The following is a 53,226-nucleotide window of genomic DNA, read 5'->3' on the forward strand; positions in this document are numbered from 1 at the left end:
GATCTCCACGAGCCTTATCGTCGGCAGCGTCAGACGTGTATAAGAGACAGCTGGTGCGCCGCCCACGGCGTCACCCCGCCGCCCGGCTCGTTCATCGACGACCTGGGCCGCAACTGGGTGGACGAGTGGCCGCGGTACGTGGCGTCCATGGCGCCCGTCGCCGGCGGCCCCGTCCCCGGCGCGCCTCCTCCGGGCACCCCCGGCGGCCACTACCAGGGCCCGCCGTCCGGCCAGCACGGGGCGGGTGCAGGGTACTGATGTCCACTCCTGGTGTCGGCGCGGACCAGCGAGGGGACGGGAAGGGCGGCGGCTCTTCCGCCACGTTCCGCAAGCTCGGGGACGGTGCCGCGAACGTCGCCGTCCGGGAGCCCGGACGGTTCTTCGCCCTGTGCCTGGACACGGGCCGGGCGATGTTCCGGTGGCCGTTCCAGTGGCGCGAGTTCATCGAGCAGGCGTGGTTCATCGTCAGCGTGACCGTGGTGCCCACGATGCTGGTCGCCATCCCGTTCGGTGGCGTCCTGTCGTTGCAGGTGGGCGGGCTCATCCGGCAGCTCGGCGCGCAGTCCTACACCGGCGCGACCGCGGTCGTCGCGATCGTCCGCGAGGCCAGCCCGCTGGTCACCTCGCTGCTGGTCGCGGGCGCCGCGGGCTCGGCCATGTGCGCCGACATCGGCTCGCGGAAGATCCGTGAGGAGATCGACGCCATGGAGGTGCTGGGCATCAACCCCCTGCACCGGCTGGTGGTGCCGCGGATGCTCGCCTGCGCGTTCGTCGCGGTGTTCCTCAACGGCTTGGTGTCGGTCGTCGGCCTGGTCGGCGGCTACTTCTTCAACGTCATGCTCCAGGACGGCACCCCCGGCGCCTACCTGGCCTCGTTCAACGCGATCGCCCAGCTGCCCGACCTGCTCCAGGCCGAGTTCAAGGCGTTCGTGTTCGGCATCACCGCCGGCCTGGTCGCGGCCTACAAGGGCCTGAACGCCAAGGGCGGGCCGAAGGGCGTGGGCGACGCGGTCAACCAGACCGTCGTCATCACCTTCATGCTGCTCTTCCTGGAGAACTTCCTGATCTCCACGCTGTACTTCCAGTTCGTCCCGTCGAAGGGGATGTAGATGGCTGTCCCCAGCAGGACGGGGAAGGCCGTCTCCCGAGTGGTGAACGCCCCCCTCTCGCGCCTGGACGACTTCGGGCACCAGCTGGCGTTCTACGCGCGCGCCTTCGCCTGGACCTTCCGGGTGCTGCGCCGCTACCGCACCGAGGTGCTGCGGCTGCTGGCCGAGGTCAGCCTCGGCACCGGCGGCCTGGCGGTGATCGGCGGCTCGGTGGTGATCGTCGGGTTCATGACGTTCTTCACCGGCAGCCAGGTCGGCCTCCAGGGCTACAACTCCCTGAACCAGATCGGCACCGCCGCCCTCACCGGGTTCGTCGCCTCCTACTTCAACACGCGCGAGATCGCGCCGCTGGTGTCGGCACTGGCGCTGTCGGCCACGGTCGGCTGCGGGTTCACCGCCCAGCTCGGCGCGATGCGGATCTCCGACGAGATCGACGCGCTGGAGGTCATGGCGGTTCCCTCGATGCCGTTCCTCGTCACGACCCGGATGCTGGCCGGGATGATCGCGGTCGTCCCGCTCTACATCGTCGGCCTGCTCGCCTCCTACGGCGCGACCCGGCTGGTCGTGACGGTGTTCTACGGCCAGTCGACCGGCACCTACGACCACTACTTCCATCTGTTCCTGCCACCGAACGACATCCTGTGGTCGTTCGGCAAGGTGATCGTCTTCGCGGTGCTGGTGATGCTGATCCACTGCTACTACGGCTACCACGCGAGCGGAGGCCCGGCCGGCGTCGGCGTCGCGGTGGGGCGGGCGGTGCGCACGAGCATCGTCGTCATCAACGTGACGGACCTGATGATGGGCATGGCGATCTGGGGTGCCAGCACGAGCGTCCGGATCGCGGGGTAGCGGCCATGAGCACCCGTCTGCGGTATCGGATGCTGGGCCTGTCGATGATGCTGGTCATCGCGCTGCTGCTGGCCCTGACGGTCGCGCTGTTCAACAAGGCGCTGACGCCGGTGATCAAGGTGAAGGTCGCCACGGAGCGCGCCGGGCTGCAGCTGCTGCCGCGCTCGGACGTCAAGGTGCGCGGCCTGATCGTCGGCGAGGTCCGCAGCACGACGGCGACCGGGAGCGGCGCGACGCTGAACCTGGCGCTGGACCCGGGCAAGGCCGAGCTGATCCCGAACAACGTGCAGGCGCGGCTGCTGCCGAAGACGCTGTTCGGCGAGAAGTACGTGGACCTGCAGATCCCGAGGCAGCCGGGCCCGCTCGGGCTGCGCCGGGGCCAGGTGATCCAGCAGGACCGCTCGCAGGCCGCCGTCGAGATCGGCAAGGTGCTGGACGACCTGCTGCCGCTGCTGCGGGCGGTGAAGCCGGCCGAGCTGAACACGACGCTGAACGCGCTGGCCACGGCGCTGCAGGGCCGCGGCGACCAGCTCGGGCGCAACCTGGAGCAGGCCGACGCGCTGCTGAAGAAGATCAACCCGCAGCTCGGCACGCTGGTGCACGACCTGAACGCGCTGTCGGACGTGTCCGACATCTACAGCACCGCGGCGCCCGATCTGCTGCTGACGCTCCGCAATCTCAACGTGACCAGTAAGACGATCACCGACAAGCGGGCGACGATCGAGCGGCTCATCCCGGCGGTGACCGGCCTCGCGACGGACGGCGACACGTTCATGCGGCAGAACGGGCCGAAGATCATCGGTTTCAACATCGCCAACCGGGACGGGCTGGAGCTGATCGCCCGGTACTCGCCGTCGCTGCCCTGCGTGTTCGCCGGGTTGATGAGGCTGAAGCCCGAGGCGGAGAAGGTGGCCGGCGCGAACGGGTCCAAGACCTTCAACCTGACGATCGAGATCGTCAAGCCGCGGCCGGCGTACAAGTACCCGCTCGACCTGCCCGAGGCCAAGGACCAGCGGAACCCGCGCTGCTACGGCCTGCCGAACCCGAAGGTGCCCTTCCCCGACTACCTGGCGCTGGACGGCACGCAGGACGACCTGTGGTGGAAGAACCCGGACGACCCGAACGGCGGCGGCGGCAACCGCGGCCGGGCGCTGTCCAACGTGTTCGTCGACCCGGGCTCCATGAGCGAGAAGGAAAAGATCAAGAATGTCGTGGGCCCGATGACGCGGACCCCGGCGGGCCAGGTCTCCGACGTGGCGCAACTGCTGTTCTCGCCGGTTTTGCAGGGATCGGTGGTGACGGTCAAGTGAGAACAACGAGTGCGGCGATCAAGCTGGGGATCTTCGTGGTCCTCACCTCGCTGGTCACCGGCGTGCTGGCGATGACGATCTCCAACGTGCGGTTCGGCGAGACGCGCGAGTACAAGGCGGTCTTCACCGACGTGGCCGGGCTGCTGGACAAGGACGACGTGCGCGTCGCCGGCGTCCGGGTCGGCCAGGTCGAGAAGATCAAGCTGCACAGGGGCGACCAGGCGGAGGTGACGTTCAGCGTCCGCAAGGGCGGGGCGTTCGAGGCCGGGCTGCCCGCGTCGACGCAGGCGCAGGTCCGGTACCGGAACCTGATGGGGCAGCGCTATCTGGCGCTGACCGACGGCGCGGGCCAGGCCAACGCCTACCTGCGGCCCGGCGGCACCATCCCGGTGGGGCAGACCCAGCCCGCGCTGGACCTGACGACCCTGTTCAACGGGTTCCGGCCGCTGTTCCGGGCGCTGGAGCCGGACGATGTGAACAAGCTGGCGTTCCAGATCGTCCAGACGCTCCAGGGCGAGGGCGGCACCGTCAACAGCCTGCTCGCGCACGTGGCGTCGCTGACCAGCACGCTCGCCGACCGGGACAAGGTCATCGGCCAGGTGATCGACAACCTCAACACCGTCCTCGGCACGGTCGACGACCGGCACGCCGAGGTCAACCGGCTGATCACCGACCTGCGCGGCTTCGTCGGCGGGGTGGCCGACGACCGGCAGGCGATCTTCGACTCGGTCGCGGCGCTCAACGAGCTGACCGGGACGACGCAGAGCCTGCTCAAGGACGCGCGTCCCGGGATCAAGAACGACATCGCGGGGCTCAGGCAGCTGACGGGCACGCTGAACGCCAACAGCGGCGCGCTGGAGGGCGGCCTGCGGCGCACCCCTGAGCGCCTGGAGAAGCTCGTGAGCATCTCCTCCTACGGCTCCTGGTTCAACATGTACATCTGCGGCCTCGACGCGAAGGTGCGGTTGCCGGGCGGACCGGTCTACCAGACGCCGGCGATCGTGAACGAGAACGCGAGGTGCAAGTAGATGAGGGTCCCGTTCCGGGAGCGCAACCCGGTCCCCATCGCCCTCTCCGCCTTCGCGGTCATCATCGTGCTGCTGGTGCTGGCGATGAACCTGGACAACATCCCGTTCGTGGCGGGCGGCAAGACCCACACCGCCGCGTTCAAGGAGGCGGCCGGGCTGAAGGCCGGCGAGGAGGTCCGCATCGCCGGCGTCAAGGTCGGCAAGGTCACCGGCCTGGAACTCGACGGCGACCACGTCAAGGTCACCTTCCGGGTGGACGACGGCGTGCGGCTCGGCGACCGCACCGAGGCCGACATTAAGATCAAGACGGTGCTCGGCGCGCACTTCCTGTCGCTCACCCCGCGCGGGACGGGACGGCTCGGCCGCGCCATCCCGATCGAGCGGACCCACACCCCGTTCGAGGTCGTCCCGGCGATCAGCGAGCTGAGCAAGCGCGTCAGCAAGATCGACTACAGGGAGGTCGCGAAGTCCTTCGACGTGCTGTCGGAGACGTTCAAGAACTCCCCGGACGAGGTCCGGGCGTCGCTGCGGGGCCTGCGCCGGCTGTCCAACACCGTCGCCTCCCGCGACGACCAGCTGCACGAGCTGGCCGGCAAGGCCAAGGACGTCTCGCAGCTGCTGGCCGACCGCAACCAGGACTTCGCCAAGCTCATCGACGACGGCGACAAGGTGCTGCGGGCGGTGCAGGCCAGGCGCGCCGTCATCCACCAGCTGCTCATCAACACCGTGACGCTCTCCCAGCAGGTGAACGCGCTGATCAGGGAGAACGAGGCGCAGCTGCGGCCGATGCTGGACAACCTGGCCAAGACCAACCGGATCCTGCTGAGGAACCAGGACAACCTGGACCGGATCCTGCGGCTGTTCGCGCCGTTCGCCCGCCAGTTCGCCGACGTCACCGGCACCGGCCGCTGGTTCGACTCCTATATCCAGAACCTCCTCCCGATCCCGGCCTCCATCCAGAACCCGCCGAAGAGCACCGGCGGCAGCGGCACCGGCGTCCCGGCCCCGGAGGGCGGCCAGAACGGCGGCGGCCAAGACGGCGGCCGGCAGGGCGGCCAGTCCGGTAATCAGCGCAACAACCCGTTGCCGTTCCTCCCGTGAGCAGCAGGCAGGTCACCCGTGCGTAACTCCGCAACCATCCTTCGCCTCGGCGGCGCGATCCTCGCCGTCGCAGTGCTGGCGGCCGCGCTCGTGCTGCTGTTGCAGGAGCCCCGGCAACGCCACATGACGGCCTACTTCACCAAGACGGTCGGCCTCTACAAGGGCGCCGAAGTGCGCATCCTGGGCATCAAGGTCGGCCAGGTCACGAAGGTGAGCCCGGTAGGGGACTCGGTCAGGGTCGAGCTGAGGTACGAGGCCAAGTACAAGGTGCCCGCCGACGCGCAGGCCGTCATCGTCAACCAGACGCTGGTCGCCGACCGCTACGTCCAGCTCACGCCCGTCTACAAGGGCGGCGCGGTGCTGGCGGACGGCGCGACCCTCACCACCAGCCGCACCGCGGTCCCGGTCGAGGTCGACGAGATCGGCGGCAGCCTGAACGACCTGTCCAAGGCCCTCGGGCCGCAGGGCGCCAACGCCCCCGGAGCGGACGGCACCGGCTCGCTGTCGCGGCTGCTCAAGGTCGGCGCCGACAACCTGGAGGGCCAGGGCACCAGCATCCGGCAGACGATCGGCGACACGTCCAAGATGCTCAGCACGCTCAGCGCCGATCGCGGGGACGTGGCGAAGACGATCCGGAACCTGCGGATCATCACCGACTCGATGAAGGCCAACGATCAGCAGATCAAGTCGTTCACCGGGCACCTCAACGGGGTGTCGGGGCAGCTCGCGGGGGAGAAGGAGGAGCTGAGCGCGGCCCTCAACACGCTCGCGCCGACGCTGCGGAACGTGCAGCGGTTCATCAAGGACAACCGCGGCGAGCTCGCCGCGAACGTCCGGCAGCTCGCGCAGATCACCGGCGTGCTGGTCAAGGAGAAGGACTCGCTCGCCGAGATCCTCACGGCCGGCCCCCTGGCGATCAACAACCTGGCCCGCGCGTACGACCCGATCAGCGGCACCATCCACAACCGGGCCGACCTGCGCCAGTTCCACGACCTGGCCGACTGGGTGTGCTCGCTGGCGTACTCGGTCGGCACGCCCGCCAAGCAGTGCCTGGACTTCGTCCGGCCCTACAACGGCATCGGCAAGGCGCTGACGGGCCTCAGCCTCGACCTGTCGTGGATCACGGCGCTCACCACGCATTACGACCCCGTCCCGATCCCGCCGGACGCCTACGGGCCCGGCGGCCGGAGCGGCGGAAAGGGCGCCAAGACCACCAAGACGAACAAGCCCGGGGACCTCACCGCGCTGCTGCCTGGAGGTGGCCGATGAGCACGAAACCGAGCCCGCGGCGCCGGGCACCTCGCCGGGCACCCCGCCGGACGTTTCGCCGGGCGCGGCTGCTCGGCGCGGCGGTGCTGGCGGGCGCGACGGCGCTGTCGGGCTGCTCGTTCACCGGCGTGGACTCGATCCCGCTGCCCGGCGGCCCCGACCTCGGCTCGAACCCCCTGACCGTCAAGATCGAGTTCGCGAACGTGCTGGACCTCGTCCCGCAGTCGGTCGTGAAGGTCAACGACGTCTCGGTGGGCAAGGTCGAGAAGATCGACCTCGCCGGGACGCCGGCCGCCGCGGGCGCGGGCGGCGCCAAGGCGGGCGGCTGGCACGCCGTCGTCACCGTCAAGGTGCGCCGGGACGTCCGGCTGCCCGACAACGCCACCGCGACGATCGGGCAGACCAGCCTGCTCGGCGAGAAGTTCGTCGCGCTGTCGCCGCCGGCGAACGAGCCCGCCGGTGGCGAGCTGGGCTCCGGCGATCTGATCCCGCTGTCGCGCACCTCCCGCAGCACCGAGATCGAGGAGGTGCTGTCGGCGATGTCGCTGCTGCTGAACGGCGGCGGCATCGAGCAGGTCGCCACGATCAGCCACGAGCTGCAGGCCGCGATGGGCGGCCGGGAGGCCACGATCCGGTCGGTGCTGCACCAGGTGGACGCCTTCACCGGCACCCTGGACCGCAACCGCGCCGCGATCACCCGCGCGCTCGACAGCATCGACCGGCTCACCGGCAAGCTGTCGGCCGAGCGCAAGACGATCGCCGACACGATCGACAAGACGGGCCCGGCGATCGGCGTCCTGAACCGCAACCGCGCCGACCTCACCAAGATGCTGGTCGCGCTGAACCGGCTGAGCCGCACCACGACCGGCGTGATCAAGCAGTCGCACGCCGACCTGGTGGCCAACCTGAAGGACCTCGACACGATCCTGCGCAACCTCAACAAGGCGGGCTCGGATCTGCCGAAGTCGCTGGAGTCGCTGGTCACCTTCCCGTTCCCGGCGACGTTCGGCAACGTCATCGAGGGCGACTATGGCAACGTGCGGCTGACCATCGACCTGGACTTCAACTCCATCGCGCAGAACCTGCTCGGCGGCACCGACCTCGAAGGGCTGCTGGGCAGCGGCGAGCAGATGCGCAACATGCTGCAGGTGCCGAACGTGACGCTGCCGCAGACGCCGCTGGGCGTGCTGCCGCAGGCTCCGGGCGGCGTCCCGGGCACGGGCACCGGCGGCGGCCTGCCCGGCCTGCCCGGCCTGCCCGGCCTGCCCGGCCTTCCGGGGCAGCCCGGCGGCGCCACGCCCGCGCCGACGACCGGCAAGCCCGGCGCCAAGAAGCCCGGCACGAACAAGCAGGGCCGGACGGGCGCCATGGCCCCCCGGTCCGGCGATCTCCAGACCCTGATGACGGGGGGCCTCTCGTGATCCTCAAGCGCGGCGTCAAGCTGCAGCTGATCGCCTTCGCGCTCATCACGATCATCGGCGTGACGGTCGTCTCGGTGAACTACATCGGGATCGGGCGCGGCGTCCTCGGCAAGGAGTACACCGCCTACGTCGACCTGACCGACTCCGGCGGCGTGTTCACCAACGCCGAGGTCACCTACCGCGGCGTGCCCGTCGGCCGGGTCGGCCCGATCGAGCTGACCAAGGACGGCATCCGGGTCAAGCTGCTGCTCGACCGGGGCAAGCGGATCCCGCGCGACGGCACGTCCGCCATCGTGGCCAACCGGTCCGCGGTCGGCGAGCAGTACATCGACCTGCAACCCAGCAGGAAGTCCGGCCCCTACCTCGACCAGGGCCGTCCGTACACGATCCCGCGGACCCGGACGAAGCTGCCGGTGTCCACCGCCGAGCTGCTGCGCAACGTCGACTCGCTGGTCGGGTCGGTGGACACCAAGGATCTCGGCACGATCGTGGACGAGCTGGACAAGGCGTTCTCCGGCTCCGCGTCGGACCTCCAGTCGATCCTGGACGACACCGACCGGCTGCTGAAGACGGCCGACCAGGCGTACCCGGACACCAAGCGCCTGCTGGACAACAGCGTGACCGTCCTGGACACGCAGCGGTCCCAGGGCGCCAACATCCGCGGCTTCGCCGGCAATCTGAACGCGCTCACCACCTCGATCCGCAAGGACGACCCGGCGTTGCGCCAGACCATCGACAACACCCCGGGCACCGCGGACGAGGCGCACAAGGCCATCAACCAGCTCGCGCCCACGCTGCCCGTCCTGCTGGCCAACCTGACCACCACCGGGCAGATCATCACGTCGCGGCAGGCCGGGCTGCGCTCGCTGTTCATCCTTTACCCGGTGACGGTCGCAGGCGCGTTCACCGTCACGCCTGGAGACGGAACCCAGCACCTGGGTCTCGCGCTCAACATCGACTCGCCGCCCCCGTGCACCAAGGGCTACGAGAAGGTGAAGCCCCGCTGGCCCCAGGACACGTCCAAGAAGGACCCCCCGCTGAACGTCGGCTGCAAGGACGCCCACAACTCGCCCAGCGCGGTGCGCGGCGCCCGCAACTTCCCGCGCGACGCCCTTACGCCGACGCCCCGGCTTCCCGCGGGCGCGACCGACGGCGCCGGGTTCCCGGCAGGCGGCGCGTACGGGACGAAGGGCAAGAAGCCGGAGGCGAAGGGCCCGGACAAGGGCGCCGAGCAGGGCAAGGCGGCGGCCGCGTCCGCTCCGACAGGGCAGCTTGCGGATGGTCAGCTCTACCTTTCGTATCCGGCCAATTCAGTCGAATTCGCTGGATACGATCCTTCGACAGGTGCGGTCTACGGGCCCGACGGCAAGCGATACGTCATGCCCCGCAGCGCCGGTACGCGTCAGTTGGGAGAGGAAGCGTCGTGGAAGTGGCTCCTGCTCGGACCGCTGAGCCAGTGAGGCCGAACCGGTGAGGCGCCGCAACTGGACGTCGGTGACCACCCTCGTCCTGAGCGTCGTTGTGGTGGTCCTGGTGGCCGCCACCGGATGGCTCGGCGTGCTCACCGTCAACAAGAAGGACGACGCCGACCGGCGGGCCAAGGCCGCCCAGTCGGCGCGCCAGATGGGCGTCAACCTGATGACGCTCGACAACGCGACCGCCCAGCGCGACCTCGATCGCATCGTGGCGGGCACCACCGGCAACCTGAAGAACAAGCTGGGCACCCAGTCGAAGGTGCTCCTGGACCAGCTGGCCAAGACCGGGGCCAAGTCCACCGTCAGCGACGTGGAGGCCGCCGTGGTCTCCATCGACGGCGACTCCGCCGAGGTGATGGTCTCCCTGAACGGGACGGTCACCAACGCCAAGGTGAAGGACGGCGCCCCGCGCGCGTACAGGTACGTGATGGACCTCACACGAGTGCAAGACCGGTGGCTCGTGTCCGATATGGAGATGGTCCCGTGACAATGCTCGGACGGGGCAAGCGCTCCGCCAAGGAGAAAGAGAAGCCCCAGGACGGCGACAAGGCACGCAAGGCCGCCGAGCAGGCCAGTAAGGCGGAGGAGGCGGCCGAGGCCGCCCGGCTTGCGGAGGAGGCCGCCGCGAAGGCCAAGGAGGCCGCGCGGCTGGCCCAGATCGCCGCCGATGCCGCCGCAGCCGAGGTGGAGGCCCCCGCCGTCGAGGACGTCGAGGACGCCTCCGAGGCCGAGGACGCCGCGGATCCCGAGCCCGCGGCCGTCAAGACGGCCCAGAAGCCTCGTCGCCGGAAGAAGGTGCCCGAAGCCGGGTCTGGGGACGAAGACGGCGCAGAGAGCGTCTCAGGCGCTTCGGAGGCCGCCTCCACCCTCGTGGCGGCCCCCGAGCCCGACGCGGACGGCGGCGAGCCGTCCACGGTCAGGTCGGACGCCGGCGCGGCCAGGGTCCACCGCACGAAGACCGACGAGGCCGACAAGACCGACGAAGCCGACCTGGATAAGGACGACTCCGACGACTCCGAGATCGACGAGGACGAAGACGGCGAGGGCGAGGACGAGGACGGCGAGGACGAGGACGGCGAGGACGAGGACGGCGACGGGCGCGACGAGGGCGTCTACGCGTCCGGGCGTTCCTCGGCCTCGGGCCGGAGCCTGACGATCGTCGCGGTCCTGGCGGTGCTCGCGGTCGCGCTCGGCGCCGGCGCCACGGTGCTCGCCCTCAAGGTCCGCGAGCAGACCGCGACCGCGCGGGTGGCGGACGAGAACGGGCAGGCCGCGGCTGCCGCCGCCCGCGCGGCCAGGCTGCTGTCGACCTACGACTACCAGTCGCTCGACGTCGACCTGAAGGCCGCATCCGCCATGACGACGGGCAAGCTCAAGGCCGAGTACGACAAGCTCGCCGCGACGCTCAAGACCCTCGCCCCGCAGCAGCGGGCCGTCTCCAACACGACGGTGGTGAAGACCGGGATCGTGAGCGCCTCGCCGGACAAGGTCGTGGCCCTGGTGTACGCCAACCGGTCGTCGACCACGAGCGCCGACAAGGAGAGGCGCCTGCCGGAGCCCCTGCGGATCAAGGTGACCATGGTCAGGACCGGCGGGAAGTGGCTGGCCTCCGAGCTGACGGTGATCACCTAGAACCGCTGGTAGACCGCCGTTTCGATCGAGCGATCACCCCTCTCGGGGGTGGTCGCTCGACCCGTTCGCGGGGCTTACCGTCCGGTAGGTGACGGGATCCTAAACTATGGCCTTCCTCACTGCAGGTCAGAGCCCGAAAAGTCCAAGTCCGCTCTTGACTACAAGGCCCTGAGGGGCGATGCTCCAAGGCAACTGTGAGGCATACTGCGGCGGTAGAGTTGCGAGCGGTGTGGTGGTCGGCTACACTGCCCCTTTGCGCTGCCCTCTGACTATCCACGTGTGAGAGCTCCCCTGCCGGGGCCGATTTCTGGACCCTGCGAGCAGGTCTTGGACGTGGATCGTCTGGCGTGCGTGTCGTCAGTTACGCCGCGAGCCCTCGGAAGGACCACTCTTGGCAGCCTCGCGCAACGCCTCGAATACCGCAACCGGTCCGAACCGCGTCTCCTTCGCGCGCATCAAGGAGCCGCTCGAAGTCCCGGACCTCCTTGCTCTGCAGACCAACTCCTTTGACTGGCTGCTGGGCAACGAGAGGTGGAAGGCCCGGGTCGAGGCGGCCCAGAAGGCCGGAAGTAAGAGCGTCCCGACCCAGTCGGGACTGGAGGAGATCTTCGAAGAGATCAGCCCGATCGAGGACTTCTCCGGAACCATGTCCCTGTCGTTCCGGGACCACCGGTTCGAGCCGCCCAAGTACTCCGTCGAGGAGTGCAAGGACAAGGACATGACCTACTCCGCCCCCATGTTCGTCACGGCGGAGTTCATCAACAACACCACCGGTGAGATCAAGAGCCAGACGGTGTTCATGGGCGACTTCCCGCTCATGACCCCGAAGGGCACCTTCATCATCAACGGCACGGAGCGAGTCGTCGTCTCGCAGCTGGTCCGTTCGCCCGGCGTCTACTTCGACCGCGCCCTCGACAAGGCGTCCGACAAGGACATCTACGGCTGCCGGGTCATCCCGAGCCGCGGCGCCTGGCTAGAGTTCGAGATCGACAAGCGCGACAACGTCGGCGTGCGCATCGACCGCAAGCGCAAGCAGCCCGTCACGGTGCTGCTCAAGGCGCTCGGCTGGGACGAGGCGCGCATCCGCGAGCGCTTCGGCACCTACGAGTCGATCAACATCACCCTGGAGAAGGACCACACCTCCGGCCAGGACGACGCGCTGCTGGACATCTACCGGAAGCTGCGGCCGGGCGAGCCGCCGACCCGCGAGTCGGCGCAGACCCTGCTGGAGAACCTGTACTTCAACCCCAAGCGGTACGACGTGGCCAAGGTCGGCCGCTACAAGATCAACAAAAAGCTCGGCCTCGACCTGGACATGAACCAGGGCACCCTCACCGAGGACGACGTCGTCTCCACGATCGAGTACCTCGTCCGGCTGCACGCCGGCGAGGAGGAGGCCACCCTCGGGGCCGTCCCCGTGCCGATCGAGGTCGACGACATCGACCACTTCGGCAACCGGCGCCTGCGCACCGTGGGCGAGCTCATCCAGAACCAGGTCCGGCTGGGCCTGGCCCGGATGGAGCGGGTCGTCCGCGAGCGGATGACCACCCAGGACGTCGAGGCGATCACGCCGCAGACCCTGATCAACATCCGGCCGGTCGTCGCCTCCATCAAGGAGTTCTTCGGCACCAGCCAGCTGTCGCAGTTCATGGACCAGACCAACCCCCTGGCCGGCCTGACGCACAAGCGTCGCCTGTCCGCGCTGGGCCCGGGCGGTCTGTCCCGTGAGCGGGCCGGCATGGAGGTCCGCGACGTCCACCCGTCGCACTACGGCCGCATGTGCCCGATCGAGACGCCGGAAGGCCCGAACATCGGCCTGATCGGCTCGCTCGCCGCGTTCGGCCGCGTCAACCCGTTCGGGTTCGTCGAGACCCCGTACCGCAAGGTCACCGACGGCGTCGTCACCGACCAGATCGACTACCTGACCGCCGACGAGGAGGACCGCTACGTCATCGCGCAGGCCAACTCCCTGCTCAACGACGACGGCACCTTCCGCGACGACAAGGTCCTGATCCGCAAGAAGGGCGGCGAGGTCGAGCTGATCCCGCCGAACGACGTCCAGTACATGGACGTGTCGGCGCGGCAGATGACCTCGGTCGCGACCGCGATGATCCCGTTCCTGGAGCACGACGACGCCAACCGCGCGCTGATGGGCTCCAACATGCAGCGGCAGTCGGTGCCGCTGCTGCGGAGCGAGGCACCGCTGGTCGGCACCGGCATGGAGTACCGCGCCGCGACCGACGCCGGCGACGTCATCACGGCCGAGAAGGCCGGCGTCGTCGAGGAGGTCTCCGCCGACTACGTCACCGTCATGAACGACGACGGCACCCGCACCACCTACCGGGTCGCCAAGTTCAAGCGGTCCAACCAGGGCACCTGCTTCAACCAGAAGCCCATCGTGGCCGAGGGCCAGCGGGTCGAGCTGGGCCAGGTCATCGCCGACGGTCCCTGCACCGACGACGGTGAGATGGCGCTCGGCAAGAACCTGCTCGTGGCGTTCATGCCGTGGGAGGGCCACAACTACGAGGACGCGATCATCCTCAGCCAGCGCCTGGTGCAGGACGACGTCCTCTCCTCGATCCACATCGAGGAGCACGAGGTCGACGCCCGCGACACCAAGCTGGGCCCCGAGGAGATCACCCGGGACATCCCGAACGTCTCCGAGGAGGTCCTGGCCGACCTCGACGAGCGCGGCATCATCCGCATCGGCGCCGACGTCGTCCCCGGCGACATCCTGGTCGGCAAGGTCACGCCCAAGGGCGAGACGGAGCTGACCCCCGAGGAGCGGCTGCTGCGCGCGATCTTCGGTGAGAAGGCCCGCGAGGTCCGCGACACCTCCCTGAAGGTGCCGCACGGCGAGCAGGGCAAGGTCATCGGCGTCCGCGTGTTCTCGCGGGACGAGGGCGACGAGCTCCCGCCCGGCGTGAACGAGCTGGTCCGGGTGTACGTCGCCCAGAAGCGCAAGATCACCGACGGTGACAAGCTCGCGGGCCGGCACGGCAACAAGGGCGTCATCTCCAAGGTGCTGCCGGTCGAGGACATGCCGTTCCTCGAAGACGGCACCGCGGTCGACATCGTCCTGAACCCGCTGGGCGTCCCCGGGCGCATGAACGTGGGACAGGTCCTGGAGACCCACCTCGGGTGGGTCGCCAGCCGCGGCTGGAAGGTCGAGGGCGACGACGCCGACTGGAAGAGGGCCCTCAAGGCCATCGGCGCCGACGAGGCGTCCGCGTGGACCAAGACGGCCACCCCGGTGTTCGACGGCGCCCGCGAGGACGACGTCACCGGCCTGATCGCCAGCACGCTGCCCAACCGCGACGGCAACCGCATGGTGGAGCCGGGCGGGAAGGCGCGGCTGTTCGACGGCCGCACCGGCGAGCCGTACAAGGACCCGATCTCGGTCGGATTCATCTACATCCTGAAGCTGCTCCACCTGGTCGACGACAAGATCCACGCACGGTCGACCGGCCCGTACTCCATGATCACCCAGCAGCCGCTCGGCGGTAAGGCCCAGTTCGGCGGCCAGCGCTTCGGTGAGATGGAGGTGTGGGCGCTGGAGGCGTACGGCGCCGCCTACGCCCTCCAGGAGCTGCTGACCATCAAGTCCGACGACGTCCTCGGCCGTGTCAAGGTCTACGAGGCCATCGTCAAGGGCGAGAACATCCCCGAGCCCGGCATTCCCGAGTCCTTCAAGGTGCTCATCAAGGAGATGCAGTCGCTGTGCCTCAACGTCGAGGTGCTGTCCAGCGACGGCATGTCCATCGAGATGCGCGACACCGACGAGGACGTCTTCCGCGCGGCGGAGGAGCTCGGCATCGACCTGTCCCGGCGTGAGCCGAGCAGTGTCGAAGAGGTCTGATCAACTCAAGGGGAAAACAGTTGCTTGACGTCAACTTCTTCGACGAGCTACGCATCGGCCTGGCGACCGCTGACGACATCCGCCAGTGGTCCCATGGCGAGGTCAAGAAGCCGGAGACGATCAACTACCGGACCCTCAAGCCGGAGAAGGACGGGCTCTTCTGCGAGAAGATCTTCGGTCCGACTCGGGACTGGGAGTGCTACTGCGGTAAGTACAAGCGCGTCCGGTTCAAGGGCATCATCTGCGAGCGCTGCGGCGTCGAGGTGACCCGTGCCAAGGTGCGCCGTGAGCGGATGGGCCACATCGAGCTGGCCGCGCCCGTCACGCACATCTGGTACTTCAAGGGCGTCCCCTCGCGCCTCGGCTACCTGCTGGATCTGGCCCCGAAGGATCTCGAAAAGATCATCTACTTCGCGGCCTACATGATCACCAGCGTGGACCTGGAGCGGCGCGACCGCGACCTGCCCACGCTGGAGGCCCACATCTCCGTGGAGCGCCAGCAGATCGAGCAGGCCCGCGACGCCCAGGTCGAGGCCCGCCAGCAGAAGCTGGAGGGCGACCTGGGGGCGCTGGAGGAGGCCGGCGCGAAGGCCGACCAGAAGCGCAAGGTGCGCGACGGCGCCGAGCGGGAGATGAAGCAGCTGCGCGACCGCGCGCAGCGCGAGATCGACCGCCTCGACGAGGTCTGGAGCCGCTTCAAGAACCTCAAGGTCCAGGACCTTGAGGGCGACGAGCTGCTCTACCGCGAGATGCGCGACCGGTTCGGCAAGTACTTCGAGGGCGGCATGGGCGCCGCGGCCATCCAGGCGCGGCTCCAGAACTTCGACCTCGACGCCGAGGCCGAGAAGCTCCGCGACATCATCCGCACCGGCAAGGGCCAGAAGAAGGCCCGCGCCCTCAAGCGGCTGAAGGTCGTCTCGGCGTTCCTCAACACCCGCAACAGCCCGCTCGGCATGGTGCTGGACTGCATCCCGGTGATCCCGCCGGACCTGCGTCCGATGGTGCAGCTGGACGGCGGGCGGTTCGCCACGTCCGACCTGAACGACCTGTACCGCCGCGTCATCAACCGGAACAACCGGCTCAAGCGCCTGCTCGACCTGGGCGCGCCCGAGATCATCGTCAACAACGAGAAGCGGATGCTGCAGGAGGCCGTCGACGCGCTGTTCGACAACGGCCGCCGCGGCCGCCCGGTCACCGGGCCGGGCAACCGCCCGCTGAAGTCGCTGTCGGACATGCTCAAGGGCAAGCAGGGCCGGTTCCGGCAGAACCTGCTGGGCAAGCGCGTCGACTACTCCGGCCGTTCGGTCATCGTCGTCGGCCCGCAGCTGAAGCTGCACCAGTGCGGCCTGCCCAAGCAGATGGCGCTGGAGCTGTTCAAGCCGTTCGTCATGAAGCGGCTGGTCGACCTCAACCACGCGCAGAACATCAAGTCCGCCAAGCGGATGGTCGAGCGGGCCCGCCCGGTCGTGTGGGACGTGCTGGAAGAGGTCATCACCGAGCACCCGGTGCTGCTCAACCGGGCGCCGACGCTGCACCGCCTCGGCATCCAGGCCTTCGAGCCGCAGCTGGTCGAGGGCAAGGCCATCCAGATCCACCCGCTCGTCTGCACCGCGTTCAACGCGGACTTCGACGGCGACCAGATGGCCGTGCACCTGCCGCTGTCCGCCGAGGCCCAGGCCGAGGCGCGGATCCTGATGCTGTCGACCAACAACATCCTGAAGCCGTCGGACGGCAAGCCCGTCACCATGCCCACCCAGGACATGGTGATCGGCCTGTACTGGCTGACGACGCAGAAGGACGGGTCGGTGGGCGAGGGCCGCTCGTTCGGCGGCATCGCCGAGGGCATCATGGCCTACGACCGGGCCGAGCTCGACCTCCAGGCCAAGATCCAGATCCGGCTCAAGGACGTCCCGCCGCCGCGCGGCTGGCAGGCGCCCGAGGGCTACGAGCCCGGCCAGCCGTACCGGCTGGAGACCACGCTCGGCCGCGCGCTGTTCAACGAGACGCTGCCGGACGACTTCCCGTTCGTCAACGACGAGATCGGGAAGAAGCAGCTCTCGGCGATCGTCAACGAGCTGGCGGAGACCTACCCCAAGGTGGCCGTCGCCAACGCTCTGGACGCGCTCAAGAGCACCGGGTTCCACTGGGCCACGCGGTCCGGCGTCACCATCGCCATCGACGACGTCATCACTCCGCCGAACAAGGCGGAGATCCTCGGCGGGTACGAGGCGCGCGCCGACAAGGTGCAGCGGGAGTTCAACCGCGGTCTGATCACCGATGACGAGCGCAAGCAGGAGCTCATCGAGATCTGGAACCACGCGACCGCCGACGTGGCCAAGGACATGGAGCAGGCGTTCCCGAAGGCCAACCCGATCTGGATGATGATCCAGTCGGGCGCCCGGGGCAACCCGCTCCAGCTGCGGCAGATCGCCGGCATGCGCGGCCTGGTGTCCAACCCCAAGGGCGAGACCATCCCGCGTCCGATCAAGTCGTCCTTCCGCGAGGGGCTGTCGGTCGTCGAGTACTTCATCTCGACGCACGGCGCCCGCAAGGGCCTGGCCGACACCGCGCTGCGCACCGCCGACTCGGGTTACCTGACCCGCCGCCTGGTGGACGTCGCGCAGGACGTCATCGTCCGCGAGGAGGACTGCGGCACCGACCGCACGATCCCGTTCGAGGTCGCCGAGCGCGCCGCCGACGGCAGCCTGATCAAGCTGGCCACCAGCGAGACCAGCCTGGTCGGCCGGACGATCGCCGAGGACGTCGTCGTCGACGGCACGGTGATCTTCCCGGCCGACACGGACCTGTCCGACGCGGTGGTGACGCGCCTGGTCGAGGCGGGGGTGGACCGTGTCCGCACCCGCAGCGCCCTGGTCTGCGAGGCCAAGATCGGCGTCTGCGCCTCCTGCTACGGCCGTTCCCTGGCCACCGGCAAGCGGGTGGACGTCGGCGAGGCCGTCGGCATCATCGCCGCGCAGTCCATCGGCGAGCCCGGCACGCAGCTGACGATGCGCACCTTCCACACCGGCGGTGTGGCGGGCGGCGACATCACGCACGGCCTGCCGCGTGTCCAGGAGCTGTTCGAGGCCCGCATCCCCAAGGGCGTGGCCCCGATCAGCGAGGTCGCCGGACGCGTCAAGATCGACGAGACGGAGAAGGCCCGCAAGGTCGTCGTCGTCCCGGACGACGGCTCCGAGGAGATCGCCTACCCGGTGCCGATGCGCTCGCGCCTCCTGGTGAAGGAGGGCGAGCACGTCGACGTCGGCCAGCAGCTCATCGCGGGCGCGATCAACCCGCACGAGGTGCTGCGCATCCTCGGCCCCCGCGCCGTGCAGCTCCACCTGGTCCACGAGGTCCAGGAGGTCTACCGGTCGCAGGGCGTGTCGATCCACGACAAGCACATCGAGATCATCGTGCGGCAGATGCTCAAGCGGGTGAACATCCTGGAGTCGGGTGACACCTCGCTGCTGCCGGGCGACCTCGTGGAGCGTCCGATCTTCGAGGAGACCAACCGGCACGTGGTGGCCGAGGGCGGGGTCCCCGCCGCCGGCCGTCCGGTCCTGATGGGCATCACCAAGGCCTCGCTCGCGACCGAGTCGTGGCTGTCGGCGGCGTCCTTCCAGGAGACGACCCGGGTGCTCACCGAGGCCGCGATGCACGCCAAGAGCGACCCGCTGCTGGGCCTCAAGGAGAACGTCATCATCGGCAAGCTCATCCCGGCCGGTACCGGCATGCCGCAGTACCGCAACGTCCGGGTGGAGCCCACCGAGGAGGCGAAGGCGGCGGTCTACTCCGTCGGCTCCTACGACGACGGCGCCGAGTACGCCTTCGGCCAGGGCTCCGGCGAGGCCGTCCCGCTGGAGGAGTACGACTTCGGTCAGTACAACCGCTAGGCAGTCGATCACGGGGCCGCCCGGCCCCGTGATCCCGTCTGCTCTGGCAGCTCAGAGGCCCCTTCCGAGAACACTTGGGTTCTAGGGGTGGTCGCAACACCGGTTGATCAACTGGCTGGTGTGAGGAGCTTAGCGAGACGCTCGGCTGGGGTTTCCCAGCCGAGCGTTTTGCGTGGTCGGGAGTTGAGTTCGGCGGCGACGGCCTCCAGGTCGCCGCGGGTGTGGACCGATAGGTCGGTGCCCTTGGGGAAGTACTGGCGTAGCAGGCCGTTGGTGTTCTCGTTCGAGCCTCGCTGCCAGGGGCTGGCCGGGTCGCAGAAGTAGACCGGGATGTCGGTGGTGATGGTGAACTCGTGGTGCAGATGCATCTCAGTGCCTTGGTCCCAGGTCAGCGAGCGCTTCAGGTGTTGCGGCAGAGACGCCACGGCGTCGGCCAGGGCGTCGCGGACCAGTTCCGGGGCGCGGCCCATGGGCAGGTGCAGCAGGGTGATATAGCGGGTTGAGCGCTCCACCAGGGTCCCGATGGCCGAGCCGTTGTTCTTGCCGATGATCAGGTCGCCCTCCCAGTGGCCGGGGATCGCGCGATCGGCGACCTCGGCGGGACGCTCACTGATCATCACCATGGGCCGGGCCATCCGAGGTTGGCGTTGCTGGGCCTGGCGACGGGGCCGCCGCATCGCGCGTCCGGTGCGCAGCGCCCTGGCCAGCTCGCGGCGCAGTTCTCCGCGCCCTTGCACGTAGAGGGCTTGGTAGATCGTCTCGTGCGTCACGTGCATCTCCGGGCGGCCGGGGAAGTCTCGGCGGAGCTGCTGGCAGATCTGCTCCGGACTCCATCGTTTGCCCAGATGCCGCTGGATGTAGTCCCTCAGCTCGGGGTTCTGGCCGATCTTGCCCGGCTTCGGCCGAGGCCGGCGGGCGTCGGCGCGGGACTGGGCGGCGTGCGGCCGGTAGGCCCACTGATCGCCGCGCACGTGCGAGCGGTTGCGCCGAATCTCGCGGCTGATCGTGGACGGGCTGCGGCCCAACTCGCCCGCGATGACGCGAAGCGACGCGCCCTCACGCAGCCGGTCGGCGATGTGAATCCGCTCGTCCTGCCGCAGGTAGCGCGTGGGACCGGTCTGCTCGCCCGGCCTGCTGACCGGCGGCTTGGCCTTGTTATGAGCGGTGGCCCGCCGGCCGTTCCGCCACCGCTTGCCCGTCCTGGGGTTGATGCCAACCATCCGGCACGCTTCCCGGCTGCTTACGCCCTGGTCCATGAGCCGGAAGTATTCCTCCCGCTCACGGACCAGGGCCTTGCGCCCCTGCGGCTTACGTTCCGGACGGACCTCGAAGGCCATCGCACTCCCTGGTCAGGGATGTTGCGACAACCCCTCGAATCCGCCACACCGGAAGGGGCCTTTCTGCGTCGTCAGCCCTTTCGGGCGGGGAGGATCCGCTTCACCGCCAGGCCCGCGGAGAACAGGGTGAAGAGGGCCAGCCCGAGCCAGAGCGCCTGGAGGCCGAGCCACGGGGACGTGGCGGCGGCGCCGAAGCCGGCGGCCACGCCGCCAACAGGGGGAGTGTTGTACATGATCTACCATTTCCTTTCTTTGCGCCAGGCGGCCTGCCAGAACGCGCGCGCTTGGACCATCTGGAGGAAGACGTCGAAGATCATTTCGACGACGATGGTGGAGGCGAGCGCCATCTGGACGGCGCCGCGCTGCCGGACGCTCACCACCCGCTCGATCATGAAGATGACGGTGACACCGGCCCACAGGGGGATGAGCTTGATCCCGCCGAGCCAGATCGCCGAGTAGGCGAGCGAGGCCAGGTAGGCGGCGATCACGAGAATGCCGATCAGGGAGAGCAGCTGGCGGCCCCAGTAGGGGCGGGTGATCGGCGTCCAGCCGTAGTCGACGAGGTTCTCCAGCGCGCCGCGCTTCCAGCGGAGCCTTTGCCGGGCGAGGTCGCGCCAGGTCGGCATGACCTCGGTGGTGAGGGTGCACTCCATGGGGCAGAGGATGCGGAAGCCGAGGTGGAGGATGGCGAGGGTCAGCTCGTTGTCCTCGGTCAGCACGCGGACGTCGTAGACGTGCGGCAGGCCGGGGAGGCGGCCTTCGCGGCGGGCGGCGACCACCTCCTGGAGGGTGGTGGCGCGGAAGATCGTCGCGGTGCCGGTGAGAACGAGCGCCTTGCCCTGCAGGCGCCGGACGTCCCGGGCGTAGCGGGCGTACTCGTTGCGCTGGAACATGCCGACCGCGCCGCCCCCCGGCTTGCCGGTGAAGGTGCCGCCGACGGCGGCGTACCGGCCGGTGGCGAGGTAGCCGACGCCGTGCCGGATGAAGCCCGGGTCGAGCGCCGAGTCGGCGTCCATCACCATGATCGCGTCATTCGGGCCGAAGATCGGCAGAAGGCGGTCGAGGACCTGGTTCAGCGCGCCGGCCTTCTTGTGCCGGTTGCCCCGGGTGCCGACGATCTCGACGCCGCAGAGCTGCGCGAACGCGGCGGTGGCGTCGGTGCAGTTGTCCGCGATCACCACGATCTGGTCCGGCCGGCGCTCCTGGCCGCGGAGCGAGGCGATCGTCTCGGTGATCTGCTTGGCCTCGTTGTGCGCCGGGATCAGGACCGTGACCCGCATCGCGTCCGCGCGTGTGGACGGGAGGTCCCGCTTGCCGTCCTTGCTCTTGAGGCGGGGACGGCCGTGCGGGCGCGGTGGCACGACCCGGTGCCGCCCCGCCGGGGGCGGCGCGATCGTCGCGGCGAGCAGGTCGGGCACGGTCGCGATCGGGGAGAGGCCGGACACCGCGCGGTGGCGACCGCCGACCGGTCGCCGGGCGGCGGACGGGCCGCTGCGCGGCACCGTGTGCCCTGGCCGCGGGGACCGCGGTGGGACGACCATGCCGTTTCCGGACGCCGGACGCATGTCAGCGCGCCTCCTCTGAGCGCAGCAGGTGGCCGAAGGCGATGACGTTGTCGACGTAGGAGCCGGCGTCGCGGTCGAAGCGTCCCCCGCAGGTGATGAGGCGGATCGCCGCGTAGCCGGGGTCGCCGTAAACGCGGTTCGTGGGGAAGCGGTCCTTGCCGACGCGCTCGACGGAGTCGATCGCGAAGACGGCGGTGCGGCCGTCGGCGCGCAGCACGCTCGCCCGGTCGCCGGGACCCAGCCGGCCGAGCCGGTAGAACACGGCCGGGCCGTGCACCGTGTCCACATGCCCGATGATCACGGCGGCGCCGCGGCTGCCGGGCGCGGCGCCGAGCCGGTACCAGCCGGCCTCCTGGGCGCGGCTCAGGGGTGGTGTCTCGACGGTCCGGTCCGGGTTCTTGGCCAGCTTCATCAGCGGGGTCCGGACGTCGATGCGCGGCACTTCGAGGCGGACGGGCGCCGAGGGCGGCAGGTCCGGCGTGGTGGTGGGCCCGACCGGACGGGACGCGTCGGGGGACGGCATCGGCGGGGCGGCGGTCGCCGGATGATCCCGCGTCGCCTGGACGGCCGGTAGCACGGCCGCCAGGACCGCGGACATCCCCACGACGACGGCGACCAGGGCGCGCGTGCGCCGGCCACGATGCGTCACGGATCGCACTCCTTCGACCGTTCGGAGGGTGGGCTCGTATCGCACTCGCTACGACGCTCGAACCGTAGCGCCCCAGTTTTAACGTTTGCGGCTTGGGGTGAGGAAAGGGGTAGAGGAATAGTAGGTGACGAGTGGGCATGATGGGCTTGTTAACAACGGATTAGATTTTCAATGATCTTGACAATCCCTGTTAATGGCCGGACTCGGGAACACTGTTCGGCGCGTGCAACTCCACGTTTACGCAGGTCAATTCCAGCAACCCGAGGCCGCTCGGCCGGAGATGCGGGCGTGGTGTGCATGCGTGCGGGTGCCGTGGACCGCAGTAAGGACCGCTGCCTGGAAGCGGCTTCGTGACGACCCGAAAAAATCACCTGGTCAGGTCACGTGCCATTCTGAGTTGGCCCGCTTGGTCCGTCCGAAAGCCGACGTGGAGTGGGTCATGGACCGCTTTCGTATACGGATGGCCGCGCGCGTCGCGGTGAAATTCGTGCGGGGGGCGTCGACGACGGGGACTGCACTCGCGGCGAGCGGTCGGGTACACAAGGTGACGATCTCGGTGGCCGGATCGCGGCACGGCCGGCGCTGGAGGACGGCCTGAAGCACCGGGTGGTGGGGACGGCCGTGAAACGGGGCCCTATATATAAGGACGAAGATGCTCTGATCGCTCGGGAGGGCCCTCCAGCGGGCACGGCGGCGTGATCGCCGCCCGGCCCCCGGCCGCGCGGACCGCTTTACCTGGGCTTATGCCGGGATCCTTGACCTTTGACCGTGTTTTGCGAACCCGTGCCCGGGGACGGGGTCACTGCTGGCTAATCTAAGTGAAGGGGGAGGAATTACATGAAGAGGGTCATTACCGCAGCAATGATCGCCGTGGTCGCCGCAGCCGGTGGGGTGGGCAGTGCCAGCGCCGCCCAGTCGTCCCACGGCGACCGCCAGGACTGCCGCACTTACTCCAGCACCACCGTGTGCGGCAAGCCGAAGCTCACCGAGAAGCAACGCGCGTGCGCGACCTCGATGGTCCAGCAGGGGATGACCCAGCGCCGGGCCGAGGTGGAGTGCCTCACCTTCGACTGACCGGCGTCCAAGCCCGACGGGCCGCCTCGCACCTGGGAGGCGGCCCTCGGCTTCGTCCGGGCCCGCCGGGCTCCCGGGGTCGGCTTTGTGATTCTCGGTGCGGCGGTGCACCGTAGTGGTCGACTCAAGGAGGAGGACTCATGGATCAGGTGCGGCTTGGGACGACGGGGACGAAGGTCTCGCGGATCTGCCTCGGGATGATGAGCTACGGGGACCCCGGCGACCGGGCGTGGTTCCTCGATGAGGACGCGGGGGAGCCGATCGTCCGGCGGGCCGTGGAGGCCGGGGTGACGTTCTTCGACACCGCCGACATGTACTCCACGGGCGTGAGCGAGGAGATCACCGGACGGCTGCTGTCGCGGCTCTTCGAGCGCCGGGACGACTACGTGCTCGCCACGAAGGTGTTCTTCCCCATGGGGCCCGGTGCGAACGACAGCGGCCTCTCACGCAAGCACATCATGGCGTCCATCGACGCCTCGCTGCGCCGGCTCGACACCGACCACGTGGACCTCTACCAGATCCACCGATGGGACTACGAGACGCCCATCGAGGAGACGATGGAGGCCCTGCACGACGTGGTGAAGGCGGGCAAGGCGCGCTACATCGGGGCGTCCAGCATGTTCGCGTGGCAGTTCGCCAAGGCGCAGCACGTCGCGGAGGCCCACGGCTGGACGAAGTTCGTGTCGATGCAGAATCACTACAACCTGGTCTATCGGGAGGAAGAGCGGGAGATGATCCCGCTGTGCCTTGACCAGGGGGTCGGATGCATCCCGTGGAGTCCGCTTGCCCGAGGGCTCCTGGCGGGCAACCGCGAGCGGGGTGGCGAACGCAATACTGTGCGCGCCAACAGCGACGCGTACGCCGACGACCTGTACGAGGAGTCCGACTTCGACGTGGTCGACGCGGTGCGGGAGGTCGCGGAGGAGCGCGGTGTGCCGGCGGCCCAGGTTGCCCTGGCGTGGCTGCTCACCAAGCCCGGCGTGACCGCTCCGATCGTCGGCGCGACGAAACCGCCCCACATCGAGGACGCGATCGCCGCCGCGGAGCTGAAGCTGGACGAGACGGAGGTGGCGCGGCTGGAGGCGCCCTACAGGCCGCACCCGGTCAACGGGCACTCCTGACGTCTCCGGGTACACCGGCGTCCCCGGATCGGAACGGTCCGGGGACGTTCGACGTCTATCGGGGGTGGTGATTTGCGATACCACCGGCTATCGGGGCAGGCTGGGGACGAGAACGCCCACGCTTGGCAAGACCGCCACGTGGGGACATCGGTGACAAGGCTCGGAGGCCGCGTTATGCGCCGCGCGTTTCCGAGCTGCCGGGTGCTGAGGGGCCCCGGGACCACGGCGCTGAAGGAGCCCGACGATGACCGAGAATGACGGCACGCAGGGACCGCAGTGGCCGTTGCCGGAGGAGGAGGGGCAGGACACGCCCCGGGAAGAGCAGCCTCCTGCCCGGCCGCTGGGAGATCGCACTGTGGTGTTCGGAGCTCCCCAACTGGGCGGCACGGCGGGCGCGCAGCCCCCGGCCCCGCAGCCTCCGGCTCCGCAGGACCCTCGGGGGGAGGAGCGGCCCGCGCCGCCTCCGACGATGGCGGATCAACCCGTCCAGCAGCAGTACGGCGAGCAGCCCCCGCCTCCGCCGCAGTACGGCGCTCCGCAGGAGCAGCCCCAGTACCAGCCGCCCGGCGGCCAGACGCCCTACGGCGCGCCCCCCGGGCCCGGCGGCTTCCCGCCGCCGCAGGAGCAGCAGCAGTACGGCCGGCCTGGTGACCAGCAGCAGTACGGCCAGCCCGGCTACGGGCAGCAGCCCGAGCAGCCCGGCTACGGGCAGCCCGAGCAGCAGTACGGCCAGCCGCCCCAGCAGTCGGACTACCCGCAGCAGCCCATGCACGCCGCGCCGCAGGATGCGCAGCAGTACGGCCAGCAGCCGTACGGCGGCTTCCCGCCCCCGGCCGAGCCGCGGGCGCCGGAGGCCGGGGCGCCCGCCGAGCAGGCGCCGTTCCAGCCCGAGCAGCCGCAGGACGTCGCCAACGACCGCACGCTGATCGTCCCGGGGCCGGGTGCCTCCGCGCCCGAGCCCGAGGCGCCGCGTCCCGCGATCGACGACCAGGCGACGCTGCACTGGTCGCCCGGCACCGACATCCCCGTGGCGACCGGGCCCGAGCGCAAGCACGAGGCTCCGGCCGAGCCGTGGCAGGCGCCCGTCCCGCCGTCCACGCCCGAGCCGTGGTCGCCGGAGCCCCCGCAGCCGGCCCAGCCCGGCCGGCCCGGGCAGGGGCAGGCCGACCACGAGCGCACGATGATGGTGCCGCCGCCCGACTCCGGCTTCGGCGCGCCCCCCGCTCCGGCAGAGGAGCGGCCGGCGTTCGGCGGTCCCGCCGAGGGCGGTTCCGAGGACGCGCGGCCGACGCAGGCGTTCGACCCGTCCGCGCAGGGCCGTCCCGCCGAGTCGGCGGGCATGGCCGAGCACACCCGGATGGACATCGGCCAGCAGCAGTGGGGCCAGCAGGCGCCGCAGCAGCAGGGCGGCCAGCCGTTCGGCCAGGCGGAGCAACAGCAGTATGGCCAAGCCGAGCAGCAGCAGTACGGCCAGCAGCCCTACGGCCAGCCGGACCCGTACGGCCAGCAGGGCGGCGGGCAGCAGCAGGGCGGTGGCCAGCCGTTCGGGCAGCAGGAGCAGCAGGCCGGGCAGTTCGGCCAGGCCGAGCAGCAGTACGGCCAGCAGTCCTACGGGCAGCAGCAGGGGTACGGCCAGCAGCAGGGTGGTCAGCAGTTCGGGCAGCCCGAGCAGCAGCAAGGCGGCCAGCAGTTCGGCCAGCCCGGTGACCAGCAGCAGTTCGGCCAGCCCGGGCAGTACGGCCAGCAGGGGCAGCAGGGGCAGTACGGTCAGCAGCCCGCCTACGGGGGCGACGAGGGCAAGGGGAGCAAGAACACGCTCCTGCTCGTCGCCGGCGCGGTCGCCGCCGTGGTGATCATCGTGGTGCTGGTCGTCACCTTCGTGCTCTAGGACGGCAAAGGTTCGCCCACGTCTTCTCAGGATGGGGTGGGCGGGTGACAATGCCGACGGGTGTTCCCGCCGCGAGGCGGGAACACCCGTCGGCCCCCTTCCGTTGACCGCTACGGGAAAATCATCCTCGGGGCCCCGCGGACTTGCGCCGGAGGGGGCCCGCGCGATAGTGCGCTGCTCGCTTTGCACTTTCGCGTGGGGGTCGGTAACCTCTTCACTTGTGCCCGCTGTTATGCGGGCCGCTATGCGTGCGCACCGGCGAGGTTCAGCAGGCCAGGCCCAGCGCCGCATCCACTCCCCGGCTTGATTCGGCCCTTCGGGGGCCGGGCGGTCTGTGTGGTTCCGAACGGCGCGATGCTCCGTACGGTGGCGACACGCCCGACCGCGTGGGTCGGAGAGGTCGGGAAACCGGCAGGTCACAGCCTCGCCTGAGGTGGTGATTGCAGCATTAAGACTTACCGGCTCGGTACGAGGAAGACGGAGACGCGGTGCCCACGATCCAGCAGCTGGTCCGAAAGGGCCGCCAGGACAAGGTGACCAAGAACAAGACGCCCGCGCTGAAGGAGAGCCCCCAGCGCCGGGGGGTCTGCACGCGCGTCTACACGACGACGCCCAAGAAGCCGAACTCCGCGCTTCGCAAGGTCGCCCGTGTCCGGCTGACCAGCGGGATTGAGGTCACGGCCTACATCCCCGGCGTTGGTCACAACCTGCAGGAGCACTCGATCGTGCTCGTGCGCGGCGGCCGTGTGAAGGACCTGCCCGGTGTTCGGTACAAGATCATCCGCGGTTCCCTCGACACGCAGGGCGTCCGCAACCGGAAGCAGGCGCGCAGCAAGTACGGCGCGAAGAAGGAGAAGAGCTGATGCCGCGCAAAGGCCCCGCTGGCAAGCGCCAGCTGATCGCTGACCCGGTGTACAACTCGCCGCTGGTCACTGCGCTCATCAACAAGATTCTCCTGGACGGCAAGCGCTCGATCGCGCAGAGCATCGTGTACGACGCCCTGGAAGGCGCTCGCGAGAAGACCGGCAACGACCCGGTCGTCACGCTGAAGCGCGCGCTCGACAACGTCAAGCCGACCCTGGAGGTCCGCAGCCGCCGCGTCGGTGGCGCGACCTACCAGGTCCCGGTCGAGGTGCGGCCCGCGCGCAGCACCACCCTCGCCCTCCGCTGGCTGGTGGTGTACGCCCGGCAGCGCCGCGAGAAGACCATGACCGAGCGACTCATGAACGAGCTGCTCGATGCCAGCAACGGCCTCGGCGCGTCTGTCAAGAAGCGCGAGGACACGCACAAGATGGCGGAGTCCAACAAGGCCTTCGCCCACTACCGCTGGTAAGCCCGGCGGAACTGCAACGACGAGACGACGCGAGGACACAGTGGCTACCAAAACCGGTGTAGACCTGGCCAAGGTCCGCAACATCGGGATCATGGCCCATATCGACGCGGGCAAGACCACGACGACCGAGCGGATCCTGTACTACACGGGCATCAGCTACAAGATCGGCGAGGTCCACGACGGCGCCGCCACGATGGACTGGATGGAGCAGGAGCAGGAGCGGGGGATCACCATCACCTCCGCCGCCACGACCTGCGAGTGGCCCGTCGACGACATCAAGCACACGATCAACATCATCGACACCCCGGGCCACGTCGACTTCACCGTCGAGGTGGAGCGCAACCTGCGGGTGCTCGACGGTGCTGTCGCCGTGTTCGACGGCGTCGCCGGCGTTGAGCCCCAGTCCGAGACCGTCTGGCGGCAGGCCGACCGCTACGGCGTGCCCCGCATGTGCTTCGTCAACAAGCTCGACCGGGTCGGCGCGGAGTTCCACCGCTGCGTCGACATGATCGAGAGTCGTCTCAACGCGGTTCCGCTCGTGCTGCAGCTGCCCATCGGCGCCGAGGCCGACTTCAAGGGCGTCATCGACCTGGTGACGATGCAGGCGCTCCTCTGGAACGAGGAGGCCAAGCTCGGCGAGATGTACGACACCGTCGACATCCCCGACACCCACGTCGAGTCGGCGCGCGAGTGGCACGACAAGCTGGTCGAGACCCTCGCCGAGAACGACGACGAGATCATGGAGCTGTACCTGGAGGGCAACGAGCCCACGGTCGAGCAGCTCTACGCCGGCATCCGCCGCGCGACGGTCGCCGCCAAGCTCACCCCGGTGACGTGCGGCACGGCCTTCAAGAACAAGGGCGTGCAGCCGCTGCTGGACGCGATCGTCCGCTACCTGCCCTCCCCGCTCGACGTGGACGCCATCGAGGGCCACGCCGTGCGCGACGAGGAGAAGGTCCTCGCCCGCAGGCCGAGCGAGGAGGAGCCGTTCTCGGCTCTGGCGTTCAAGATCATGAGCGACCCGCACCTGGGCAAGCTCACGTTCGTGCGCATCTACTCCGGGGTGCTGGAGTCCGGCGCGAACGTCATGAACTCCGTCAAGGAGCGCAAGGAGCGCATCGGCAAGATCTACCGGATGCACGCCAACAAGCGCACCGAGATCGAGCGCGCGGGCGCGGGCGACATCGTCGCGGTGATGGGGCTCAAGCAGACCACCACCGGCGAGACCCTGTGCGACGAGAAGGACCCCATCGTCCTTGAGTCGATGAACTTCCCGGCGCCGGTCATCCACGTCGCGATCGAGCCGAAGACGAAGGCCGACCAGCAGAAGCTGGGCACCGCGATCCAGCGGCTGGCCGAGGAGGACCCCTCCTTCCAGGTCCGCTCGGACGAGGAGACCGGCCAGACCGTCATCTCCGGCATGGGCGAGCTCCACCTGGAGATCCTCGTCGACCGGATGAAGCGGGAGTTCAAGGTCGACGCCAACGTCGGCCGCCCGCAGGTCGCCTACCGCGAGACGATCTCGCGCAAGGTCGAGAAGGTCGAGTACACCCACAAGAAGCAGACGGGCGGCTCCGGCCAGTTCGGCCGCGTGATCATCGACCTGGAGCCGCTGGGCGGCGGGTCGGACGGTTACGAGTTCGAGAACAAGGTCACCGGCGGCCGGATCCCGCGGGAGTACATCCCGTCGGTCGACGCGGGGTGCCAGGAGGCCGCCGAGTTCGGCGTCCTCGCGGGCTACCCGATGGTCGGCGTCAAGGTCACCCTGCGGGACGGCGCCTACCACGAGGTCGACTCCTCGGAGATGGCGTTCAAGGTCGCCGGCTCCATGGCGTTCAAGGAGGCCGCCCGCAGGGCGACCCCCACGCTGCTGGAGCCGATGATGGGCGTCGAGGTCACCACGCCCGAGGACAACATGGGCGACGTGATCGGCGACCTCAACAGCCGTCGCGGCCAGGTCCAGTCCATGGACGAACGCAACGGCCTGCGCGTCATCAAGGCGCTCGTGCCGCTGTCCGAGATGTTCGGCTACGTGGGTGATCTGCGCAGCAAGACCCAGGGCCGGGCTGTCTTCACCATGCAGTTCGACTCCTACGCCGAGGTTCCGGGGAACGTCGCGCAGGAGATCATCGCCAAGGCGCGGGGCGAGTAGCACCCGGCCTGCCCACAGATCACAGACGTACATCGAAGCGGTCGTCTAGGCGGCCGAGGATCGCAACAAGGAGCAACCAGTGGCGAAGGCCAAGTTCGAGCGGACCAAGCCGCACGTGAACATCGGCACCATTGGGCACATCGACCACGGTAAGACCACGCTTACCGCGGCGATCACCAAGGTGCTGCACGACGCGCACCCGGACATCAACCCGTACACGCCGTTCGAGGACATCGACAAGGCGCCGGAAGAGCGCGAGCGCGGTATCACCATCTCGATCGCGCACGTCGAGTACCAGACCGAGTCGCGTCACTACGCTCACGTCGACTGCCCGGGGCACGCCGACTACATCAAGAACATGATCACCGGTGCCGCCCAGATGGACGGCGCGATCCTGGTCGTGGCCGCCACCGACGGCCCGATGCCGCAGACCAAGGAGCACGTGCTCCTGGCCCGCCAGGTCGGTGTCCCCTACATCGTCGTCGCCCTGAACAAGTGCGACATGGTGGACGACGAGGAGATCCTGGAGCTCGTGGAGCTCGAGGTCCGCGAGCTGCTGTCGGAGTACGAGTTCCCGGGCGACGACGTCCCGGTCGTGCGCGTCTCCGCCTACCAGGCGCTGCAGGGCGACGAGAAGTGGTCCGAGTCGATCCTTGAGCTCATGAAGGCCGTCGACGAGAACGTGCCGGAGCCGGTGCGCGACACCGAGAAGCCGTTCCTCATGCCGATCGAGGACGTCTTCTCGATCACCGGCCGCGGCACGGTCGTCACCGGCCGCATCGAGCGCGGTGTCGTCAACGTCAACGAGACCGTCGACATCATCGGCATCAAGCCGGAGTCCACCTCGACCACCGTCACCGGTGTCGAGATGTTCCGCAAGCTGCTCGACCAGGGCCAGGCGGGCGACAACGTCGGCCTGCTCCTGCGCGGCATCAAGCGCGAGGACGTCGAGCGCGGCCAGTGCGTCATCAAGCCGGGCACGAACACCCCGCACACCGAGTTCGAGGCGCAGGTCTACATCCTGTCCAAGGACGAGGGCGGGCGGCACACGCCGTTCTTCAACAACTACCGTCCGCAGTTCTACTTCCGGACCACCGACGTCACCGGCGTGGTGTACCTCCCCGAGGGCACCGAGATGGTCATGCCGGGCGACAACACCGAGATGCGCGTCGAGCTGATCCAGCCCGTCGCCATGGAGGAGGGCCTGAAGTTCGCCATCCGCGAGGGTGGCCGGACGGTCGGCGCCGGTCGCGTCACGAAGATCATCAAGTAGCACCCCTCGTCGACGCGGCGGCCCGGCCGCCCGGCATCGCGGGCGGCCTGGCCGCCGCGTCACGATCCTGAAGTAAACAGCGGCACTACAGCAAAGGACACCGAGGCCACCATGGCGGGACAGAAGATCCGCATCCGGCTCAAGGCCTACGACCACGAGGTCATCGACACCTCCGCGAAGAAGATCGTTGAGACGGTGACGCGGACGGGCGCCAAGGTCGCGGGCCCGGTGCCGCTGCCGACCGAGAAGAACGTGTACTGCGTCATCCGCTCGCCGCACAAGTACAAGGACAGCCGCGAGCACTTCGAGATGCGCACGCACAAGCGGTTGATCGACATCATCGACCCGACGCCCAAGACGGTCGACTCGCTGATGCGGCTCGACCTGCCGGCCGGCGTAGACATCGAGATCAAGCTCTAAGGGACGCACCGACAATGAGTACGCAGAGGAAGGGCGTCCTGGGCGAGAAGCTCGGCATGACCCAGGTCTTCGACGATGAGGGCCGGATCGTTCCGGTGACCGTCGTCCAGGCCGGGCCGTGTGTCGTCACGCAGATCCGCAGCCAGGAGAAGGACGGCTACACCGCCGTCCAGCTCGGCTTCGGGCAGATCGACCCGCGCAAGGTGAACAAGCCGAGCACGGGCCACTTCGAGAAGGCCGGCGTCACGCCGCGCCGCTACCTCGTCGAACTGCGCGCTGACGACACCACCGAGTTCGAACTCGGCCAGGAGATCACCGCCAGCGTCTTCGAGGCCGGCCAGAAGATCGACGTTACCGGCACGAGCAAGGGCAAGGGCACCGCCGGTGTCATGAAGCGCCACGGGTTCAAGGGCCTCGGCGCCTCGCACGGCACCCAGCGCAAGCACCGCTCACCGGGTTCGATCGGCGGCTGCGCGACCCCCGGTCGCGTCTTCAAGGGCCTCCGCATGGCGGGACGGCATGGCAACGCCCGTACCACCGTGCAGAACCTGACCGTCCACGCCATCGACGCGGACAAGAACCTGCTGCTCATCAAGGGCGCGGTTCCCGGTCCCAACGGCGGCGTGGTGCTGGTCCGCGACGCGACGAAGGGGACGGGCAAGTGACCGCGAAGATCGACATCGACCTGCCCGCGGAGGTCTTCGACGCGAAGACCAGCGTGCCGCTGATCCACCAGGTCGTGGTGGCGCAGTTGGCCGCGGCGCGGCAGGGCTCGCACTCGACCAAGACCCGGGGCGAGGTCTCCGGCGGCGGCAAGAAGCCGTACCGGCAGAAGGGCACCGGCCGCGCCCGCCAGGGCTCGACCCGCGCGCCCCAGTTCGCCGGCGGCGGCGTGGTGCACGGCCCGCAGCAGCGGGACTACTCGCAGAAGACGCCCAAGAAGATGAAGGCCGCCGCGCTCCGCGGCGCGCTGTCCGACCGCGCCCGCTACGGCAGGGTCCACGTGGTCGACTCCCTCATCGAGGGCGACACCCCGAAGACGAGGACGGCGCTGACGGCGCTGCGCTCGGTCACCGAGGCCAAGCGCGTCCTGCTGGTTCTGGACCGCGAGGACGAGCTGACCTGGAAGAGCCTGCGCAACGAGCCGAGCGTGCACGTGATCGTCTCTGACCAGCTCAACACCTACGACGTGCTGGTGAACGACGACGTCGTCTTCACACAGAGGGCGTACGACGAGTTCATCTCGCGCGCGGCGAAGAAGTAAGGAGGGTCGCACATGAACAAGATCGCCGACCCCCGCGACATCATCATCGCGCCGGTCGTCTCGGAGAAGAGCTACGGGCTGCTCGACGAGAACAAGTACACGTTCGTGGTCCGCCCGGACGCCAACAAGACGCAGATCAAGCAGGCCGTCGAGGCCGTGTTCGGCGTCAAGGTGACGAGCGTGAACACGCTCAACCGCCAGGGCAAGCGCAAGCGCACCCGGTTCGGCTACGGCAAGCGCAAGGACACCAAGCGCGCCATCGTCAGCCTCGCCGAGGGCGAGCGGATCGACATCTTCGGCGGCCCGGCCTAAGACGGCCGGGTCCCGGAGCAGACAAGGGATGAACGAAAAAGATGGGCATCCGTAAGTACAAGCCGACCACTCCCGGTCGTCGCGGTTCCAGCGTGGCCGACTTCGTCGAGGTCACGCGCCGCGAGCCGGAGAAGTCGCTGCTGCGTCCGCTCCCCAAGAAGGGCGGCCGCAACAACCACGGCCGCATCACGACGAGGCACCAGGGCGGAGGCCACAAGCGCGCGTACCGCGTGATCGACTTCCGCCGGCACGACAAGGACGGGGTTCCCGCCAAGGTCGCGCACATCGAGTACGACCCGAACCGCACCGCGCGGATCGCGCTGCTGCACTACGCGGACGGCGAGAAGCGCTACATCCTCGCCCCGCAGGGCCTGCGGCAGGGCGACCGGGTCGAGAACGGGCAGGGCTCGGACATCAAGCCCGGCAACTGCCTGCCGCTGCGCAACATCCCGACGGGTACCGTCATCCACGCCATCGAGCTCCGGCCCGGCGGCGGCGCCAAGATCGCCCGTAGCGCGGGCGCCGGCGTCCAGCTGCTGGCGAAGGAGGGCAAGTACGCCACCCTCCGCATGCCGTCCGGCGAGATGCGGATGGTGGACGTGCGCTGCCGCGCGACGGTCGGCGAGGTCGGGAACGCCGAGCAGTCGAACATCAACTGGGGCAAGGCCGGCCGCATGCGGTGGAAGGGCAAGCGCCCGACCGTCCGCGGCGTGGCCATGAACCCGATCGACCACCCGCACGGTGGTGGTGAGGGCAAGACCTCCGGTGGCCGGCACCCGGTGAACCCGAACGGTAAGAAGGAAGGCCGCACTCGCCAGGCGAACAAGTCGAGCGACCGGCTGATCGTCCGTCGTCGCAGCAAGAAGAAGCGGTAGGAGTCGCTCGCTATGCCACGTAGCCTTAAGAAGGGCCCCTTCGTGGACGACCACCTCATCAAGAAGGTGGACGCCCAGAACGAGAAGGGGACGAAGAACGTCATCAAGACGTGGTCGCGGCGTTCCATGATCGTGCCGGACATGATCGGTCACACGATCGCCGTGCACGACGGCCGCAAGCACGTCCCGGTGTTCATCACCGACGCCATGGTCGGGCACAAGCTCGGCGAGTTCGCGCCGACGCGCACGTTCCGCAGCCATGTCAAGGAAGACCGCCGCAGCCGACGCGGCTGAGTCCAAGTAGGGAGAGGGAAGCGATGGAAGCCAGGGCCCAGGCGCGGTTCATCCGCGTCACGCCCAGGAAGGCCCGCCGCGTGGTGGACCTCATCCGCGGCCTGCCTGCCGCGGAGGCTCAGGCGGTGCTGCGGTTCGCCCCCCAGGCTGCGAGTGAGCCGGTGGGCAAGGTGCTGGCGAGTGCCATCGCCAACGCCGAGCACAACTTCAAGCTCGACTCGGACACGCTCGTCGTGAGCCGTGCGTTCGTGGACGAGGGGCCGACGCTCAAGCGTTTCCGCCCCCGCGCTCAGGGCCGGGCTTACCGCATCAACAAGCGCACGAGCCACATCACCGTGGTCGTGGAGTCGCGGGACGAGGCTTCGGCGACCGGCGGTAAGAAGACGAGGAGGGCCCGGTAGTGGGTCAGAAGATCAACCCGCACGGGTTCCGGCTCGGCATCACCACCGACCACAAGAGCGTGTGGTTCGCCGACAAGCTCTACAAGGACTACGTCAAGGAAGACGTCCAGATCCGGCGCATGCTGCAGAAGGGCATGGACCGGGCGGGCATCTCCAAGGTGGAGATCGAGCGCACCCGGGACCGTGTCGAGGTCAACATCCACACCGCCCGGCCGGGCATCGTCATCGGCCGCCGCGGCGCGGAGGCCGAGCGGCTGCGCGGCGACCTGGAGAAGCTCACCGGCAAGCAGGTGCGGCTGAACATCCTTGAGGTCAAGAACCCCGAGGTCGACGCGCAGCTCGTCGCGCAGGGCGTGGCCGAGCAGCTGTCGAGCCGCGTCGCGTTCCGCCGTGCCATGCGCAAGGCGATCCAGTCCGCGATGAAGTCGGGCGCCAAGGGCATCAAGGTGCAGTGCGGCGGCCGCCTCGGCGGCGCCGAGATGTCGCGGTCGGAGTTCTACCGCGAGGGCCAGGTCCCGCTGCACACGCTGCGCGCCGACATCGACTACGGCTTCTACGAGGCCCGGACGACCTTCGGCCGCATCGGCGTCAAGGTGTGGATCTACAAGGGCGAGGCCGCGGCGACGCGCGCCGAGCGCGAGGCCAAGGCCGCGCAGCAGCGCGCCACCGGCGGCGGTGAGCGCCGCGGCGGCGGTGGCGGTGGCCGTGGTGGCGGCGGCGGTGAGCGCCGCGGTGGCGGCGGCCGTGGTGGCCGCGGCGGCCGTGGTGGCGCCGGCGGTGCCGGTGCCCCCGGCGGCGAGCGCGGCGGCGCGCCCAAGCAGCAGAGTTCCGAGCAGCCGGCGCCGACGGCCGAGGCTGCTCCGCAGGGTGAGGGGAGCTGAGTAACCCATGCTGATCCCTCGCAAGGTCAAGCACCGCAAGCAGCACCACCCGAGGCGGCGTGGCATGGCCAAGGGCGGCACCAAGGTGACGTTCGGCGAGTACGGCATCCAGGCCGTCGAGCCCGCGTACGTGACCAACCGGCAGATCGAGGCCGCGCGTATCGCGATGACCCGCCACATCAAGCGCGGCGGCAAGGTGTGGATCAACATCTTCCCGGACCGTCCGCTGACCAAGAAGCCGGCCGAGACCCGCATGGGCTCCGGCAAGGGTTCGGTCGAGTGGTGGGTGGCCAACGTCAAGCCGGGCCGCGTGATGTTCGAGATCTCCTACCCGAACGAGCAGATCGCCCGGGAGGCCCTCACCCGCGCGATCCACAAGCTCCCCATGAAGTGCAAGATCGTCAAGCGAGAGGTGGGTGAGTCCTGATGGCCAAGGGCCTTACCGCCGACGACCTGCGGACCGAGCCCGAGGACGTCCTGGTCACCAAGCTCAAGGAGGCCAAGGAGGAGCTGTTCAACCTCCGCTTCCAGGCCGCGACCGGCCAGCTGGAGAGCCACGGGCGGCTGCGCACCGTGAAGCGGGAGATCGCCCGCATCTACACCGTGATGCGTGAGCGGGAGCTCGGCATCGTCACGGTCGCCGAGGACGCCGTGGAGGGCGACGAATGACCGAGCAGCAGACCGAGCAGCGGAACACCCGCAAGGTCCTTGAGGGCCTCGTGGTCAGCGACAAGATGGACAAGACCGTGGTCGTGTCCGTCGAGGACCGCGTGAAGCACCCCAAGTACCACAAGGTGATCCGCCGCACGACCAAGTACAAGGCGCACGACGAGGCCAACGAGTGTGGCGTCGGCGACCGCGTCCGTCTCATGGAGACCCGTCCGCTGTCGGCGAGCAAGCGCTGGCGCGTGGTCGAGATCCTTGAGAAGGCCAAGTAATTACTGGTTCCGCCAGGCTGCTCGCCGCGGCTTCGGGCCGGGCGGGCAGAACCGGTGTGACGAACAGGAGTTGACGTGATCCAGCAGGAGTCGCGACTCAAGGTCGCCGACAACACGGGCGCGAAGGAGATCCTTTGCATCCGGGTTCTCGGCGGCTCGGGTCGGCGCTACGCGGGAGTCGGCGACATCATCGTCGCGACGGTGAAGGACGCCCTTCCCGGCGCGGGTGTGAAGAAGGGTGACGTCGTCAAGGCGGTCGTCGTGCGCACCCGCAAGGAGCGCCGGCGCCCGGACGGCTCCTACATCCGCTTCGACGAGAACGCGGCCGTCCTGATCAAGGACGGCGGCGACCCCCGGGGCACCCGTATCTTCGGCCCGGTGGGCCGCGAACTGCGCGAGAAGAAGTTCATGCGCATCATCTCGCTCGCGCCGGAGGTGCTGTGATGAAGATCCGTAAGGGCGACGAGGTCGTCGTCATCGCCGGCAAGGACAAGGGCGCGACGGGCAAGGTCCTGCGCGCCGACCCGCGCGCGGAGCGCGTCGTCGTCGAGGGCGTCAACCTCATCACCAAGAACATCAAGGCCGACCAGCAGCGCGCCGGCAAGGAGAGCGGTCGCGTGACGGTCGAGGCGCCGCTGCACGTGAGCAACGTCGCGCTCGTCGAGGACGGCAAGCCGGTTCGCGCCGGCTACCGGATCGACGACGACGGCACGAAGGTCCGGATCTCGCGCCGCAGCGGTAAGGAGATCTGAGACTGATGACCGAGACCGTGACCGAGACCGCGCGGGCCGACGAGCGTCCCGTCCCGCCGCCGAGGCTCAAGCTCCGCTACCGCGAGGAGATCGCGCCGGCGATGCGGGAGCAGTTCGGCTACCCCAACGTGATGCAGATTCCCGGGCTGACCAAGATCGTGGTCAACATGGGCGTCGGCGACGCGGCCAAGGACGCCAAGCTGATCGAGGGCGCGATCCGCGACCTGTCGCTGATCACCGGCCAGAAGCCGGCCGTGAACCGGGCCCGCAAGTCCATCGCGCAGTTCAAGCTGCGCGAGGGCATGCCGATCGGCGCGCACACCACGCTGCGCGGCGACCGCATGTGGGAGTTCCTGGACCGCCTGCTGGCGACCGCGCTGCCCCGTATCCGTGACTTCCGCGGCCTGTCGCCGAAGCAGTTCGACGGCAACGGCAACTACACCTTCGGGCTGACCGAGCAGGTCATGTTCCACGAGGTCGACCCGGACAAGGTCGACCGGCAGCGGGGCATGGACATCACTGTCGTGACGACCGCGAAGACCGACGACGAGGGCCGGGCGCTGCTCAAGCTCCTGGGCTTCCCCTTCAAGGAGAACTGAGCATGGCGAAGAAGTCGCTGATCGCCAAGGCGGCCCGCAAGCCGAAGTTCGGCGTGCGCGCGTACACTCGGTGCTCGCGCTGCGGGCGTCCGCGCTCCGTCTACCGGAAGTTCGGCCTGTGCCGTGTGTGCTTCCGGGAGATGGCCCACCGCGGCGAGCTGCCCGGCATCACGAAGTCCAGCTGGTGACCGCCCGCCCCCGCGGGGGGCGGCGGCTCCGGCATGTAATAACCACCGGGCACCTGGCAAAGGTGTCCACGACCGCGCCAAAGGTCCACGGGCCACATCAGCCCGAGGAAACCGTGGCGAGGGAGGGCCAGTAGGCCATGACGATGACCGACCCGATCGCAGACATGCTGACGCGTCTGCGCAACGCGAATTCGGCGTACCACGACTCGGTGGCGATGCCGTACTCGAAGATCAAGGCGCACATCGCCGAGATCCTCCAGCAGGAGGGCTACATCTCGGGCTGGACCGTAGAGGACGCCGAGGTCGGCAAGAAGCTCCTCATCGAGCTCAAGTTCGGCCCGACCCGCGAGCGTTCGATCGCCGGGATCAAGCGCGTCTCGAAGCCGGGTCTGCGTGTGTACGCGAAGAAGGACAACCTGCCGAAGGTCCTGGGCGGACTGGGCGTCGCGATCATCTCGACGTCCTCCGGGCTCATGACGGACCGGCAGGCGGGCAAGCGCGGCGTGGGCGGCGAAGTCCTCGCCTACGTCTGGTGAGGGGAGGGCTCTAACCATGTCTCGAATCGGACGTCTCCCCATCGCCGTGCCCGGTGGTGTCGAGGTGAAGCTCGACGGCCGGCAGGTCACCGTCAAGGGGCCGAAGGGCACGCTGTCGCACACCGTGGCCGACCCCATCGAGGTCACGCTGGAGGACGGCCAGGTCACGGTGACCCGGCCGAACGACATCAACACGGTGCGGGCCCTGCACGGGCTCACCCGGTCGCTGATCAGCAACATGGTGGTCGGTGTCACCGATGGGTACAAGAAGACCCTGGTCATCCAGGGCGTCGGTTACCGCGTGATCGCCAAGGGCAAGAACCTGGAGTTCTCGCTGGGCTACAGCCACCCGATCACCGTGGAGCCCCCGGAGGGGATCACCTTCACGGTCGAGCGGCCGACCCAGCTGGTCGTCGAGGGCATCGACAAGCAGAAGGTCGGCGAGGTCGCCGCCAACATCCGCAAGCTGCGCAAGCCCGACCCCTACAAGGGCAAGGGCGTGCGGTACGAGGGTGAGCAGATTCGCCGCAAGGTCGGAAAGGCTGGTAAGTAGTCATGGCAGGCACCAAGACCCTGGCCGGCAAGGCCACGTCGGCGCGCGCGCTGTCGCGCAGGCGCCGGCACCTGCGGGTCCGGAAGAAGGTCGTGGGCAGCGCCGCGCGGCCTCGCCTGGTCGTGACCCGCTCCGCCAAGCACGTGTTCGTCCAGGTCATCGACGACAACAAGGGCCACACGCTGGCCTACGCCTCGACGATGGAGGCGGACCTGCGCTCCGAGGCCGGCGACAAGACGGCCAAGTCCCGCAAGGTCGGCGAGCTCGTCGCCCGGCGGGCCAAGGAGGCCGGCGTCTCCGCGGTGGTGTTCGACCGTGGCGGCAACAAGTACCACGGCCGTATCGCCGCTGTCGCGGACGGTGCGCGCGAGGGGGGCCTGGAGCTGTGATGACCGTCCAGCCCCCACCCACCACCTTTACTGGAAGGAACCACTGATGGCAGCGCAGAGGCGTGGTGGCGGTCAGGGTGGCGACCGTCGCGACGGCCGCCGCGATGACCGCCGCGGTGGCGCCGACAAGGGCCAGTCGTACATTGAGAAGGTCGTGGCGATCAACCGCGTCGCCAAGGTCGTCAAGGGCGGTCGTCGCTTCAGCTTCACCGCCCTGGTGATCGTCGGTGACGGCAACGGCACCGTCGGCGTCGGCTACGGCAAGGCCAAGGAGGTGCCCGCGGCGATCGCCAAGGGCGTCGAGGAGGCCAAGAAGCACTTCTTCAAGGTGCCGCGGATCCAGGGCACCATCCCGCACCTGGTGCAGGAGCGCGACGCGGCGGGCGAGGTCCTGCTGCGCCCGGCCAGCCCCGGTACCGGCGTCATCGCCGGCGGCCCGGTGCGCGCCGTGCTGGAGTGCGCGGGCATCCACGACGTGCTGAGCAAGTCGCTGGGCAGCGACAACGCGATCAACATCGTGCACGCGACGATCGCGGGCCTCAAGGCGCTCAAGCGCCCCGAGGAGATCGCGGCCAAGCGCGGCCTGCCGATCGAGGACGTCGCCCCGGCCGCCATGCTGCGCGCCCGCGCGGCGGGCAGCGAGCCCCGGGCGGAGGCGACCGCGTCATGACGAATCTGAAGATCACGCAGATCAAGTCCGTGATCAGCGAGAAGCAGAACCAGCGTGACACGCTGCGCACCCTCGGCCTGAAGAAGATCGGGCAGAGCACCGTCCGAGAGGACAGGCCCGAGGTGCTCGGCATGATCCGGACGGTGGCGCACCTGGTCACCGTCGAGGAGGTCGACTGACATGGCGGACAACCCTGAGGGCACCCCCCTCAAGGTGCACGACCTGCGTCCGGCCCCCGGCGCCAACAGGGCCAAGGTCCGCAAGGGCCGCGGCGAGGCGTCCAAGGGCAAGACGGCGGGTCGCGGCACCAAGGGCACCAAGGCCCGCGGCACCGTTCCCGTGGGGTTCGAGGGCGGCCAGATGCCACTGATCCGCCGGGTTCCGAAGCTCAAGGGCTTCAAGAACCCGAACCGGGTCGAGTTCCAGGTCGTGAACCTGGACAAGCTGGCCGCGCTGTACCCCGAGGGCGGCGAGGTCACCGCGGAGGACCTGGCGGCCAAGGGCGCGGTTCGCCGCGGCCGGCCCGTCAAGGTCCTCGGCACCGGCGAGATCTCGGTCGCGGTGCAGGTGACGGTGCACGCCTTCTCCTCGTCCGCGAAGGAGAAGATCGCCGCCGCTGGCGGGAGCACCGCCGAGCTGTAACGGCTGTTCGAGAGGCCCGTGGCCGTTCCCTGCCGGAGCGGGCACGGGCCTCTCGGTTTTGTACCGTGCCATGGCTGCCGGCGGGCCGGTCTGGTCTCCGGGGCGTATCGGAAGCATCTCGGGTGCGTCTCCGTCACAGCTCGGAAAGCCTTTGGGAATCGGGGTAACCCGTTCGTTCCGGACGAGTCCGCGCCTGTGAGCGCGCCGAGGTGTTCGCCGCGCGCCCAGGAGTCGCTACGCTGGCTCGGTCTGTCTTGTCTTCGCCGTTGCGGCTCGGGCCTGCGGGGCGGATACAGTGTGCACACTGGGCGGGCCGTCTGCCTGCTCGCCAGGGTTCGATCAGGACGGCTTTGCCGCAAGATGCAGGTCCTCAGGAGGAATGGTGCTGACCGCGTTCGCTCGGGCTTTCCGTACGCCTGACCTGCGTAAAAAGTTGTTGTTCACGTTGTTCATCATTGTGGTGTTCAGGATCGGATCGATCCTGCCTTCGCCGAACGTGAACGTCAGCGTGCTGAAGGACACCGCCGACAAGGCCAAGGAGGGCAATCAGCTCTACGGGCTTGTCGACCTGTTCAGCGGCGGCGCGCTGCTCAAGCTGTCGGTTTTCGCGCTGGGCATCATGCCCTACATCACCGCGAGCATCATCCTGCAGCTGCTGACGGTGGTGATCCCCCGGCTGGAGGCCCTGAAGAAGGAGGGCCAGGCCGGCACGACGAAGATCACCCAGTACACCCGCTACCTGACGGTCGGGCTGGCGATCCTCCAGGCCACCGGCATCGTGGCGATGGCGAGCACCGGGCAGCTGTTCCAGGGCGTGTCCGGCGGTGACGACATCCTGTATGAGACGGGCGTCTTCCCGATCATCACGATGGTCATCTGCATGGTGGCCGGCACGAGCGTCATCATGTGGCTGGGCGAGCTGGTCACCGACCGCGGCGTCGGCAACGGCATGTCGATCCTGATCTTCACCCAGGTCGTGGCCGTCTTCCCCGCTCAGTTCTGGAGCATCTACCAGAAGAAGAACGGCTTCGTCTTCGCGCTGGTCATCATCGTGGGCCTGGCCATCATGGCCGGTGTCGTGTTCGTCGAGCAGGCCCAGCGGCGCATTCCCGTCCAGTACGCCAAGCGGATGGTGGGCCGCCGCATGTACGGCGGCACGTCGACCTACATCCCGCTGAAGGTGAACCAGGCCGGCATCATCCCGGTGATCTTCGCCTCATCGCTGCTGTACCTGCCGGTGCTCGCGACGCAGCTCTGGCCTGACACCAAGTGGCTGCAGAAGATCCAGCCCTACCTGCAGCAGAGCAACGCCTGGCACATGGCGATCTTCTTCGTCTTCATCATCTTCTTCACCTACTTCTATGTGGCGATCACGTTCAACCCCACTGAAGTGGCCGACAACATGAAGAAGTATGGTGGATTCATCCCAGGTATCCGTCCGGGCCGGCCGACCGCCGAGTACCTCGACTACGTGCTGACCCGGATCACCACACCCGGTGCGCTGTACCTGGGGCTCGTGGCCCTGATCCCCATGGTGGCCTTCTCACTCCTGAAGGCCAGCCAGGACTTCCCGTTCGGCGGCACGAGCATCCTCATCGTCGTCGGCGTCGGACTGGATACCGTGAAGCAGATCGAGAGTCAGCTACAGCAGCGCAACTACGAGGGCTTCCTCCGGTAGTGCGTATCGTGCTGGTGGGCCCCCCGGGAGCGGGCAAGGGGACACAGGCCCAGTTCATCGCATCTCATCTGTCCATCCCGAAGATCTCGACAGGTGACATCTTCCGCGCGAACGTCAGCGGCGGGACCGAGCTCGGCCGGCAGGCCAAGCAGTACATGGACCGCGGCGACCTCGTCCCCGACGAGGTCACGATCGCGATGGTCCGCGACCGTCTCGGCGAGGAGGACGCCAGGGACGGGTTCCTGCTCGACGGCTTCCCCCGCAACGTGCCGCAGGCAGAGACGCTCAAGAAGATCCTCGCCGAGTGGGACACCAGGCTCGACATCGTCCTGGAGCTGGTCGTCGACGAGGACGAGGTCGTCCGGCGGCTGTCGGGCCGGCGCACCTGCGACAAGTGCGGGCGCATCTGGCACGTCGACTTCGACGACAAGCAGGACGACATCTGCGACGACTGCGGCGGGCATCTGTTCCAGCGCGACGACGACAAGGAAGAGGTCGTCATGCACCGGCTGGAGGTGTACCGGCACGACACGGCCCCGCTGGTGCAGTTCTACGCCGACGAGGACATCCTCGTCGGCATCGACGCCACCGGCCCGGTCGAAGAGGTCACCAAGCGCGCGCTCACCGCGCTCCGCCCGCTGGAGAAATGAGCGTTGGCCCGCTGGAGAAGTGATCGTGGACGCGGTGGCGCCGCGTCCACGCGCCGGGGTCGCGCACCGAGCGGTCCCGGCGGACGGTTTCAGGGGGAGAGATGTTCAAACGGCGCAGGTCCGCGATCCAGGTGAAGACGCCGGAGCAGATCGAGCTGATGCGCGGCGCCGGGCTGCTGGTGGGCCGGACCCTGGAGCTGCTGCGCGAGGCGGTCAAGCCCGGGATCACCACCATGGACCTGGACGAGCTGGCCGAGCGGCACATCCGCGACAACGGCGGCGTCCCGTCCTTCAAGGGCTACCACGGCTTCACCGGGACGATCTGCGCCTCGATCAACGAGGAGATCGTCCACGGCATCCCGAACGCCGGCAAGGTGCTGCGGGACGGCGACGTCATCTCCATCGACTGCGGCGCGATCGTCGAGGGCTGGCACGGCGACGCGGCGATCACCGTCCCGGTGGGGGAGATCACCGCGGAGCTGCGCCGGCTCCTGGAGGTCACCGAGACGTCCCTGTGGCACGGTCTGGCGGCCGGCAGGGCGGGGGCCAGGCTCAGCGACATGTCCCACGCGATCGAGGCTCACATCCGCTCTCAGGGCGCCTACGGCATCGTCGAGGGCTACGGCGGGCACGGCATCGGCACCGAGATGCACATGGACCCGCTGATCCCCAACCACGGCCCCGCCGGGCACGGCCCCGTGCTGGAGGTCGGCATGTGCTTCGCCGTGGAGCCGATGGTCAACCTCGGCACCAAGGAGACGCTCGAACTGGAGGACGGCTGGACGGTGGTGACCACCGACGGGCGCTCCTCGGCGCACTTCGAGCACACCTTCGCCGTCACGCCCGACGGCCCCCGCGTCCTGACGGCTCTTGACGAGGGCCGGGAGTGGTTCGCCAAGCTGGAGGCGGACGCCACGTCCTGACGAAGCCGCGTCCTGATGAAGGGAACTCACATGGCGCCGAACCCTGAGATTAGGGCGTCGGACTCCGACCGCGACCGCGTGGCCGCGAGCCTGCGCGAGCACTGCGCCATGGGCCGGATCACCATGGACGAGATGCACGAGCGGCTGGAGTCGGTGTACGGGGCGAAGACCCTGGGGCAGCTCCAGGCGGTCACCGCGGACCTCCCCGAAGAGGACCTGTACCAGCTTCCCGTCCCGGCGACGCAGCCGAAGAGCACCGTCGCGCCCGCCAAGCGGCCGTCCGCCGAGCTGTTCCGCCGCGGGATGTGGGGTACGTGGGCGTTCGTCAGCGGGATCAACTTCACGATCTGGCTGATCATCGCTCTCACCGGCAACGTCGTCTACCCGTGGTGGCTGTGGGTGGCGGGCCCCTGGGGCGCCGTCATCCTGATCGGCTCCCTGCTGGGCGGCCCGCGCCGCCGCGACTGAGCTGGTCCACGCCGCTACTCCACGTCCATGAGCGGGCGGTAGTTCCCCGTCGGGACGAAGTGCGTCGTGGCCGATCCGTCGTCGCCGACCAAGTGCACGGCGAAGCCGGCGGGCTCACCGGTCACCGCCGCACGCCCCGGGCGGGTCAGGTCCAGGAACAGCTGCCGGTAGGTGCTGGGGCAGGTCGTGCTCACCTTCCCGGCGAGCGAGCCGACCGCGCCGCGGTGGACGTGGCCGCTGATGATGCGGACGACCTGCCGGTGCCGCGAGATCACCGCGGCGAACCCGGCGGGGTCGACGAACCGCATGTCGTCGATGAAGCGGATGCCGATGGGGAACGGCGGGTGGTGGGTCGCGACGATCGTGGGGACGTCCGGGGCGGCGCCGAGCGTCCCGTCCAGCCAGGCGAGGCGGTCCTCGCTCATGTGGCCGTGGGGGTGGCCGTCCACGGTCGTGTCGCAGCAGACGAGCCGGATGCCCGCGACGTCCACGGCGTACTGGACGGGCGCCTGTGGACCGGTCCCGGTCTCCGCGAGCGCGGGATGGTCGCTGAACGCGGCGCGCAGGGCGTCGCGGTCGTCGTGGTTGCCCGGCATCGGGTACACGGCCATCGGCAGCGGGGACAGCAGCGCGTGCAGCCGCGCGTACTCGGCGGGCCGGCCGCAGTCGGCGAGGTCGCCGGTCAGGACCACGGCGTCCGGCCGCGCGGGCAGTGAGAGCAGGCTCGACACGGCGGTCCGCAGGGCCCGCACGGGCCCCGAGCCGTCGTCGACCTCGCCGTCGCGTCCGGCCGCCAGGTGGATGTCGCTCAACTGCGCGATGATCGCCATTGATCCTCCCCCTCGCCCAAGCACATCACGGACCCGCGGCCTGCGAACGCAGGGGAGCCGCCCGCCGCGCCGCGGGCCGCGTCTCAGGAGCGGGTGCTGGGACGATCTTCGCGCCCGGTCGGCCGCGGTGTCGACTCGGCCCGGCGAGAAGAAGATCACGCCACGGCGTTCCCGAGGTCAGGCCACGTGCGGGATGACCAGGGAGAGCGCCGAGGTGACGTCCTCGGGGGCGGGGGCCACGTCGGGGACGACGTCGCGCAGCGCCAGCCAGCCGTTGATCGCCTGGACGGTGGGCTTGGCCTCGATGAGCTGCGGGTCCTCCAGTCCGTACCAGGCGGCGACCTTCGACCAGCGCCACAGCCGGTGGCCCGCCGAGGAGATCTCCGAGGCCGGGAAGCCGCCCGCCCCGCGCACGCCCGTGATCGCCAGCCGGACGGAGTCGAACGAGCGGCCGGTCCGCTCGGCGATGTCGCGGATCGTCAGCAACGGGTCGGCCTCGACCTGGAGGACGTGCAGGCCCGGCGCGCTGGTCTCGACGTGCTCGACGACCTCCATGATCGCCGCGGCGAGGGTGGGGCCCGGCCAGGTGCAGGAGGCGTTGCCGGGACGCTCGACGTGCTGCGGCTCGCTGATGATCGACACCGTGACCGCGCCGTACGTGCGGTCGAACAGCGGGTCGAGCTCCTCCTCGTAGAGGGGACGGCTGAGGATCAGCGCGAAGTCATAGCTCGGCATGCTGACCCTCCTCGAACGTCTCACCTAGTCATTGTGGGGGGACGGCACCTCCCACGCCCCCCGCCCCACTACACGGGTTCTTACTGGAAAGGTACAACGCGGGAGCGAGGTATGCTTGGGTCGGGAGTAGTCTCCGAAGCCGTATCATGCGACAATTTCGCATTCGGCGGCCCGGTGACGTAGACTCCTGTGTCGGTCCGCTGCAGGCCGCCTGATCCCTGTTCTTGACGCTCTGGCGTCGTGGCATGGGTGCGGCCGTATCTCCCTCGGGTGATGCCGCGCCGTCTTCGGACGGCGCCGGGCCGACGTCCAATGAGCCGATCAGCGAAGCGCGGAGGACATGCCCAAGAAAGAAGGGGCCATCGAGATCGAGGGCACCGTCATCGAGTCCCTCCCGAACGCCATGTTCCGGGTGGAGCTCGACAACGGGCACAAGGTGCTCGCCCACATCAGCGGCAAGATGCGGATGCACTACATCCGAATCCTGCCGGACGACCGCGTTGTTGTGGAGCTGAGCCCCTACGACCTCACGCGCGGTCGGATCGTCTACCGCTACAAGTGAATCCCACTGGGGTTGCCTTCCCCGTGCGTGGCGGCGCGGGGGTGACCCTGATCGTTAGGAGACCCAGTGAAGGTCAAGCCGAGCGTCAAGAAGATCTGCAACAAGTGCCGCGTCATCCGCCGGCACGGCCGGGTCATGGTCATCTGCTCTGACCCGCGCCACAAGCAGCGCCAGGGCTGACCGCAGCCCACCCAGCAAGCGCATCGCAGCCTTCACACGGTCGCCGTACGCGCCCCCGGGCGGAAGCCGAGCTTCCTCCCGCCGGGCCGTACGGCACCACTGTGTGAAGGGACGACCCTCGGATCGACGGAGGCCGAGGCCGCCACCCGGGCAGGGTGTGTGCGGACGCGATGCGCCCAATACCTCCGCAGAATGAAGGGAACTGCCCACGATGGCACGCCTCCTCGGCGTCGACCTCCCGCGCGAAAAGCGCCTGGAGGTCGCTCTCACCTACATCTTCGGCATCGGCCGGACGCGCGCGCTGGAGACCCTTGAGGGCACCGGCGTCAGCGGCGACATGCGGGTGCACCAGCTCGGCGATGAAGAGATCGTCAAGCTCCGTGACTGGATCGAGACGAACTACAAGGTCGAGGGTGACCTTCGCCGCGAGGTCCAGGCCGACATCCGCCGCAAGATCGAGATCGGGTGCTACCAGGGAGTCCGGCACCGCCGCGGTCTTCCCGTGCACGGCCAGCGCACGCAGACCAACGCGCGCACCCGCAAGGGCAAGAAGAAGACCGTGGCCGGCAAGAAGAAGGCCGGCAAGAAGTAGTCCGCCCGGACCTGCCCGGTCTGGGGGACGACCCCCAGGCCCCCGGCAACCGCCTGGTCGGTCCGTCCGGATCGATGACCTCAAGAGTAGAGAGAGCAGATGCCTCCTAAGAGCCGTGTCGGCGCCAAGAAGGTGCGCCGCAAGGAGAAGAAGAACGTCGCTCACGGGCATGCCCACATCAAGAGCACGTTCAACAACACGATCGTCTCGATCACCGACCCCAACGGCAACGTGATCTCCTGGGCCTCCTCGGGCCACGTGGGCTTCAAGGGCTCGCGCAAGTCGACCCCGTTCGCCGCGCAGCAGGCCGCCGAGGCCGCCGCCCGGCGCGCGATGGAGCACGGCATGCGCAAGGTCGACGTCTTCGTGAAGGGCCCGGGCTCGGGCCGCGAGACCGCCATCCGGTCGCTCCAGGCGACCGGCCTGGAGGTGGGCTCGATCCAGGACGTCACGCCCGTTCCGCACAACGGCTGCCGCCCGCCCAAGCGTCGCCGGGTCTGAGGCAGGGGAGAACACAGAACAATGGCTCGTTACACCGGTGCGGACTGCAAGCTCTGCCGCCGCGAGAAGATGAAGCTGTTCCTCAAGGGCAGCAAGTGCGAGGGCCCGAAGTGCCCGATCGAGATCCGTCCTTACCCGCCGGGTGAGCACGGCCGCGGTCGGCCGAAGGAGACCGAGTACCTGCTGCAGCTTCGCGAGAAGCAGAAGGCCCGCCGCATCTACGGCGTGCTGGAGCGGCAGTTCCACAACTACTACGTCCAGGCCAACCGCCAGGGCGGCAAGACGGGTGAGAACCTCCTCACCCTGCTGGAGCGCCGCCTCGACAACGTGGTCTACCGCGCGGGCTTCGCCAAGTCCCGCGACATGGCCCGCCAGCTCATCCGCCACGGCCACATCCGGGTCAACGGCAAGAAGGTCGACATCCCGTCGTACCAGGTGAGCGAGAGCGACATCGTCGACGTCAAGGGCAAGTCGCTGGAGATGACGCCGTTCCAGGTCGCCAAGGCCGAGTCCGGCGATCGCCAGGTCCCGGCCTGGCTCGGGGTCGACGCCGACAAGATGCGGATCCTCGTCCACTCGATGCCGGTCCGGCAGCAGATCGACGCTCCCGTCCAGGAGCAGCTGATCGTCGAGCTCTACTCCAAGTAGGGCTCGAACCCCGCCGGGGGTCCCGCGGTCACGGCCGTGGGATCCCGGCGGATCGGGGAACACTCAAGAACGCGGTCGTCAAATAGCGGGCACCGCGGGAAGAAGGCACGAACATGCTCATCGCTCAGCGTCCCACTCTCACCGAAGAGCAGGTCGACGAGTACCGGTCGCGGTTCACCATCGAGCCGCTGGAGCCGGGCTTCGGCTACACGATCGGCAACTCGCTGCGTCGCACGCTGCTCTCCTCGATTCCCGGTGCGGCCGTCACCAGCATCCGGATCGAGGGCGTCCTCCACGAGTTCTCCACGGTCCCCGGGGTCAAGGAGGACGTCACCGACATCATCCTGAACCTCAAGGAGCTCGTCGTCTCCTCCGAGCACGACGAGCCCGTGGTCATGTACCTGCGCAAGCAGGGCCCGGGCGAGGTCACCGCGGCCGACATCGCGCCGCCGGCGGGCGTGGAGGTCCACAACCCGGACCTGCACATCGCCACGCTGAACAACAAGGCCAAGCTGGAGATGGAGCTGACGGTCGAGCGCGGCCGTGGCTACGTCTCGGCCGCCCAGAACAAGCAGCCGGGCCAGGAGATCGGCCGGATCCCGATCGACTCCATCTACTCGCCCGTGCTGAAGGTCACCTACAAGGTCGAGGCGACCCGGGTCGAACAGCGCACCGACTTCGACCGCCTCATCCTGGACGTGGAGACCAAGCAGGCGATGCTGCCGCGCGACGCGGTCGCCTCCGCCGGCAAGACCCTCGTCGAGCTGTTCGGGCTGGCCCGGGAGCTCAACGTCGAGGCCGAGGGCATCGACATGGGCCCGTCCCCGACGGACGCCGCGCTCGCCGCGGACCTGGCCCTGCCGATCGAGGAGCTGAACCTCACGGTCCGCTCCTACAACTGCCTCAAGCGCGAGGGCATCCACTCTGTGGGCGAGCTGGTCGCCCGCAGCGAGCAGGACCTTCTCGATATAAGGAATTTCGGCGCCAAGTCGATCGAAGAGGTCAAGCAGAAGCTCAACGACATGGGCCTGTCGCTGAAGGACTCCCCGCCCGGGTTCGACCCGAGCGCGGCGGCCGACAACTACGGCGACGACGACCAGAGCTACGCCGAGACAGAGCAGTACTAGAAGTCCACATCCCGCGGCCGGGGCGCACGTCCCGGCCGCGGCGGCTGACATCGGTACCTGGTACGGCCGATGCAGGAAGGAAGCACCATGCCTCAGCCCACCAAGGGCGCCCGCCTCGGCGGGAGCGCCGCGCACCAGCGCCTGATCCTGGCGAACCTGGCCACGGCGCTGTTCGAGCACGGCCGCATCACCACCACCGAGGCCAAGGCCCGGCGGGTGCGTCCGCTGGCGGAGAAGCTGATCACCAAGGCCAAGAAGGGCGACCTGCACAACCGTCGCCAGGTGGCCCGCGTGATCCGCGACAAGGGCGTCGTGCACGAGCTCTTCACCGAGATCGCGCCGCGCTTTGAGAACCGTCCCGGCGGCTACACCCGCATCACCAAGATCGGGCCGCGGAAGGGCGACAACGCCCCGATGGCCGTGATCGAGCTGGTGCAGGAGCAGCTGTCGGCCGCGCCGGCCGCCGCGAAGGCGACCGCCGTCGACGACAAGCCCGCCGCGACCGACACCCCCACCGCGACCGAGGCCCCGGCCGAGGACGAGGTGAAGCTGACCAAGGCCGAGGAGACCGCAGCCGGCTCCGAGGACGAGGGCGGCAAGGAGTAGTTTCCGCAGGTCCCTCGCGGGATCGGATCTGCGCGACATTGAACGGGCCCACCGTCTGGTACGAGACGGTGGGCCTGATCTTTGCCAGACTTGATCCATGGTCACGGCGGGGGGACGACGGTTCACGGGGGAGTGCGGCGAGGGATGCCCGATGAGGCGAGGGGCTCATCGGGAGGAACGGACGGGCAGTGGCGTTGGAGAGGGACAGTCCACCTGACATGACGGCACTGGTACGACTCCGGCTCGACATCGGCTACGACGGGACGGACTTCGCGGGCTGGGCCCGGCAGCCGAACCAGCGGACCGTCCAGGGCGTGATCGAGGACGCCCTGGCCAGGATGCTGCGCCTCGACCCGCCGCCCATGCTCACCGTCGCGGGGAGGACCGACGCGGGCGTCCACGCGCGCGCGCAGGTGGCGCACCTGGTGGTGCCGGTCGCGGCGTACTCGGCGATCAACGGGACGATGCCGCGCCGTCTGGCGGGCCTGCTGCCCCCGGATGTGCGGGTGTGGCGGGTCTCGATCGCGCCCGAGGGGTTCGACGCCCGCTTCTCCGCCCTTGCCCGGCGCTATGTGTACCGGGTCTGCGACAACCCCACCGGCGTGGAGCCGCTGCGCCGCCGCGACGTGCTCTGGCACCCGCGTCCGCTGAACCTGGAGCGGATGAACGAGGCCGCGCGGCTGCTGGTGGGTGAGAACGACTTCGCCGCGTACTGCCGCAAGCGGGAGGGCGCGACGACCATCCGGGAGCTCCAGCGGTACGAGTGGACCCGCGACGACCGCGACCCGCACCTGGCACTCGCCGCCGTCGAGGCCGACGCGTTCTGCCACTCGATGGTCCGCGCGCTCGTCGGCGCGCTGCTCATGGTCGGGGACGGGCGGCGCGAGCCGGAGTGGCCGGCGGAGGTGCTGGCCGCCCGCGTCCGCGACTCCGGGGTCAACGTGGCGCCCGCCCACGGGCTGTCGCTGGAGGAGATCCGCTACCCGAGCGACGACAGCCTGGCGCGCCGCGCCCAGGAGACGCGCCGCGTCCGCACGCTCAACGCCGCCGCCGCTGCGGCCGCGGCCTCCGAGCAGCAGCCGGGCGGCGCCTGACACGCGGAACGGGCGGCCGCTGTGGCGGCCGCCCGTTCCGGGCGTACTCGTTTCTGCGGCGCCCTCGGCTGGGGGGTGTTCAGCCTCGGACGCGGGCGTCGAGCGGCCGGACGGCGTAGTCCAGGAACTGCTGGGCCACCTGCTTGACCGTGGGATCGCCGGGCTTGACGGGCTTGCCGTCGGCTCCCTGCACGTACGCGTAGACGACGTACCGGCCGCGGACGGTGACCGCCGCGTATCCGCCCGCCCGGTCGATGTCGGGCGCGTGCTTGCCGGACATCCCGCGGAACCACTGGTACTTCACGGGATCCCCGGCCTTGCTGACCTTCATGGCGGCCGCCTTGGTCGGCATCACCGCGATTCCGGAGGTCACGGCCAGCGTCTTGCGCCTGTCGAGGTAGGTGGCCCGGACGACCTTGCGGCAGCCCTCGCGCTTGAGGGCCTGGAGCATCGCGCCGTTGGCCGCGTACGTGAGCTCCCGGTTGATCGACCAGCGGTCGCGGGCGAAGGTCCGTCCGCCGAGCTCGATGGTCGGGGACGGGAACACCTCGTTGAACGCCAGGTCCTTCGGGTCGGTCTTCTCGTCGGTGATGTCGACCGGCTTCGGCGCGGCGGTCGGCGGCGCGGGCGTGGCCGATCCGGAGGGGGTCGCGGCGGCCTTGCGGGCGCCGCCGTCGTCCCCCGAACCCGTCCCGCCGATGGCGAACAGGGCGGCCACGGCGGCCAGCACCGCGGCCGCGCCGCCGCCGATCAGCAGCAGCCTGCGCTTGCTCGCATCGCCGCCGCTCGGACGGGCCGTGGGCCGTCCGGGCCCGGACGGCCCGCTGGGGCCCGGCTGGGCGTCGATCGAGATGCCGCCGTCGGCGTGGTAGACGGGCGTGATCACCGCCGCCATCGTGGGCGGCTGCGCGGCGTCCGCGTCCGTGGCGGTGCCCGTGCCGGTGCCCGGTTCCGTGGTGGGAAAGGGGCCGCTCCCTGTCGGCGGCCTGACGCCCGGCGGGAGGATCGCGTCCGGCATGAGGACGGGCGCGAGCGCCGCCCCGGTCCTCTCGGCCTCCTTGGCCCTCTCGAACGCGGAGAGCTCGTCGCTCTGCGGCGGCCGGCTCGGCTCGGCGGGCTGCTCCTTCGCCTCGGCCTGCGCTGTCCGCCCTGGTCGAGCGGGCTTCGCGGGCTCACCCGCCGGTTCGGGTTCCGGTTGCGGCTCCGGTTCGGGCGTCGGTGCTGGTTCGGGTTCCGGTTCGGGTGCTGGTTCCGGTGCCGGTGGTGCAGGGGGTGGGGCCGGTACGGAGTCCTCCGGCTGGGCGTCGTCCGGGCGCAGCGCCGCGAAGCCGTCAGGGTCCGTGTCGGCGAAGTCGAGGGCGGGGCGCTTGACGAGCGGCTCCGCGGGGACGGCGCCGCGGGTGTCGACGATCGGGACGCCGAGACCGGCCACGAGGGTGCCGGGCGAGGCGTCGGCGGGCACGGCTTCGTGCTCGGGCACGGCTTCGGGTTCGGGCGCGGCCTCGGGTTCGGTTTCCGGGTCGCGCTCGGCCTCCGCGACCGGGGGAGCCGGGTCTTCTGCAAGGGCCGGGGCTTCGGTG

At 69.2% G+C, this 53,226-nt stretch carries 59 protein-coding genes and 1 pseudogene; 53 read left to right on the forward strand and 7 right to left on the reverse strand.

Annotated features, from left to right (window positions below):
* The 13 genes and pseudogenes from E1298_RS06675 to E1298_RS06735 all read left to right on the forward strand — a co-directional run.
* Positions 1-258 (forward strand): annotated as a pseudogene (locus E1298_RS06675) (hypothetical protein); the annotation flags it as partial.
* Positions 258-1,109, forward strand: a complete 852-nt coding sequence (locus tag E1298_RS06680) for an MlaE family ABC transporter permease (protein ID WP_131890034.1) — start codon at positions 258-260, stop codon at positions 1,107-1,109. The pseudogene E1298_RS06675 and the gene E1298_RS06680, both read left to right, overlap by 1 nt.
* Positions 1,110-1,958: an MlaE family ABC transporter permease gene (locus E1298_RS06685; RefSeq protein WP_131890036.1), complete on the forward strand. Its 849-nt coding sequence runs from the start codon at positions 1,110-1,112 to the stop codon at positions 1,956-1,958.
* Positions 1,959-1,963: 5 nt separating this feature from the next.
* Positions 1,964-3,268 carry an MCE family protein gene (locus E1298_RS06690; protein WP_131890038.1) on the forward strand — a complete coding sequence of 435 codons (1,305 nt, stop codon included), beginning with the start codon at positions 1,964-1,966 and terminating at the stop codon, positions 3,266-3,268.
* Positions 3,265-4,296 carry an MCE family protein gene (locus tag E1298_RS06695; RefSeq protein ID WP_131890040.1) on the forward strand — a complete coding sequence of 344 codons (1,032 nt, stop codon included), beginning with the start codon at positions 3,265-3,267 and terminating at the stop codon, positions 4,294-4,296. Before E1298_RS06690 ends, E1298_RS06695 begins: the two co-directional genes overlap by 4 nt.
* On the forward strand, positions 4,297-5,397 hold the full coding sequence (locus E1298_RS06700; RefSeq protein ID WP_131890042.1) for an MCE family protein: 1,101 nt from the start codon (positions 4,297-4,299) through the stop codon (positions 5,395-5,397).
* A gap of 18 nt (positions 5,398-5,415) precedes the next feature.
* Entirely contained in the window at positions 5,416-6,666 is a 1,251-nt protein-coding gene (locus tag E1298_RS06705) for an MCE family protein (protein ID WP_165975337.1), read from the forward strand.
* Positions 6,663-8,087: an MCE family protein gene (locus E1298_RS06710; protein ID WP_131890044.1), complete on the forward strand. Its 1,425-nt coding sequence runs from the start codon at positions 6,663-6,665 to the stop codon at positions 8,085-8,087. Before E1298_RS06705 ends, E1298_RS06710 begins: the two co-directional genes overlap by 4 nt.
* Positions 8,084-9,547 carry an MCE family protein gene (locus E1298_RS06715; protein WP_131890046.1) on the forward strand — a complete coding sequence of 488 codons (1,464 nt, stop codon included), beginning with the start codon at positions 8,084-8,086 and terminating at the stop codon, positions 9,545-9,547. Before E1298_RS06710 ends, E1298_RS06715 begins: the two co-directional genes overlap by 4 nt.
* Positions 9,548-9,557: 10 nt before the next feature.
* Positions 9,558-10,049, forward strand: coding sequence for a hypothetical protein (locus E1298_RS06720; protein ID WP_243725422.1), 492 nt, complete (start codon positions 9,558-9,560; stop codon positions 10,047-10,049).
* The gene (locus E1298_RS06725; protein WP_131890048.1) at positions 10,046-11,194 is read left to right on the forward strand and encodes a hypothetical protein; all 1,149 of its coding nucleotides are present in this window, start codon (positions 10,046-10,048) and stop codon (positions 11,192-11,194) included. Before E1298_RS06720 ends, E1298_RS06725 begins: the two co-directional genes overlap by 4 nt.
* A 391-nt stretch (positions 11,195-11,585) precedes the next feature.
* Complete coding sequence (rpoB, locus tag E1298_RS06730; protein ID WP_131890050.1) at positions 11,586-15,053, forward strand: DNA-directed RNA polymerase subunit beta; 3,468 nt, start codon at positions 11,586-11,588, stop codon at positions 15,051-15,053.
* 20 nt (positions 15,054-15,073) lie between these two features.
* Positions 15,074-18,946 carry a DNA-directed RNA polymerase subunit beta' gene (locus E1298_RS06735; RefSeq protein WP_131890052.1) on the forward strand — a complete coding sequence of 1,291 codons (3,873 nt, stop codon included), beginning with the start codon at positions 15,074-15,076 and terminating at the stop codon, positions 18,944-18,946.
* A gap of 107 nt (positions 18,947-19,053) precedes the next feature.
* Here E1298_RS06735 and E1298_RS06740 read toward each other — a convergent pair whose 3' ends face one another.
* The 4 genes from E1298_RS06740 to E1298_RS06750 all read right to left on the reverse strand — a co-directional run bounded on the left by E1298_RS06740 (position 19,054) and on the right by E1298_RS06750 (position 22,497).
* Entirely contained in the window at positions 19,054-20,283 is a 1,230-nt protein-coding gene (locus E1298_RS06740) for an IS30 family transposase (RefSeq protein WP_131890054.1), read from the reverse strand.
* A gap of 71 nt (positions 20,284-20,354) precedes the next feature.
* Complete coding sequence (locus tag E1298_RS47790; protein ID WP_165975338.1) at positions 20,355-20,516, reverse strand: hypothetical protein; 162 nt, start codon at positions 20,514-20,516, stop codon at positions 20,355-20,357.
* Positions 20,517-20,519: 3 nt separating this feature from the next.
* A complete protein-coding gene (locus E1298_RS06745; protein WP_207944481.1) occupies positions 20,520-21,848 on the reverse strand; it encodes a glycosyltransferase family 2 protein in 1,329 nt (442 codons plus the stop codon).
* Position 21,849: 1 nt separating this feature from the next.
* Positions 21,850-22,497: a class F sortase gene (locus tag E1298_RS06750; protein WP_243725423.1), complete on the reverse strand. Its 648-nt coding sequence runs from the start codon at positions 22,495-22,497 to the stop codon at positions 21,850-21,852.
* Between the two features lie 837 nt (positions 22,498-23,334).
* On the opposite strand from E1298_RS06750, the gene E1298_RS06755 reads away from it, so the two are divergent.
* The 32 genes from E1298_RS06755 (at position 23,335) to E1298_RS06910 (ending at position 44,771) form a co-directional block, all read left to right on the forward strand.
* Entirely contained in the window at positions 23,335-23,571 is a 237-nt protein-coding gene (locus E1298_RS06755; RefSeq protein WP_131890056.1) for a hypothetical protein, read from the forward strand.
* Positions 23,572-23,711: 140 nt separating this feature from the next.
* Positions 23,712-24,692: an aldo/keto reductase gene (locus E1298_RS06760; protein ID WP_131890058.1), complete on the forward strand. Its 981-nt coding sequence runs from the start codon at positions 23,712-23,714 to the stop codon at positions 24,690-24,692.
* 244 nt (positions 24,693-24,936) lie between these two features.
* Positions 24,937-26,580: a hypothetical protein gene (locus tag E1298_RS06765; protein ID WP_131890060.1), complete on the forward strand. Its 1,644-nt coding sequence runs from the start codon at positions 24,937-24,939 to the stop codon at positions 26,578-26,580.
* Between the two features lie 488 nt (positions 26,581-27,068).
* Positions 27,069-27,443, forward strand: a complete 375-nt coding sequence (rpsL, locus tag E1298_RS06770) for a 30S ribosomal protein S12 (RefSeq protein WP_030176166.1) — start codon at positions 27,069-27,071, stop codon at positions 27,441-27,443.
* A complete protein-coding gene (gene rpsG, locus E1298_RS06775) occupies positions 27,443-27,913 on the forward strand; it encodes a 30S ribosomal protein S7 (RefSeq protein ID WP_021597494.1) in 471 nt (156 codons plus the stop codon). The genes rpsL and rpsG overlap by 1 nt, the downstream gene beginning before the upstream one ends.
* Positions 27,914-27,953: 40 nt before the next feature.
* On the forward strand, positions 27,954-30,065 hold the full coding sequence (fusA, locus tag E1298_RS06780) for an elongation factor G (protein WP_131890062.1): 2,112 nt from the start codon (positions 27,954-27,956) through the stop codon (positions 30,063-30,065).
* 79 nt (positions 30,066-30,144) lie between these two features.
* Positions 30,145-31,338: an elongation factor Tu gene (tuf, locus tag E1298_RS06785; RefSeq protein ID WP_131890064.1), complete on the forward strand. Its 1,194-nt coding sequence runs from the start codon at positions 30,145-30,147 to the stop codon at positions 31,336-31,338.
* A gap of 111 nt (positions 31,339-31,449) precedes the next feature.
* A complete protein-coding gene (gene rpsJ, locus E1298_RS06790) occupies positions 31,450-31,758 on the forward strand; it encodes a 30S ribosomal protein S10 (RefSeq protein WP_018657599.1) in 309 nt (102 codons plus the stop codon).
* 14 nt (positions 31,759-31,772) lie between these two features.
* Positions 31,773-32,423, forward strand: a complete 651-nt coding sequence (gene rplC / locus E1298_RS06795) for a 50S ribosomal protein L3 (protein ID WP_131890066.1) — start codon at positions 31,773-31,775, stop codon at positions 32,421-32,423.
* Positions 32,420-33,022, forward strand: coding sequence for a 50S ribosomal protein L4 (gene rplD / locus E1298_RS06800; protein WP_131890068.1), 603 nt, complete (start codon positions 32,420-32,422; stop codon positions 33,020-33,022). Before rplC ends, rplD begins: the two co-directional genes overlap by 4 nt.
* A 12-nt stretch (positions 33,023-33,034) precedes the next feature.
* On the forward strand, positions 33,035-33,334 hold the full coding sequence (rplW, locus tag E1298_RS06805) for a 50S ribosomal protein L23 (RefSeq protein ID WP_131890072.1): 300 nt from the start codon (positions 33,035-33,037) through the stop codon (positions 33,332-33,334).
* A 41-nt stretch (positions 33,335-33,375) separates the two neighbouring features.
* A complete protein-coding gene (gene rplB / locus E1298_RS06810; RefSeq protein ID WP_131890074.1) occupies positions 33,376-34,209 on the forward strand; it encodes a 50S ribosomal protein L2 in 834 nt (277 codons plus the stop codon).
* A gap of 12 nt (positions 34,210-34,221) precedes the next feature.
* A complete protein-coding gene (rpsS, locus tag E1298_RS06815) occupies positions 34,222-34,503 on the forward strand; it encodes a 30S ribosomal protein S19 (protein WP_030176138.1) in 282 nt (93 codons plus the stop codon).
* Between the two features lie 23 nt (positions 34,504-34,526).
* Complete coding sequence (rplV, locus tag E1298_RS06820; RefSeq protein ID WP_131890076.1) at positions 34,527-34,904, forward strand: 50S ribosomal protein L22; 378 nt, start codon at positions 34,527-34,529, stop codon at positions 34,902-34,904.
* Positions 34,904-35,785, forward strand: a complete 882-nt coding sequence (rpsC, locus tag E1298_RS06825; protein WP_131890078.1) for a 30S ribosomal protein S3 — start codon at positions 34,904-34,906, stop codon at positions 35,783-35,785. Before rplV ends, rpsC begins: the two co-directional genes overlap by 1 nt.
* Before the next feature lie 7 nt (positions 35,786-35,792).
* The gene (gene rplP / locus E1298_RS06830) at positions 35,793-36,212 is read left to right on the forward strand and encodes a 50S ribosomal protein L16 (protein ID WP_131890080.1); all 420 of its coding nucleotides are present in this window, start codon (positions 35,793-35,795) and stop codon (positions 36,210-36,212) included.
* The gene (gene rpmC, locus E1298_RS06835) at positions 36,212-36,454 is read left to right on the forward strand and encodes a 50S ribosomal protein L29 (RefSeq protein WP_131890082.1); all 243 of its coding nucleotides are present in this window, start codon (positions 36,212-36,214) and stop codon (positions 36,452-36,454) included. Before rplP ends, rpmC begins: the two co-directional genes overlap by 1 nt.
* Positions 36,451-36,723, forward strand: a complete 273-nt coding sequence (gene rpsQ / locus E1298_RS06840; protein WP_131890084.1) for a 30S ribosomal protein S17 — start codon at positions 36,451-36,453, stop codon at positions 36,721-36,723. Before rpmC ends, rpsQ begins: the two co-directional genes overlap by 4 nt.
* A 75-nt stretch (positions 36,724-36,798) precedes the next feature.
* Positions 36,799-37,167, forward strand: a complete 369-nt coding sequence (rplN, locus tag E1298_RS06845) for a 50S ribosomal protein L14 (RefSeq protein WP_021596728.1) — start codon at positions 36,799-36,801, stop codon at positions 37,165-37,167.
* Positions 37,167-37,475, forward strand: a complete 309-nt coding sequence (gene rplX / locus E1298_RS06850) for a 50S ribosomal protein L24 (RefSeq protein ID WP_131890086.1) — start codon at positions 37,167-37,169, stop codon at positions 37,473-37,475. The genes rplN and rplX overlap by 1 nt, the downstream gene beginning before the upstream one ends.
* A 5-nt stretch (positions 37,476-37,480) precedes the next feature.
* Positions 37,481-38,074 carry a 50S ribosomal protein L5 gene (rplE, locus tag E1298_RS06855; RefSeq protein ID WP_131890088.1) on the forward strand — a complete coding sequence of 198 codons (594 nt, stop codon included), beginning with the start codon at positions 37,481-37,483 and terminating at the stop codon, positions 38,072-38,074.
* Positions 38,075-38,076: 2 nt separating this feature from the next.
* A complete protein-coding gene (locus E1298_RS06860) occupies positions 38,077-38,262 on the forward strand; it encodes a type Z 30S ribosomal protein S14 (protein WP_018657585.1) in 186 nt (61 codons plus the stop codon).
* Positions 38,263-38,399: 137 nt separating this feature from the next.
* Entirely contained in the window at positions 38,400-38,798 is a 399-nt protein-coding gene (gene rpsH, locus E1298_RS06865; protein WP_089314938.1) for a 30S ribosomal protein S8, read from the forward strand.
* 16 nt (positions 38,799-38,814) lie between these two features.
* On the forward strand, positions 38,815-39,351 hold the full coding sequence (rplF, locus tag E1298_RS06870) for a 50S ribosomal protein L6 (RefSeq protein WP_131890090.1): 537 nt from the start codon (positions 38,815-38,817) through the stop codon (positions 39,349-39,351).
* Positions 39,352-39,353: 2 nt separating this feature from the next.
* Positions 39,354-39,740: a 50S ribosomal protein L18 gene (gene rplR, locus E1298_RS06875; RefSeq protein ID WP_131890092.1), complete on the forward strand. Its 387-nt coding sequence runs from the start codon at positions 39,354-39,356 to the stop codon at positions 39,738-39,740.
* 46 nt (positions 39,741-39,786) lie between these two features.
* Entirely contained in the window at positions 39,787-40,410 is a 624-nt protein-coding gene (rpsE, locus tag E1298_RS06880; RefSeq protein ID WP_481726128.1) for a 30S ribosomal protein S5, read from the forward strand.
* A complete protein-coding gene (gene rpmD / locus E1298_RS06885) occupies positions 40,407-40,589 on the forward strand; it encodes a 50S ribosomal protein L30 (protein WP_131890094.1) in 183 nt (60 codons plus the stop codon). The genes rpsE and rpmD overlap by 4 nt, the downstream gene beginning before the upstream one ends.
* 1 nt (position 40,590) lies before the next feature.
* Positions 40,591-41,052, forward strand: a complete 462-nt coding sequence (gene rplO / locus E1298_RS06890) for a 50S ribosomal protein L15 (RefSeq protein ID WP_131890096.1) — start codon at positions 40,591-40,593, stop codon at positions 41,050-41,052.
* Positions 41,053-41,431: 379 nt separating this feature from the next.
* Positions 41,432-42,730 carry a preprotein translocase subunit SecY gene (gene secY, locus E1298_RS06895; protein ID WP_424923075.1) on the forward strand — a complete coding sequence of 433 codons (1,299 nt, stop codon included), beginning with the start codon at positions 41,432-41,434 and terminating at the stop codon, positions 42,728-42,730.
* The gene (locus E1298_RS06900; RefSeq protein WP_131890098.1) at positions 42,730-43,380 is read left to right on the forward strand and encodes an adenylate kinase; all 651 of its coding nucleotides are present in this window, start codon (positions 42,730-42,732) and stop codon (positions 43,378-43,380) included. The genes secY and E1298_RS06900 overlap by 1 nt, the downstream gene beginning before the upstream one ends.
* A gap of 101 nt (positions 43,381-43,481) precedes the next feature.
* Positions 43,482-44,303: a type I methionyl aminopeptidase gene (gene map, locus E1298_RS06905; RefSeq protein ID WP_131890100.1), complete on the forward strand. Its 822-nt coding sequence runs from the start codon at positions 43,482-43,484 to the stop codon at positions 44,301-44,303.
* A gap of 30 nt (positions 44,304-44,333) precedes the next feature.
* Positions 44,334-44,771, forward strand: a complete 438-nt coding sequence (locus tag E1298_RS06910; RefSeq protein ID WP_131890102.1) for a DUF1707 SHOCT-like domain-containing protein — start codon at positions 44,334-44,336, stop codon at positions 44,769-44,771.
* 14 nt (positions 44,772-44,785) lie between these two features.
* On the opposite strand, the gene E1298_RS06915 is transcribed toward E1298_RS06910, so the two are convergent.
* Together E1298_RS06915 and E1298_RS06920 are read right to left on the reverse strand one after the other, a co-directional pair.
* Positions 44,786-45,601 (reverse strand): phosphodiesterase, encoded by an 816-nt coding sequence (locus E1298_RS06915; protein WP_131890104.1) that lies wholly within the window; start codon positions 45,599-45,601, stop codon positions 44,786-44,788.
* A 177-nt stretch (positions 45,602-45,778) separates the two neighbouring features.
* A complete protein-coding gene (locus E1298_RS06920; protein WP_131890106.1) occupies positions 45,779-46,336 on the reverse strand; it encodes a hypothetical protein in 558 nt (185 codons plus the stop codon).
* 340 nt (positions 46,337-46,676) lie between these two features.
* Between E1298_RS06920 and infA the strand changes: the two genes are divergently transcribed.
* The 8 genes from infA (at position 46,677) to truA (ending at position 51,646) form a co-directional block, all read left to right on the forward strand.
* The gene (gene infA / locus E1298_RS06925; RefSeq protein WP_018657567.1) at positions 46,677-46,898 is read left to right on the forward strand and encodes a translation initiation factor IF-1; all 222 of its coding nucleotides are present in this window, start codon (positions 46,677-46,679) and stop codon (positions 46,896-46,898) included.
* A 66-nt stretch (positions 46,899-46,964) separates the two neighbouring features.
* Positions 46,965-47,078 (forward strand): 50S ribosomal protein L36, encoded by a 114-nt coding sequence (gene rpmJ / locus E1298_RS06930; RefSeq protein WP_021596712.1) that lies wholly within the window; start codon positions 46,965-46,967, stop codon positions 47,076-47,078.
* A 211-nt stretch (positions 47,079-47,289) separates the two neighbouring features.
* Positions 47,290-47,670: a 30S ribosomal protein S13 gene (rpsM, locus tag E1298_RS06935; RefSeq protein WP_131890108.1), complete on the forward strand. Its 381-nt coding sequence runs from the start codon at positions 47,290-47,292 to the stop codon at positions 47,668-47,670.
* Positions 47,671-47,769: 99 nt separating this feature from the next.
* Positions 47,770-48,171, forward strand: a complete 402-nt coding sequence (rpsK, locus tag E1298_RS06940) for a 30S ribosomal protein S11 (protein ID WP_021596710.1) — start codon at positions 47,770-47,772, stop codon at positions 48,169-48,171.
* A gap of 21 nt (positions 48,172-48,192) precedes the next feature.
* A complete protein-coding gene (rpsD, locus tag E1298_RS06945) occupies positions 48,193-48,819 on the forward strand; it encodes a 30S ribosomal protein S4 (RefSeq protein ID WP_131890110.1) in 627 nt (208 codons plus the stop codon).
* Between the two features lie 113 nt (positions 48,820-48,932).
* Positions 48,933-49,946, forward strand: a complete 1,014-nt coding sequence (locus tag E1298_RS06950; protein ID WP_131741171.1) for a DNA-directed RNA polymerase subunit alpha — start codon at positions 48,933-48,935, stop codon at positions 49,944-49,946.
* 87 nt (positions 49,947-50,033) lie between these two features.
* Positions 50,034-50,552, forward strand: a complete 519-nt coding sequence (rplQ, locus tag E1298_RS06955) for a 50S ribosomal protein L17 (protein ID WP_131890112.1) — start codon at positions 50,034-50,036, stop codon at positions 50,550-50,552.
* 218 nt (positions 50,553-50,770) lie between these two features.
* Complete coding sequence (gene truA / locus E1298_RS06960; protein ID WP_131890114.1) at positions 50,771-51,646, forward strand: tRNA pseudouridine(38-40) synthase TruA; 876 nt, start codon at positions 50,771-50,773, stop codon at positions 51,644-51,646.
* A gap of 79 nt (positions 51,647-51,725) precedes the next feature.
* Here the strand turns inward: truA and E1298_RS47795 are convergent.
* Positions 51,726-53,226, reverse strand: a 1,501-nt coding sequence (locus E1298_RS47795) for a hypothetical protein (protein WP_207944482.1), incomplete at its 5' end; no start/stop codon positions are given.

This window comes from Actinomadura rubrisoli, assembly GCF_004349215.1.
In the GTDB taxonomy this organism is placed as follows: domain Bacteria; phylum Actinomycetota; class Actinomycetes; order Streptosporangiales; family Streptosporangiaceae; genus Spirillospora; species Spirillospora rubrisoli.

Excerpts from the sequence above, each read along its gene's own strand:
- rpsJ (WP_018657599.1), top strand. The coding sequence starts at position 31,450 with ATGGCGGGACAGAAGATCCGCATCCGGCTCAAGGCCTACGACCACGAG.
- E1298_RS06920 (WP_131890106.1), bottom strand. The coding sequence starts at position 46,336 with ATGCCGAGCTATGACTTCGCGCTGATCCTCAGCCGTCCCCTCTACGAG.
- secY (WP_424923075.1), top strand. The coding sequence starts at position 41,432 with ATGGTGCTGACCGCGTTCGCTCGGGCTTTCCGTACGCCTGACCTGCGT.
- rplF (WP_131890090.1), top strand. The coding sequence starts at position 38,815 with ATGTCTCGAATCGGACGTCTCCCCATCGCCGTGCCCGGTGGTGTCGAG.
- rpsG (WP_021597494.1), top strand. The coding sequence starts at position 27,443 with ATGCCGCGCAAAGGCCCCGCTGGCAAGCGCCAGCTGATCGCTGACCCG.
- rpsK (WP_021596710.1), top strand. The coding sequence starts at position 47,770 with ATGCCTCCTAAGAGCCGTGTCGGCGCCAAGAAGGTGCGCCGCAAGGAG.
- rplX (WP_131890086.1), top strand. The coding sequence starts at position 37,167 with ATGAAGATCCGTAAGGGCGACGAGGTCGTCGTCATCGCCGGCAAGGAC.
- E1298_RS06680 (WP_131890034.1), top strand. The coding sequence starts at position 258 with ATGTCCACTCCTGGTGTCGGCGCGGACCAGCGAGGGGACGGGAAGGGC.
- rpsD (WP_131890110.1), top strand. The coding sequence starts at position 48,193 with ATGGCTCGTTACACCGGTGCGGACTGCAAGCTCTGCCGCCGCGAGAAG.
- E1298_RS06685 (WP_131890036.1), top strand. The coding sequence starts at position 1,110 with ATGGCTGTCCCCAGCAGGACGGGGAAGGCCGTCTCCCGAGTGGTGAAC.
- truA (WP_131890114.1), top strand. The coding sequence starts at position 50,771 with ATGACGGCACTGGTACGACTCCGGCTCGACATCGGCTACGACGGGACG.
- infA (WP_018657567.1), top strand. The coding sequence starts at position 46,677 with ATGCCCAAGAAAGAAGGGGCCATCGAGATCGAGGGCACCGTCATCGAG.
- rpsH (WP_089314938.1), top strand. The coding sequence starts at position 38,400 with ATGACGATGACCGACCCGATCGCAGACATGCTGACGCGTCTGCGCAAC.
- rplR (WP_131890092.1), top strand. The coding sequence starts at position 39,354 with ATGGCAGGCACCAAGACCCTGGCCGGCAAGGCCACGTCGGCGCGCGCG.
- E1298_RS06765 (WP_131890060.1), top strand. The coding sequence starts at position 24,937 with ATGACCGAGAATGACGGCACGCAGGGACCGCAGTGGCCGTTGCCGGAG.
- rpsE (WP_481726128.1), top strand. The coding sequence starts at position 39,787 with ATGGCAGCGCAGAGGCGTGGTGGCGGTCAGGGTGGCGACCGTCGCGAC.
- rplE (WP_131890088.1), top strand. The coding sequence starts at position 37,481 with ATGACCGAGACCGTGACCGAGACCGCGCGGGCCGACGAGCGTCCCGTC.
- rpmD (WP_131890094.1), top strand. The coding sequence starts at position 40,407 with ATGACGAATCTGAAGATCACGCAGATCAAGTCCGTGATCAGCGAGAAG.
- rplO (WP_131890096.1), top strand. The coding sequence starts at position 40,591 with ATGGCGGACAACCCTGAGGGCACCCCCCTCAAGGTGCACGACCTGCGT.
- rplB (WP_131890074.1), top strand. The coding sequence starts at position 33,376 with ATGGGCATCCGTAAGTACAAGCCGACCACTCCCGGTCGTCGCGGTTCC.
- rpsS (WP_030176138.1), top strand. The coding sequence starts at position 34,222 with ATGCCACGTAGCCTTAAGAAGGGCCCCTTCGTGGACGACCACCTCATC.
- E1298_RS06915 (WP_131890104.1), bottom strand. The coding sequence starts at position 45,601 with ATGGCGATCATCGCGCAGTTGAGCGACATCCACCTGGCGGCCGGACGC.
- E1298_RS06745 (WP_207944481.1), bottom strand. The coding sequence starts at position 21,848 with ATGCGTCCGGCGTCCGGAAACGGCATGGTCGTCCCACCGCGGTCCCCG.
- E1298_RS06710 (WP_131890044.1), top strand. The coding sequence starts at position 6,663 with ATGAGCACGAAACCGAGCCCGCGGCGCCGGGCACCTCGCCGGGCACCC.
- E1298_RS06690 (WP_131890038.1), top strand. The coding sequence starts at position 1,964 with ATGAGCACCCGTCTGCGGTATCGGATGCTGGGCCTGTCGATGATGCTG.
- rplW (WP_131890072.1), top strand. The coding sequence starts at position 33,035 with ATGAACAAGATCGCCGACCCCCGCGACATCATCATCGCGCCGGTCGTC.
- E1298_RS06760 (WP_131890058.1), top strand. The coding sequence starts at position 23,712 with ATGGATCAGGTGCGGCTTGGGACGACGGGGACGAAGGTCTCGCGGATC.
- E1298_RS47790 (WP_165975338.1), bottom strand. The coding sequence starts at position 20,516 with ATGTACAACACTCCCCCTGTTGGCGGCGTGGCCGCCGGCTTCGGCGCC.
- map (WP_131890100.1), top strand. The coding sequence starts at position 43,482 with ATGTTCAAACGGCGCAGGTCCGCGATCCAGGTGAAGACGCCGGAGCAG.
- E1298_RS06860 (WP_018657585.1), top strand. The coding sequence starts at position 38,077 with ATGGCGAAGAAGTCGCTGATCGCCAAGGCGGCCCGCAAGCCGAAGTTC.
- E1298_RS06700 (WP_131890042.1), top strand. The coding sequence starts at position 4,297 with ATGAGGGTCCCGTTCCGGGAGCGCAACCCGGTCCCCATCGCCCTCTCC.
- E1298_RS06910 (WP_131890102.1), top strand. The coding sequence starts at position 44,334 with ATGGCGCCGAACCCTGAGATTAGGGCGTCGGACTCCGACCGCGACCGC.
- rpmC (WP_131890082.1), top strand. The coding sequence starts at position 36,212 with ATGGCCAAGGGCCTTACCGCCGACGACCTGCGGACCGAGCCCGAGGAC.
- rpsM (WP_131890108.1), top strand. The coding sequence starts at position 47,290 with ATGGCACGCCTCCTCGGCGTCGACCTCCCGCGCGAAAAGCGCCTGGAG.
- rplQ (WP_131890112.1), top strand. The coding sequence starts at position 50,034 with ATGCCTCAGCCCACCAAGGGCGCCCGCCTCGGCGGGAGCGCCGCGCAC.
- E1298_RS06950 (WP_131741171.1), top strand. The coding sequence starts at position 48,933 with ATGCTCATCGCTCAGCGTCCCACTCTCACCGAAGAGCAGGTCGACGAG.
- rplC (WP_131890066.1), top strand. The coding sequence starts at position 31,773 with ATGAGTACGCAGAGGAAGGGCGTCCTGGGCGAGAAGCTCGGCATGACC.
- rplP (WP_131890080.1), top strand. The coding sequence starts at position 35,793 with ATGCTGATCCCTCGCAAGGTCAAGCACCGCAAGCAGCACCACCCGAGG.
- rplV (WP_131890076.1), top strand. The coding sequence starts at position 34,527 with ATGGAAGCCAGGGCCCAGGCGCGGTTCATCCGCGTCACGCCCAGGAAG.
- E1298_RS06755 (WP_131890056.1), top strand. The coding sequence starts at position 23,335 with ATGAAGAGGGTCATTACCGCAGCAATGATCGCCGTGGTCGCCGCAGCC.
- rpsQ (WP_131890084.1), top strand. The coding sequence starts at position 36,451 with ATGACCGAGCAGCAGACCGAGCAGCGGAACACCCGCAAGGTCCTTGAG.
- E1298_RS06740 (WP_131890054.1), bottom strand. The coding sequence starts at position 20,283 with ATGGCCTTCGAGGTCCGTCCGGAACGTAAGCCGCAGGGGCGCAAGGCC.